The following is a 57,671-nucleotide window of genomic DNA, read 5'->3' on the forward strand; positions in this document are numbered from 1 at the left end:
TCATTCCGTGTCCAGCTTTAGCACGAATTCTGCCTTGTTTAATCATGGATGTATCGATATTTTCCTCTTCTAGCATTTGAATGATTGCTTTTGCTATCGGATGTTCAGACTGTTGTTCCATTAAAAACAGATAAGGGAAAAATTGGTCATGAGCAGCTTTCTTATCACTTACTTCTAATTTTCCTTCTGTTAAAGTACCAGTTTTATCAAAAACAACCATATCTACTTTGGAAGTACGTTCTAAATGTTCGCCACCTTTAAATAATATCCCACTTTCTGCACCTTTACCAGTTCCAGCCATAATAGCTGTAGGAGTTGCTAGACCGAGCGCACAGGGACAAGCAATAACTAATACAGCAATTGCAGCTTCCAGAGAGCCGTCTACCGTTCCAGTTACAATGTACCAGATGATAAATGTTATAGCTGCGATTCCAAGTACTATTGGTACAAAAATCCCAGAAATCTTATCTGCTAAACGTTGAATTGGTGCTTTAATACCTTGCGCTTCTTCTACTAAGCGAATAATTGACTCTAAGACTGTTTCTTCCATTCGTTTAGTGATTTTAGCTTGGAAGGCGCCATCAAAGTTAATTGTTGCACCAATAACAGAATCACCAGGTTTCTTTTCAACAGGAACTGGTTCTCCGGTAATCATCGCTTCATCAACACTTGTTTCCCCTGAAATTATTTCTGCATCCATTGGTACTTTTTCACCAGGACGAACTAAAATAATATCACCGATTTTAAGGGAATCTACCGGAACTAACCATTCTTTTCCTTCACGAATAACAGTTGCTTCTTTTGCTTGTAATTCAAGTAAACCTGCAATTGATTCCGTTGTTCTAGAAGTTGCATGAGACTCAAGTAATTTCCCAAGTAAAATCAGAGTAATCAACACAGCACTTGTTTCAAAATAATAGTGTGGCATGACACTTGGATCAATCATATGACGAATATACTCTACTACACTATAAAAGTATGCTGCGGAAGTCCCTAGTGCTACTAAAACATCCATATTGGCACTTTTACCACGTAAAGCTTTATATGCACCATCATAAAACCGCCAGCCAATATAAAATTGAACAATTGTTGCTAACACTAATTGTACAGTTGGTGTAATCCAGTTGCCAATAGTTTCTGCAAACGCCATTTCATGAATATAAGGAATATGTGTAACCATTGTTAATAAAAGTGGTAAAGAAAGAATGGCGGAAAGTACAAACCGACGTACTTCTTTTTGGAAATTTTTCTCTAGTACAGCATCTTTTTCTTCTTTAGACATTTTCTCTGCTGCATCATAACCAGCATGTTTTACAACTTTAATGAGTTCCTCTGGTGTTGTCACTTCTGGATCATAATAAACAGCGGCATTTTCAGTCACTAAATTCACATTGGCTTTTTCAACCCCATCCGCTTTATTTAATGACTTTTCAATTCTTGTAGAACAGGCAGCACAGGTCATCCCAAACACATTTAAATCCTGTCTAACATATTTCTCTTCCATTTGAATTTCCCCCTCACGTTTTAGAGAATTGACGAATAGCTTGAAGTAAATCCTCCATTACATCCTCTTCTCCATTTTTTGCTGCATCCACAACACAGTGTGCTGTATGATGTTCTAGTACTTGTAAGCCAACATTCTTTAATGCTTTATTTGCTGCTGAAATTTGCACTAAAATATCTGTACAGTATCTATCATCCTCGACCATTTGAGCAATACCTCTAATTTGTCCTTCGATACGTCGCAAACGATTTTGAAGTAATTTCGTTTCCTCCTCTTTCCGTGGAACAATCGGTTGGTCATGTTTCATCTTTTTTCCTCCTTTGTTTCTACAATTATCACTATACCCCCTATAGGTATATTTTGCAAGTATTTAATTTTAAATTCAATAAAAAAACCATAAACATCGAAATGTTTATGGTTTGAAAAGCTTGCTATTTGGCAGCATCTACTTTCTTTTGTAGTGCATTGACATGATTAAAAAATTCTTCTAAAGTCCAATCATTTTCGTAAATTATTGTAGCGGCATCTTTCCCAACATAACGATAATGCCACGATTCATATTGATATTTCGTGATATCTTCTCGCCCTTTCATATAGCGAAGAATAAAACCGTAATGATGAGCATTTTCTTCTAACCACTTACCCTCAGGTGTCTCACCGAAAGCATCGGTTAACTCGTACGACTGGCTTTCAGACGAAATATCCATTGCAAGCCCTGTTTGGTGTTCGCTTGTTCCTGGGTAGGCTACAGCTTCTCTTGCTTTGGCATCCCCTTTGGAATTTACTTCTGCTTGAAATACCTCTTGTTGACGCTGGTAAGAACGATAGCCAGAAACGGCAAAAAGTTTATGACCGTTCTCATTTGCCGCTTGGAACATCTCTTCTAGTGCTGTTCCAGCCTCTTTTCTCATTTGGGCTTTTTCCACTTTTTCTTCCCCAAAAGAGAAAGTTACATTTGGTCTAACTAAATCTGGGGGGGTATATGTCGGTTGCAAGGAATAATCTTTATTGGCAAGTACAAGCATGTTTTCCTCGTTTTCAATATACTGAATCCCATTTTTTTCAACTAATTTATTTTGTTTGTCAATATAAGGATAAAGTGGATCTTTCTCTAATTCAGCTAATTTGTTGTTATCGCTAGTTGTTTTTTGATTCACTTCTGCAACTGGCTCTGCATTTTGCCCGCCGAAATATAGATCTTCTACTGTATGCACACAACTAAGACTAACGGCTAAAGCAATTGATAATAAAGAACTCATATATGTTTATCAACCTTCCTATGAACTTTAAGCTATATCTAGTTTATCATTCTATTATTTTATAGCAGCTTCTAAAGCTACAACTATCATATCATTAAAAGTCGTTTGTCGTTCTTCAGCAGACGTTTCTTCACCAGTAAAGATATGATCACTTACAGTTAAAATAGCTAATGCATGACGACCATATTTTTGTGCTAATGTATAAAGTGCTGCTGCTTCCATTTCAATTCCAAGTACACCATAATCTGCTAATTGCTCTTTGTCTAACTGATCATTGTAAAAACGATCCGCTGAAAAAACATTTCCTACTTTGATAGATAATCCTTTTTCTATACCAGCATCATAAGCTTTTTTTAGCAATGAGAAATCAGCTACTGGCGCAAAATCTACCCCATTAAATATGTTGCGATTAATTTGTGAGTCTGTTGAAGCAGCTTGGGCAATGACAACATCACGAACTTTTACATCTGCTTGAATTCCTCCCATTGTACCAACCCGAATTAAATTTTTCACATCGTAACTTTGGATTAATTCATTAACGTAAATAGAAATAGAAGGAATTCCCATGCCTGTACCCATTACAGAAACTCTCTTTCCTTTATATGTCCCTGTAAAACCAAGCATTCCTCTTACTTGGTTAAATAAAACAACCTCTTCTAAGAAAGTCTCAGCAATGTATTTCGCTCGCAGCGGGTCTCCCGGTAATAATATTGTTTCGGCAATTTCCCCTTGTTTTGCTTCAATATGTACGCTCATCCTTTTTCCTCCTAGTGTTTATTTTTCTCTTCATCTAACAAATAAGCATCCCACAGTTCATCGAAAATAGACATTCCCGGCAAATAGGGTGCATTAAACTCCAAATAATCACATAGAATATGATAATTTCTTGTTTGTTTTGGAAAACTATGATCTCGGTATGCATTGTTGGCAAATTCCGTTTTTTGATCTGTTAGTTTCGGGTCCCGATATGTCATTAAAAAATGATAAAATGATCTTCCCAACGTACAACACACTCCCGCTCTTTTTATGCTTTAACTATAGTTGATTTCCTTTGAAAAATAAAGTTAATTTTCCAATTGGCGTATAATTTCTTCTGCAAGCCGGTGTGTTTCTAACGCATCTTCTTCCGCAATTGGTGACTTCTCCCCACGACGAACCGCATTTAAAAATGAATGAATAATTGGTGCAAAACCTCTTTTATGGAGCGTTGTTTCCCAGTCTCCAAATCGCTCAAATCGTTCTGTTGTGCCTTCATAAATATGCGTCTCTGTAACATTCTCCACTTCATACTTTGCGTTTGGTGTCATTACTGCAAGACGCTCTTCATTTACACCGCTATCACGATTCATTATAGCTGTTGCTACTTTATTTCCAGCAGTAATTTGGACAGTTACACTCGCTAGTAATTCATTTTGCCAAACCGGAAAAACGTTCATTTGATCTATTTTTACATCTAATAAATAACGCACTGTATCAAGTACATGGATAAAATCATCATAAATAAACGTACGTGGAACGCCAGGTTGGGATGCGCGGTTCTTTTGCATGACAATCATATTTATCTCTTTTTGTGTTTTTAATTCTTGGTATTTTGGTGCATAGCGTCGATTAAAGCCTGTCATCAGCATGGTGTTTTGTGCTTTTGCTAAAGTAGTTAATTCTTCCACTTCTTCTATATTATCAGCAATTGGTTTATCCACATAAACAGGAATCTGGTGCGCTAAAAATGCCCGGATAACCTCTGGATGACTTTTAGTTGCTGAATGAACAAATGCTGCATCAATTCCGGTAGCAACCAGGGAATCAATACTTTGATGGTAATGATCAAAACGATACTTCTCACTTAAATGTTTTAGTTTTTGCGCATCACGTGTATAAAGGTGTACCTCAACGTTCTCCATTTCTGCAAAAACAGGTAGATATGCTTTTTGGGCAATCCCGCCAAGCCCTATAACTGCAATTTTCAACATAATTATCGCTCCTTTTCATAATAATGCCAGAATATGATTTCGCGATACAATTATACGAATTTCATCTTCTGGCATTGTTTGTTTATTCAAAGATTTGCTTATATTCTTTATAGCCTTCTTCTTCTAGTTTATTAGTTGGAATAAATCTAAGTGCTGCTGAATTTATACAGTATCGAAGTCCACCCTTATCTATCGGTCCATCTGGGAAAACATGGCCTAAATGAGAATCCGCCTCTACTGATTTGACTTCTGTTCGAACCATGCCATGCGTGCGGTCTTTGTTTTCAATTATTTCTTTAGCATCAATCGGCTTTGTAAAACTAGGCCAACCACAACCAGCATCATACTGATCTTTTGAGGAGAATAATGGTTTTCCTGAAACTATATCAACATATATCCCTTCCGCCTGATTGTCATAAAATTCATTTTTAAATGGGTGTTCTGTGCTAGCTTTTTGAGTTACATTATATTGCAGTTTGGTGAGTTGTTTTAATCGCTCACTTTTTTGCTTTTCATCCATTTGACTTCACCCTTTCCAGTTTGTATCAATAAACGCCGCACGACCAGAAGCAACTTGGTAACCTTCGTAGTGCGCCTTTTCTTTTTTGTAGAAATCTTGATGATATTCTTCCGCTGGATAAAAAATTTCTGCCTTAGCAATTTCGGTGACAATTGGTTTTTTAAATCTGCCACTTGCGGCAAGAGCTGCTTTTGATTTTTCAGCAATCTCTTTTTGTTCTTCATTGTGATAAAAAATAACGGGGCGATAAGAATCTCCGCGATCAACGAATTGACCTGCCGCATCAGTTGGATCTGTTTGTTGCCAATATACTTCGACTAATTTTTCATATGGAAAAACAGCCGGATCAAATGTAATTTCAATGGCTTCGGTATGACCAGTCGTTCCACTGCATACTTCTTTATAGGTTGGATTTACAGTATGTCCGCCTGTATATCCCGAAACAACCCGCTCAATTCCCGGCTGTGTATCAAAAGGCTTCACCATACACCAAAAACATCCACCCGCAAAGGTTGCTTTTTCAAGCGATTTTTTTGTCATAAAAATGCCCCCTAAATTGGATTTTACCAACCAGTATTTAGTTAACTGGTACTAAGAGTGTAAACGAAATATCATCTTTCTTCAAATCAAGTGTATCCACACGAACTTTCGTATCACCTTTTAGTTTAAGTTTATCCAAAGCAAGATAAATTTTTTCCTTTTTCGGAATGATAGTTACCCAGTCTGGAAATTTATAATTTTTATTAACATAATTCATCACATAAGATACTGGTAACGGTAATGCACCAACAGATAAATCTTTTAATGTTAACTCCACATTTCCATCGTCAACTACTTTAGGAGCAAATTTTAAATGCAACTCAACTGGCTCATCAAAAATTTTCGCTTCTGCGGTGAAATTAACATTATTGGCAACAAATACCTTATAGCCAATATCTTGGTCATTACTAAATTCATCGATATAGGTACTAATTAACTGATTTAAATCAGACTTGGTTGTACTTGTTTGGAATTCTACAGCAGACTTATTGCTAATGAGTGATGGCGTTGGTTCTTTCTGCGGACTTACAACAAAAACCGATAAATAAATCCATCCTGCAAATATAACTAGCAGACTAATTAAAATAAGCGATGTCCATTTCCAGTAATTACGTTTTGGTTTCTTTGGGGCCGATCGTGTTTCTTTCTGCACGACTTTAACACCTTTCTATTCGTAGATTTTAGGAATATTTCCTTCGTTTAATTGCTTTACAATTGCTTTATATAATTCCATACTCATTTTTTCATAGCCTTGATGATTCGGGTGAAAATAATCATCTGATAGTAATGGATTAGGTTTGTTTTGATTAGCTTTATCTCTATTTTCAAGCGCTTTAGCTATAGGAACAAAATACATATTATCCTCTTTTTGAACGGTTTTTTGGGAGGCTTTATTCCAATCAGCAATTACTTCATCAAATTGTTTGATATCGCTAAAATAGGTTGTATATGGATTATAAATTCCCATTAAGAAAATCGCAGCATCTTTATTATAAGAACGAATATCACTCACTAATTTTTCTAATTCTTGTTGAAAGGTTTTATTTGCTTTTGTAAAATCTTCCACATCCACATCTAAAAGACGCGATTGCAAAATGGCCATAACGTCATTTCCACCAATGGTAATAGTGATTACATTCGCATTTTTAACATCTTGTTGAAAATTTTTATTGGTTTGCAGGCGTTTCTCTAGTTGGGTTATTTTATTACCAGACACACCATAATTGCTTGTCTCTACACTGGGAATAGTTGATTCTTTTTCTAACTTTTCTGGAATAATGCCAACATAGCCGCCAGCCTTATTTTCATCACCAATTCCTTCAGTAAGGGAATCTCCCATAGCAACTAATTTTATAGGAACTTCTTTTGTTTTTTGATAATAATTGATACCAAAAACTGCGCCAACTAAAAGCGCGATAATAAACACGCTTCCAGTAAGCCACAGCCATTTTTTCTTTGTCATATGAATCACTCGCTTAGTCAGTATAGTACATAAATGCAAATGCGCCAGTTCCGGCATGGGTTGAAATAACTGGGTCAGCGAAGAAAATTGGTATTTCTTCTAAGCCAGTCATTTCTTTTGTTTCAACGATAAAATCATCCGCTAGATTTAATCCGTGCGCATGAACAACATCTAAATGCTGAATTTTTTTAGGTTCCGCTTTAATTAAGTTTAAGCAATATTGAAGAACTTTTTTATTACTACGAACTTTAGTTTCTTCTTCTAATTGACCATCTGTTAACTTTGCAATTAATTTAATATTTAAAAGGCTACCTAGGAATCCTTGCATCCTTCCAACACGTCCGCCCTTAATTAAATTGTCTAATGTTACAACAACAATATACAATTTTGTTTTATTTTTAATATCATTAATTTTAGCGAGAATATCCTCTACAGAAAAATCACCAGACTGTGCCATTTCTGCAGCTGCAAGCACTTGAAAAGCTTGTCCTCGAGCCGTGTAGTCACAATCAACAACAGTAATATTTCCGTCTACTATATCGGCTGCTTGGCGTGCGGCATTGACTGTTCCACTTAGTTTTTCTGTTAAGTGAATGGAAAGGATTTCATACCCCTCCGCCGTATATTTTTCATAAGCTTCTACGAAAGAGCCAATTGCAGGCTGAGAAGATTTAGGAAGTTCTTTTGTTTCTGCCATGCGAATCATAAATTCTTCTGGGGTAATATCTGTTTTGGGATTGTATACTTTCCCATCGATTTCAACTGTTAAATATAAAACATCAATATTCCATTTCGCTGCTTCTTCTTTCGTTAGTCCAGCAGTTGAGTCTGTGATAATCTTTATTTTCCTCATTGTTTAGCCACATCCAGTTTTGCTTATTTTATTTTATTATAACATTCCCGGCATTATACACAACCTATTAACTAGTTTAAGAAAAGAGAAAGATATATTGTTTGGGTTTCTATTCCAAATTATTTAGCGTATGATAGATATACTATTACATCACAAAAAATTGGTAGAAAAGTATGGTGATCAAATGAATACCTCTTCTTATAATTGGAAGGAAGAACTAGCAAATGCCATTACGCATGGAATCGGATTTATCCTAAGTATTCCTGCACTCGTCTTACTTATAGTATTCGCCGTCCAAAAAGATAATCCTCTTTATTTAACTAGTTTTTTAGTTTATGGAATTTCACTTATGTTATTATATGTTTGCTCCACATTACTCCATAGCTTCAAACCTTGTAAAGCAAGAACTGTTTTTAATATTATGGACCATGCCGCGATTTATGTACTAATTGCTGGCAGCTATACCCCATTTGTATTAATCACTATTCAAGGGACACTTGGTTGGACGCTCTTTGGCATTATTTGGGGACTTGCTATTGCTGGGATTATTTATAAAATTTTTATGACTGGCAAACTAAAATTATTATCCACTTCCGTATATCTTCTAATGGGTTGGATGGTTATGTTTGCAATCAAGCCTCTTTATACTGGACTTACACCAGCTGGATTTTGGTTACTAGCGACTGGTGGCATTATGTTTACAGTGGGTGCGATTTTTTATAGTATTCCTAAAGTTCCTTATATGCATGCAATTTGGCATTTGTTTGTTATCGCTGGGACCGCTTTTATGTATTTTTGTATTTTATTTTATGTTTAAATAGTTCCTTTTCAAACCTTTTCCATTTGGAGGAGGTTTTTTTATATAGTATGACACAATTAACACTTGTTTTTAATTATGTCATACTATATAATGATTAGCATAACACATTAAAAGGATGTGATTCCAATCGAACTTTCTCCTAGACAACACCAGATTGTTGCTTATGTTCGCGCCAATGAACCAGCAACTGGAGATTCCATAGCTGCTCATTTGAAATTGACACGGGCAACCATTCGAGCTGACTTGTCGATATTAACGATGACAGGAATTTTAGATGCAAGGCCCAAAGTAGGCTATTTTTATTCAGGTCTTGAGACAAACCCCATTCATTTTGATCAAATTCGCCAATTAAAAGTAGCGGATATAATGACTCAACCATTTTTCGCAAAAAAAGAAACAAGTGTGTACGATGCAATTGTGATGCTGTTCATGGAAGATATTGGTAGCTTATATGTTATGGATGATGAAAAATTGGTCGGTCTAGTTTCTAGAAAAGATTTGCTTAAAGGCGCCCTTGCCGATGCAGATACAAAAGCAACTCCCATTGCAACAATCATGACCCGTATGCCAAATCTCGTCACCGTAACCAAACAAGATACAGTCTTACACGCTGCCGAACAACTTGTTTTCCATCAAATTGATTCTCTTCCAGTGCTTGAAGTAAAAGCCGGAAAAACAACTGTTATTGGGAAAATTTCTAAAACACGCATAACCGCACTTTTTGTAGATACAATAAAAAAGGTTTAATAGGAGGCACATATGGAAAATCCGGTTATTATTTATGTTATTTCAGACGCTATCGGAGAAACTGCTCAACATATTATTCGCGCTGTAACTGCACAATTTTCACTTAAACAACCAGCTGATATTCGTCGCCATGCTTTTATTCGTGATGAAAAAGCATTACTCGAAACATTAGAAGAGGCAAAAGACGCTGATGGAATTGTTGTCCAAACGTTAGTACAAGCTAAATTAGCTGAATATGCAACTCAATTTTGTTCCAAGCATGCTATTCCTAATATTGATTTATTACATACACTCACCTCCGCTGTAGAAGCAAAAACTGGGTTAAAGTCCAAACAAGACCCTGGCAATATGCGTCGTTTAGATAGTCATTATTTTGACCGTATTGCTGCAATTGAATTTGCTGTTAAATATGACGATTGCAAAGATCCTCGTGGCTTATTAGATGCTGATATTGTACTTGTCGGTGTATCAAGAACTAGTAAAACACCACTCAGCAGCTTTTTAGCTAATCAAAATTGGAAAGTAGCCAATGTTCCGCTCGTCCCTGAAATACCAATCCCAGCTGAACTATTCCAAATTCCGCCAGAACGAATTATTGGTCTAACAACTAGCCCAGAAAAATTAGCACAAATTAGAAAAGTACGTTTAAAATCAATTGGTTTAGATGAAGCGAGTAACTATTCCAGCGAAAAAAGAATTTTAGAAGAACTAGAATATGGCTATGCTACGTTTAAAAAGCTTGGCTGCCAAGTAATTCATGTAGAAGATAAAGCAATCGAGGAAACTGCTGCTCTAATCACAGAAATTATCACAAGTTACCACTAATTTTAGAAGAGGTGAATAAAGTGAGAAAATTTGTCTATCAGTTTAGTGAAGGTTCCAAAGAAATGAAACATCTTTTAGGAGGAAAAGGCGCAAATTTAGCCGAAATGACGAATATTGGCTTGCCTGTCCCTCCCGGCTTTATTATTTCAACTGCTGCTTGTAACGATTATACCGACAGTAATAAACATTTATCCGAAGACATTTTTGAAGAGGTGAAAATTCATTTAGCGGAATTAGAAAAGCAAACCGGGAAAATATTTGGTTTGGCGGAAAACCCACTACTAGTTTCGGTTCGATCTGGCGCACCCTTTTCTATGCCTGGAATGATGGATACGGTTTTAAACTTAGGACTAAATGATGCCACTACAAATGGACTTGCAGATTTAACCAATGACCAACGCTCTGCCTTTGATTCTTATCGACGTTTTATCCAAATGTTTGGGGATGTGGTTTTTGAAATCCCAAGTTATCAGTTTGAACAAGCACTTTCCAGGATAAAAAAAGCCAATCATTATCAATCTGACACAGAGCTGACAACAACTGATTTAACTGATTTAATTGCTGCTTACAAACAAATTTTCCAACAAGCGACAGGAGAAGCATTCCCGCAAGATCCACTGAAACAACTTAAACTGGCAATTATCGCGGTATTTAAGTCGTGGATGAATCACCGAGCTGTTGTTTATCGCCGTTTACATGATATTGATGCTAGCTATGGGACAGCGGTTAATATTCAATCAATGGTTTTTGGTAATACAGGAGAAACTAGTGGTACAGGAATTACCTTTACCCGAAACCCATCTACAGGTGAAAAAGGTGTATTTGGAGAATTTTTATTAAATGCGCAAGGTGAAGATGTCGTCGCTGGTATCCGAACTCCTGAGCCAATTGCCACTTTAAAAGAAAGAATGCCTACAGTCTATAATGAATTAATCACCATTTGTACTTTATTAGAAAATCATTATTTAGATATGCAAGATATTGAATTTACGATTGAAAAAGAGAAACTTTACGTCTTACAAACTAGAAATGGAAAAAGAACAGCTAAAGCCGCTATTCAAATTGCTGTTGATTTCGTTCATGAAGGAAAAATTACTAAAGAAGAAGCCTTAATACGCATCGAAACAAAGCAACTTCACCAACTGCTTCATCCTGCCTTTCTTGAAAGCGCTCTAAAAAAAGCAGAAATAGTTGCCCACGGTTTACCAGCAAGTCCAGGAGCTGCTACCGGACATATTTATTTTGAGGCAAAAGATGCTGTTCAAGCAGCTGAACGTGGTATTTCAGTGATTCTTGTTCGAAATGAGACTTCACCAGAAGACATTGAGGGAATGGCCAAAAGTACTGCTATTTTAACAGCACAAGGTGGAATGACTTCTCATGCTGCTGTAGTTGCTCGAGGAATGGGGAAATGTTGTATCGCTGGTTGTTCTGATCTAACAATCAGCCAACAAGAAAAAACCATTACTCTTTCTACAGGAGAAATTTTACAAGAAGGAGCTGCTTTGTCACTTGATGGTTCTACCGGTAATGTCTATCTAGGAAAAGTCGAACAAACCGAAGCATCCATTGGTGGGCATTTTGACGAGTTAATGGCATGGGCTGATACGGAAAAACAACTTGCTATCCGTGTTAATGCAGACACCCCTGCCGATTTTCAAAAAGCATTACTCTTTGGCGCTGAAGGCATTGGACTTTGCCGGACAGAGCACATGTTTTTTGATGAAAAACGGATTTTATTCGTTCGACAAATGATTTTAGCGGAGTCTTTAACGGAACGCGAAACTGTCTTAGCCTCATTGAAAGAAATGCAAAAAGAAGATTTTCGGGCATTATTCCGCATGGCTGATGGTCGTTCCGTCAATATTCGGTTATTGGATCCACCACTACATGAATTTTTACCAAAAAGTAGCCAAGAAATCGAGCAGTTAGCAAATGATATGCATAAAACGGTCTCACAAGTAAAAAAACGAGTGCAAGAACTGGCAGAAGCTAATCCAATGCTTGGGCACCGTGGTTGTCGGCTTGCTATTACGTTTCCTGAGATATACCGAATGCAAGCAGAAGCGATTATTGAAAGTGCAATCACTGTCTATGATGAAGGTATCAAAGTCCATCCAGAAATAATGATTCCTCTCATTGCTACAAAAAATGAATTAAGTTTTATAAAAAAAGAAATTAAACAAGCTATTCATACCATTTTTGATAGAGAACGGGTCATCCTTCCGTATGATATTGGTACGATGATTGAAATTCCGCGCGCTTGCATTACCGCAGATGAAATCGCCGAAGAAGCACAATTTTTCAGTTTTGGAACGAATGATTTAACACAACTAACTTACGGATTTTCTCGTGATGATGCGACTAAATTCCTTGCTGATTATTACCAGCACAATATTTTATCCAAAGACCCATTTATGACAATAGATAAAACTGGTGTTGGTGCACTTGTTGAAATGGCTGTAACTCGTGGACGAATGACCCATGCAAATTTAAAAATGGGTGTTTGCGGAGAGCACGGCGGAGATCCAGAATCCATTCAGTTTTTCCATCAATTAGGTCTCTCGTATGTTTCTTGTTCCCCTTATCGTGTTCCAATTGCACGACTAGCTGCGGCTCAAGCTGCTTTAAATCATAAAAAACAGCTGGCAATCCAATGAGATTGCCAGCTGTTTTTTTAGAATTCATAGGTTGATTACACTTCCACTTCCAACGTCTTATTTAAACAAGCTGTTCCAGAAATACTTACTTCTTGTTGCCCAGTTGCATCTATTTCAACTTGGACAAAAACAGTTCCTTCACTTTGCACTTGTTTACCTTGAGTGACAGTTATTTTATTTCTTTCTCCGGATGTATAAATATGATTTAGTGCATAGGCTCCCATAACACCAGAAGCAGTTCCAGTCACAGAATCCTCCTTCGTTCCAGCAGCAGGCGAGGAGAAATGTCTGGCGGTAAAAGTTCCATCCTGTTTAGAAATAATTGCAAATGGATGTATGGAAGATTTAGGTATTTCCTTTAAAATCCCTGGAAACTCATTTGGTGTTGGGGTCATTGTATCTAAAATAGCTTCATTTTTAACTGGTAAAAGTAATGTCCATGATCCAGTATTTCCGTATTTAATTGGCAATTTGGCATGAAGATCAGTTTTTTGGATGCCTAAACTTTGGCAAAGCGCCGACCGATTCCCATTAAAATCAATAAACTTTGGTCGGGCTTGTTGCATCGTTATTTGGTATCCCTTTGCTTCGTAACTAACAAGCAAAACCCCTACAGCTGTTTCTATTTCTAGTTGGCAATTTTCTTGTCCATTTAGAAGCGCAAAAATCGCTCCCATTGTTGCATGGCCACAAAGCGGTGTTTCATAACCTGGAGTAAAATATCTTAATTTTAATGCAGCTGTATCACTTTTACAAATAAAAACCGTTTCATTAAAACCAACTTTTTTAGCAATTTGTTGCATTTGTTCTTTACTATAAGAATCACCAGAAAAAACCACGCCTGCTGGATTGCCTTTTCCCGGCTTACTTGTAAAGGCATCTACTCTCACAACTTCACACTTCATTTATACGCTCCTATACTATTTTTCACAAATCGCAAAATAATTCCCCTCGTTATCCGCAAAATTAAAAACTAATCCCATTGGTAAATCGACTAATTCACCAACAGTTATCCCTTTCTTTTTATAGCTGTCATATAGTTCTGCAACATTTTTTCCAAAAAGTAAAATGGATGGTGTTCCAAGGTTCATATCTGGATTTGCTTCGGCCACTTTCTGTTTATTTTGCAAAACAAAAGTAGTTTCTGCCTCTTTCGTGGGTGCAATTTCTATCCACTGAATTTCCCCATTTACCACTTCTTCTGAAACAACAACAAAATCTAATTTTTCTACCCAAAAGTCTCTAACAGCGGCTTGATTTTCTACATACAACATTACTTGGCCAATTTTATTTATCATATTTGATCGCCCTCTCGTAACTTTATTTTTTCCTTTAAACCAAACTCTGCATAAAAATCACGCTTCATTTCTAGTAAATAACGTAAATCATTCATAAATTGAAACAGGATTGCTCGATTTTCGAATTCTTCACGTGTCTCGGGAAGTTTGCTACTTTTAAATTCATGTACCATCATTGTAATTTCTGCAACTAAATCTTCCGCAGTATTATGCTCATCTAGTGTCATCGCCGTTTTTTCAGTGATTTCTGCCAGTGCCAAACTTTGCTCAGAAGAATGATGGAAAGCCACTAAATGACGTTTCATTTGTGTTAAAATTCGGTACTGCACAAGACGCATATCCACATACTGGGAGTAATAATGGGAAGCTGTAAAAAATTGATTATCCAAATTTCGTGCAGCTTTTTCTTGTGCATAGTCTAATGTACCCTTTAATTGATGTAATAATCCAAATTCATCCCGATATTCTGATTGATTACGTAACCCTTGTGTCATCTCCGTTAAAATTTGTCGCATAATCTCTTCCACTTTTTGTTGTGTTCGTTTTAATTCATCTTCCATTTTTGGCATATATAGGTTTAAAATAATCGCAATGCCCGCTCCAACAGCCATTAACAACAGCTCATTTTTAAACCAAAAGAACGAAAGCGATTGTTCTAATAAAATGTGTGTAACAAGTACTGAACTGACAACGATACCATCTGCAACATGTAATTTAACCGCAAGTGGAATGAAAATAAGTAAATATAACCCAAAACTCACTGCATTATAACCAATCAATAAGAAAAATATTGCCGCAATCGATAAGGCTAAAACGGTCGAATAGACACGTTGAATTGCTAATTGTAACGACCCTTTTTTTGTGTTTTGCACACTTAATATCGCAATAATACCTGCCGAAACTGCATACTCCAAATGTAGCCATTCTGCTATAATTATTGCCAGTGTCGCAGCAATTGCTGTTTTTACTGTCCGCATCCCAATTCGCATTTATTCCATCCCCTTCTCCATGTACAATTTATCATAGCATGAAAGCCAAAATCGCAAAAGAAAAACCTTGAAGATTGCTCTTACAAGGTTACCATTTTATTCTCCATCTATTGTTTTTTTAAATCGTGCTCGAAAGAAGAAACATACTCCAACTATTACAATTAGCGCAATAACACTATAAATAATTGCCGAAAAACTATCCATAAACACAATAATTTCATTCCAAGATTCGCCAAGCATAGCACCAAGACCAATTAAAACCGTATTCCAAAGAAAACTTCCAGCAGTTGTAAGTATTAAAAACTTAGACATTTTCATCTGCGTCATCCCAGCTGGAATAGAAATCAAACTCCGAATAAGTGGAATCATCCGACATATAAACACAGCCCAGCTACCATATTTCAAAAAGAAACTTTCCGCACGTTCAATATCACTTTCTTTTAAACGCAAAACTCGACCATATTTTAAAACAAAATTTGTCATCCGTTCTTTACCAAAAAACGATGCAACCTTATATAATAAAATAGCTCCTATTACCGATCCAAGTGTGGCAACGATAATCACCGTCACAACATTCATTGCGGAAATAGTCGTCATAAAACCACCAAAAGTTAAAATAATCTCAGAGGGAATTGGCGGAAATAAATTCTCCACCATAATTAATAAAAAAATACCAATATAACCAAAATCAGTCATAATTCCTGTAATCCATGCTTCCAAAAAACACACTCCTATACTTTATTTCCCTTTTAAAGTAAGTGCTTGCTTTTAAAGTTTACTATAATAGTTCTGATATTTCAATGGTTTACTGCAAATAAAAAACTTGGCACGTTTTAGCGCACCAAGTTTTGATTTTGTTATTTTGCCACAAGTCTCATCTGTACGGCTTCTATTCTTAAACTTTGCCCTGTTGTTCCGGCAGTTGCTCCGTCTTTTACCCAGCCTTGCCAGCCTTTATTTTGAACGTGAGCTCTATATTGCACAGAGTAATTTTTGGCCATATTTCCAGTTAATTTTACTTGAAAGGCCTCTAAACGTTTTGATTGTCCACGAGTCCCAGAAATTTCACCATTTTTTAGCCAACCTTGCCAACCAATACCTTGAACATGAGAACGATACTGTACATCCCCAGAATAAGGCATCCCTGATATGCTAATTTTTATTGCTTCTGCTCGTAAGCCTAGCCCTGTTGTCCCAGCGGTTGTACCATTGGCTACATTACCCATCCATCCATTACTTTGAACGTGTAATTCATAGTTTATTCCCTTTTGCTTGCTTACAGCTAAATTGTTACTAAATGCCCACGTATAGATATTGTTTAGTTTTTCTTTTGTAATTCGAGTACCAAAGTTATCTTCTGAACGATCTCTATATTCATATGCATTTACGGCTAGAATTTGTTTTTTAGAATTATAAACACCGCTCCCACTACTACCGCCAGTTGTATCTAATTTGTAATAAACATTATTTGCAGTTGTTTTAGAAATGCTACCTGATTGCGTGAACAATTTCCCTTTTTTATCACCGTGATACCCACTTATAGTAATTGCTCCAGATGTATTTGTTGTTAACCCCATCGTACCAGTTTTTTGTCCTATATTTTTATTTAATTTAATAACAGCATAATCTTCCGAGGAAGGTTCTTTTTTGATCCATTCTTTTGGTACATACATTTTTTTTGCCGTTGCTACACCAAATGGTGCTACTGACCCATTATATCCGGGACGTACTGTTACTTTAGTTGCCCAACCGCCATATTCCTTTTGATACAAACAATGAGCAGCTGTGAGTACTGAGTCATCTCCAATCATTTGTCCACTTCCAACGCTATGCATACCCACTTTTGTTAAGTTTGGAAATTCAGCCTCTATAAAAACGCTTGTAGAATAAGGATATTGTGCAGTATTAGTTACGAGCTTTCTTCCGTCCGCTCCAAAAATACTTTTTACGCTGGGAATAACTTCTTGTTCATCATTCACAAATTCAATTCCAGATAAATCCACTTCCTGCGCATCAGAGGTATCTAATGTCCCTTCTGTCGCATTGACATCTTCTAAATCGCTAATTTCATCAACAATAAATTCTTCTCCATCATTTGTTACTGTTTCTCCAACTACTTTTTCATCCGTTGTCGTTTCCGTTGCTTGTGCTACTATCCCGCCACCTAACAGGAATAGTATAAAGACCAATAATAAAGCTAGCATTCTAAGTTTTTTCATTGTTGTATCTCCTTTTTATTTTTTAGTAAATAAATACAAAAATAAATATTTGTTCCATGTCGTCTATTCTGTACTTTAACTACCTTTACTATTTTTCTCCTCCCGTAAATAATAAATTCATCTCCGTTACTGTTGTTTTTATTATGTATTTATTTTTTTGCGAATATATAGTTATATTCACATAGTTATTATACTATATGCGTCCATTTATTTGTTAAGCTTTTTGCATAAAAAAAGAAGCCAACAAAGTGCTGACTTCTAATCTTTCTTATTCTTCTAATTCCGCCTTACTCGCAAAAAATCCAGCTAAGCGTTCTTTCACTTTTAGAATTCCACCAACTTCATCACTTTCTAAATTCATTGGCATTACTGGTTCGTGCAGGCTCATACGTAGTAAGAACCAACCTTCGCCGAGTGCTCCGCTTGTATTGACACGAATACCTTCCAAATTTTCTGGTTCTAGCGACATATCATTGTCTGCTTCGACAAACTTTTGAAAATCTGTTAACACTTCTTGACCGTAAGCTTTAAAATCATTTGCTGTAATACTTAAGCGAATTTCTTCACTTTCTGCCGGTTCTTTTAAATCGGCAATTAAATCAGCTAAGTCTTGGCCATTTCTATGAAGGGTTGCGTATGTCATTAAAATTTTTGCAATTAAATAGGCGCCATCATCAAGGAAATAATTTTCTTTTAGCGCCGCATGTCCGCTTACTTCAATAGCGATTTCTGAAGGCGTTCCTTCTCTATTTAGTCGAAGTGCCTCATTAATTACATTTCGATAGCCGCGTTTAAAACGGTGTTGTTTTCCACCTTTTTCTGCAATAAAGGCTTGCAAGTGACCAGAAGTAGTCGAGTCAGTGACAATTGTTGTTCCTGGTTTTTCTTGTAAAATTATACTTGAAATAACAGCAATGAGTGGATTGCGGTTCAAGCTTTCTCCATGTTTATCCATAATAGCTGAACGATCGACATCCGTATCAAAAATCACACCTAAGTCTGCACCGCTCGCTAGAACTGCTTTTTTCAAGCTTGCCATCGCCTCTTCGTTATCCGGATTCGGAATATGATTAGGGAAATGACCATCAGGATCTAAAAATTGACTACCAGAAATATCTGCGCCAAGTTCTGCAAGTACTTTCTCTGCAAAAAAACCGCCAGCCCCATTTCCAGCATCAACAATAATATGACTTCCTTCTAATGGCTTCATTTTATCAGCGGCCCCAGTAATACCTGCTCTGATTTTTGCGGTTAAGTCTGCTGCATAGGTAGAAAGTAAATCTTGTTTTGTTACTTTACCAGCATTTAGACCTGTTTCTATAAAAGATTTATCCGCATGCGAAACAATATAATCAATATCCTCATGTTCTGCACCGCCAGATTTCGTAAATAATTTTAGTCCGTTATACATAAAAGGTAGGTGGCTCGCTGTAATCATAATTCCCGCATCACAATTATAGTCCTCATATTGAGTTGCCATAAACATTGCTGGTGTAGTCGCCAGTCCCACATCAACAACATCTATACCTGCAAATAAAAGTCCTTTTATAAGTGCAGCTTTTAATCGTTCAGCTGAAAGTCGGCTATCATGACCAATCGCTACCGTTGCTTGATTTTCTACACCTTTTTCTGCTTTTAGCCATTTCGCAAATCCATAAGCAATCTTTTCTACACGTTCATCTGTCAACGTAATCGGATATTTTTCTGTAGCAATCGCAATTCCACGTATGTCTGATCCGTTTTGCAGTGCTTCTAACGCCTTCACTTCTGATTGATTCATGTCATTCCTCCAGCTTCTATATTTTCTACTACATTATAGCTTATATTGCGCATAATTCACATAGTTTTTACAAAAGTGGTGCTCTTTTTGCAATAATGATTTGCAAGTCAACGGTTAGCTCTTGCGGTGGATTTGCCAATAATTCACGTTTTTTCTCTGCATCAATATGCCAACCAAGTGGGGTCATTTCAAGAAAATCAGCAAATAATTCTTTGGCGATTGGTGCTTTATAAGTCACTCGCTCCATATGTTCCACCGTTAGTTTTTCTGCTAATCGTGATGTAACCGAGTCATTCGAATAGCTACTTTTCTCGTCCATATAAATAAATTCGCGCAATTCTCGTAAATAGTTTTCTTCCGGAACAACTTTTAGCAAATAGCCATCTGTTTTTAATAAGCGCGTGAATTCCTCATAATTCGAAGGTGATAAAATATTTAAAATGACATCTGCTGTCTCTGATTGGTTTGGACAATTAGCTAAATCAGCTACCGTCCAAACAATTCCCGGATAATCCCGTGCAGCTTGTTTCACTCCTTCTTTAGCAATATCTAGTCCAACAGCTTGTACAGATTGTCCTTTTGTTTGAAGTTCCTTTACTATTCGCGCTAAATGACTTCCTTCACCGCAACCAGCATCATATAAGACGACCTCTGTTTTTTTCGTATCCGTAATAATAGTTATCATCCGTTCGATTAACTTTTCAAAAAAACCACTCGCAATCACTTTTTTTCGTGATTCAAATAAGGCTTGACCATATTTGGTTTTATGTGCCTGCTTAAGCAAATGCAAGTAACCTGGTTTAGCAATATCAAAACCATGCCGTTCCGGACAAACAAATGAGAGCGGTTCTTCTAGTACAAATTCGCCACCACAAATTGGACAAGAAAGAAGTGTCATACTTTCTTTCATTGCAAGCTTATTTATCTCCATTTTTGATAACAATGAATCTTCACTCCACTCGAAAAACGTTGCCCATACACAGGCAACGTTCTGCTAATTTCTTTTATACGTATAGAAGGTATAATTATACTTGTTTTTTTCATCTTTTTCGTGAGGTTCTTTTGCAACTTCTGAAAAATTCTCCCAATCTACTTCTGGAAATGCAGTATCAGCATCAAATTCCGCATCAATTTTTGTAACAATTAACGTATCTGCCACATCCATAAATAAACGATAAATTTCCGCTCCACCAACAACATAAATTGGCTCACCCGTTTTCTGAAGATCTAACACAGCCTCTTTGGAATGAAGAATTTCTGCATCATCTAGCTGCAATTCTTTATCCCGAGTTAACACGATAGTTTTTCGATTTGGTAAAGCTTTTCCTAATGATTCATAAGTTTTCCGCCCCATTACCAGTGTTTTTCCAGTGGTTGTTTTTTTGAAAAATTGTAAATCTCCTGGTAAGTGCCACGGCATTTTGTTATCTTTACCAATATTGCCAGCACGGTCTTGTGCCCAAACAAAAATAATCATCCAAGAAAACCTCCCTTATACTGAAATTGGTGCTTTTATTGCTGGATCAGGATTATAACCATCTAGTGAAATATCCGCTACTTCAAAATCAAAAATAGTTGCTGGTTTATCAGAAAGAACTAATTTTGGAAGTGCGTGCGGAGTTCTTGTTAATTGTTCTTTCACTTGTTCAATATGATTATTATAAAGGTGTGCATCTCCCATTGTATGGATAAACTCACCAACTTCAAGTCCAACTTCCCTCGCAATAAGATGCGTTAAAAGTGCGTAACTTGCAATGTTAAATGGAACTCCTAAGAAAATATCTGCACTGCGCTGGTAAAGCTGGCATGATAATTTCCCATCCGCCACATAAAATTGGAATAACGAATGACAAGGTGGTAATGCCATATTGGGAATATCTTCTGGATTCCAGGCAGATACAATTAAACGACGCGAATTTGGGTTTGTTTTAATCATCTCAATTAAATCAGCTAATTGATCAATAGTTTCCCCTTGTGAAGTTTTCCATTCACGCCATTGTTTGCCGTAAATATTACCCAGCTCACCGTATTTACTCGCAAAATCTTCCTCTTCCAAAATACGTGTTTTAAATTTTTCCATTTCCGCTTGATACACTTCTTTAAATGCTGAATCACGCTCTGCTCTTAGTCCAAAATCTGTCATATCTTCCCCGTGGTAATCAGCACTTTTTACAAAACGCTCAAACGCCCACTCGTTCCAGATATTGTTTTTATGTTGTAGAAGGTATCGAATATTCGTATCACCGTGTAAAAACCATAACAATTCGCTTACTACAAGTTTAAATGGTACACGTTTTGTTGTCATAATCGGAAAACCCGCTTGTAAGTCAAAGCGCATTTGATAGCCAAATGTGCTGATTGTTCCAGTTCCAGTGCGATCTCCTTTTTGTGTCCCATTTTCTAAAACGTATTTTTCTAAATCCAAATATTGTTTCATTGTTCGCACTCCTTATTCCGCGTATTGTGATAAAAATTCCCAACGTTCCATCATTTGCTCGAGTTCCGCTTCTTTGGTAGTAATTTCTCCACTAAGCTCTGCTGCTTTAGTAAAATCTGCTCCGGTTTGCTCTAGTGTTTCATTTAATGATTCAATGGTTTGTTCTAGGTCACCAATAGCTTCTTCAATACCGTCCCACTCTATTTGCTCTTGATAGGTCAGCTTCACTTTTTCCTTTTTTTCCGGCGCAGGTTTTTCAACGGATGTATTCGCCATTTTTTTCATGGATTTTGCTGGTTTTCCTTTAGCCTCTAGTTCTGCTAAATAATCACTATACTCTCCGTAGAAAATCTCCACCTCACCAATTGCACGAAACACAAGTAGCTTATTAACCACCTTATCTAAGAAATACCTATCATGGCTTACAGTAATTACTGTTCCATTAAATGATTCCAAATAATCTTCTAGTACAGTAAGTGTTTGTGTATCTAAATCATTAGTAGGCTCATCCAGTAGTAAGACATTGGGCCGTTCCATTAAGATTCGTAGTAAGAATAAACGTCTTTTTTCACCACCAGATAAACTACCAATTTTCTTACCATGCGAGTTTGGTGGAAATAAAAACCTTTCTAACATTGCACTTACGCTAATTACTTCGCCACCAGAAGTCGTCACTTGTTCTCCTGCTTCTTGCAAATAAGCAATCATTCGCATATCTGGGTCCATTTCTTCGTTTTGTTGCGTATAATAACCAATTTGAACCGTTTGACCAGTAATAACTTCTCCAGCATCAGGGGCTAGTTTACCAGCAAGCATATAAAGTAAAGTGGATTTTCCAGTTCCATTATTACCAGTAATCCCAAGTCGTTCGCCTGGCTGGATAATTAAACTAAAATCTTGCAAGACTTGTTTTTCCTCAAAGCATTTTTCTAAGTTTTTAAGTTCAAAGACATCTTTACCTAAACGACTAGTAACAACATCAATCGCTAGTTCAGAGTCATCCGTTTTCGTTTTCACTTTCTTTTCTAAATCATGAAAACGATCTTGCCTTGCACTTTGTTTTGTTGCTCGACCTTGAGGACCGCGACGCATCCAAGCAAGTTCTTTCCGATAAAGATTTTTATTTTTCTCCGATTCGCGCACTTCATTTTCCATGCGAATGGCTTTAGATTCCATAAATTTTTCATAATTACCAACGTAACGATAAAGCGAACCTCGATCTAGCTCAACCATATGATTTGTCACGCGGTCAAGAAAGTAACGATCATGGGTAACAAGAAGTACCGCTCCTTTGAAACGGTTTAAATATTCCTCTAACCAACGAATCGATTGAAAATCCAAGTGGTTAGTAGGTTCATCCAAAATAAGTAAATCCGGCGTTTCAATTAAAACTTGCGCCAAACCAACTCGTTTTCGTTGTCCACCTGAAAGTTCGCTAATTTTCGCAGTTAAATCGGTAATTCCAAGTCTTTCTAAAATCGTTTTTGCTTCGGTATTCATATCCCAAGCTGCACTTGCATCCATTTCTTGACTAGCTGCAGTATAAGCATCATGAAGTTTGGTGTTTTCTGAATCAAGCGACATCGCTAGTAGTACTTCTTCGTATTTCCGCATTGCTCGAAGCGCCGCAGTATCCCCATCAAAAACGGCAGAGAGAACCGTATCTTCCTCGTTAAAAACTGGGTCTTGTGCTAAATAGCCAATTGTATAATCTTTGGCTTTAGTAACACTACCCTTATCTCCAGATTCGCTTCCTGAGATAATTTGTAATAAGGTTGATTTTCCCGTGCCATTCACACCGATTAAACCAATTCGTTCGCCTTCTGTAATCGTGAGGGAGATATTCTCAAATAGGCTTTTTTCACCATATGTTTTCGTTAAATTTTCTACTTTTAATTGTTTCATTAAGTCCCATCCATTTCCGTTCTGTCCTATCTATTCTAGCTGAAAAAGTGTCACATAGCAATTGGTTTTGATTAGAAAAAAAGTTCCAAAAGTGTTTATAACACTTTTGGAACTTTGCTAGTTAGAATAAGCCTTTCGCATTTCCATTTTCGTCGACGTCCATATTTAGTGCTGCTGGTTTTTTTGGTAAACCAGGCATTGTCATTACATCTCCTGTTAAAGCAACAACAAATCCCGCTCCAAGTTTTGGAATGAATTCACGAATATGAATCACAAAATCAGTCGGACGACCAAGAAGTGTTGGATCATCTGATAAAGAATATTGTGTTTTCGCCATACAAATTGGGTATCTATCCCAACCATATTTTTTAAAGTCTATAATTTGTTTTTGGGCTTTACTTGAAAGTTCAACACCGATACCGCCATAAACTTTTGTAACAATCGCATCTAATTTTTCTTCCATCGTCCAGGCATCCTCATAAATACGCTTATAGTTAGCTTGACCGCTTTCTACAGCTGCAATTACTTTATCAGCTAGCTCTAATCCACCAGCACCACCTTTTTCCCAAACTTCTGTAAGAGAAAATGGTATTTCTTGTTCTTCGCATAAAGCTTCTAATTTCGCGACCTCTGCGTCAGAATCAGTAATGAATTTATTAATTGCCACTACATATGGAATACCAAATGTTTCAATAGATTCCGTGTGTTTTTGTAAGTTAGTAAATCCTTTTGCTAATGCATCAACATTTTCTTCACTAAGTTCTGTTTTCAGTGCGCCGCCGTGCATTTTAAGCGCGCGAATAGTTGCAACGATAACCACACAATCTGGCGCTTTCCCAAGAGAAGGAACTTTAATATCTAAAAATTTCTCTGCTCCTAAATCTGCTCCAAATCCTGCTTCTGTTACAACATAATCCCCGAGTTTTAATGCCGTACTTGTTGCTGATACACTATTACAACCATGAGCAATATTTGCAAACGGACCACCATGTACGATAGCTGGTGTATGTTCTAATGTTTGAACTAAATTTGGTTTTAATGCATCTTTTAGAAGTAGCGTTAATGCGCCTTCATAACCCATTTCGCCAACAGTAATTGGCTCTTTTTTATAATTATAACCAATAACAATTTCACTTAGACGTTTCTTTAAGTCTTCTAGATCACTAGCTAAACAAATAATCGCCATGATTTCAGAAGCAACAGTAATATCAAAACCATCTTCCCGTGGCACCCCTTGAATTGGACCGCCTAAACCAACGACTACTTTTCTAAGTGCGCGATCATTTAAATCAACTACACGTTTCCAGACAATTCGTCTACCATCAATGCCAAGCTCATTACCTTGTTGCATATGATTATCAATAAACGCCGATAAAGCATTATTAGCAGCAGTTATTGCGTGAAAATCACCAGTAAAATGCAAGTTAATATCTTCCATTGGAATAACTTGTGCATAGCCCCCACCTGTCGCGCCACCTTTAATTCCCATAGTAGGTCCAAGCGATGGTTCTCGAAGTGCGATGACTGTTTTTTTATCTTTTTGAGAGAGTGCATCCCCAAGTCCGACTGTTACAGTTGATTTCCCTTCACCAGCTGGCGTTGGATTTATTGCTGTCACAAGTACAAGATTACCTGGTTGTTTGTCTGTTAAAGAGTGAATGGTATCGTAGGATAATTTCGCTTTATATTTCCCGTAAAGTTCAAGTGCATCCGCATCCAGCCCCAAATGTTCCGCAATCGTTGTAATTGGTAGAATTTCAGCATTTGATGCAATTTCAATATCTGATTTCACTTTATTTGACATGTTAACCCCTCCGAATATGTATATTGTAACAAAGTATCGAAATGCTTTGGTTCCTCCTCAATGCATCAAAAAAGCGTGACACCAAAAGATGTAACACCATTTTTTGATTGAAAAGTAAAACCTGATTGCGCATAAATCAGCATTCGAAACTTGGATTACCATTATTCCTCTGTTTCTGGTCGATTCACTTCCATTGATTTAAGTGCTTTTAATGCCTCTGGATGTTCTTCAAAAAATTGCACAACATCACCAATTCGGTCAATCGAGTTCCAGCTTAAATGATGCTCAATCCCTTCTACATCATGGTAAATATGAGCAGGATCCACACCAATAATACTTAAAAAACTTTCTAGTAGTGCGTGTCTTTCTAGAAGTCTTTTCCCCATTTGTGTTCCTTTAGGTGTTAAAATTAATCCACGGTACTTCTCATAGATTAAATATTCATCTTTATCCAATTTTTGTACCATTTTTGTAACAGAAGAGGGATGGACAAACAGCTCATCTGCAATATCCGATACTCTGGCATAACCTTTCGTTTCAATTAGAGAATAAATCTTTTCAATATAATCTTCCATACTAGGTGTTGGCATAGCTATACCCTCCAACTTAATTTCTTTCACATAGCCAATTGTACTATAATATGAGGGTTTCTAAAAGTATTTACCCTTTCCAACAAGCAATTTTTATTAGTAAATAAAAGCAATAAGCCGAATAAAACGAGGCAATCAGCTACTTGAAATGGAATAAAAATAATAAGTAAGCCTTTACAAGTCCAAAAATTTGAAAAATATCGAAAATCAGCTTGACGTTTATAGGTATTTTGATTTATAGTGTTAATATCATATGCGGTGACGCTATGAACTGAAAAGGGACGTATTTGTGAAAATTTTTCCATTTAAAATGAAACCGTTTTAAACGGAATTATTTGAAGCGACTATGAGCCATACTTAGGAGGATTTATTTCAATGCAGAATGGGAAAGTAAAATGGTTTAACAATGAAAAAGGTTACGGTTTTATCGAATCAGACAGCGGCGAAGACATTTTTGTTCACTTCACAGCAATCCAAGGTGATGGTTACAAATCTTTAGAAGAAGGCCAAGCGGTAACTTTTGAAGTAGTAGAAGGTAATCGTGGTGCACAAGCTGCAAATGTAGAAAAAGCCTAAATCAGTTACTTAGTAGACACGGACGTAAAACCGGTAGATTCATTTACCGGTTTTTTTATTGCAAAAACTCCCTTTTCCTTCTATAATAAAGCAACATCAAAGGATATGGAGGAATTGGCATATGGAAGTCTTTGTTGACGGAGCAAGTGCAGGAAATCCTGGATTAAGTGGTGTAGGGATTGTATTAAAAGCAGATGGTATTTACGAACAACTAGCCATCCCCCTAGCTGTGATGACAAACCATGAGGCAGAATTTATTGCGATAAAATTTGGATTAGAAGCTGCCATAAAAAAACAAGCAACATTGGTTCGGTTATATTCGGACTCTAAGGTTGCTGTTGAAGCTATCCAAAAACGTCATGCGAAAAATCCTTTATTTAAGCCCCATCTAGAAGAAATTTTGCGCATGAGTGATTCATTAGAATTATTTTTTATAAACTGGCGTCATGTAAGTCAAAACAAACAAGCCGACCAGCTCGCACGTCAAGCGATAAAAAAACAGAAGCAATCTGGCACAAAATAAACCAGTTTGCTTCTATTTTTTATTCCACATCACGTGTGAGTGTTTTTAAGCCATATTTTTCAATAACAGCAAAAGCATCCTCTTTAAAGCCTTGATACTTCAAATTATCTAAATTAATTTCGAGTGGCACTTCGGTATGAATTCTAGCTAATTTTTGACTTAGTTCTAGCATAGCCAAATCTTCTTGAATTTTTGTTTGTTGCGCTGGTTTTAATTTATCAAGATTGGATAATACTCCTTCAATGGACTCATATTCTTGAATCAACTTAATGGCTGTTTTTTCCCCAATGCCTCGAACACCTGGATACCCATCCGAAGTATCCCCCATTAATGCTTTTACATCAATAAACTGACGCGGGGTAATACCCATCTCTTCAATAAAGATAGCTTCATTATAACGTTTATAATTGCCATAACCTTTTTGCATAATCCAAACGTCATTTGTAGGAGCAATTAATTGTAGCAAATCTTTATCACCACTTAATACTGTAGTTGAAATAGAACTCGCTGCTTGAACGGTAATTGTACCAATACAATCATCTGCTTCATAACCTGGTACGCCTAAATTCACAAAGCCAAATCCTGTTGCAACTTCTTTTGCTAAATCAAATTGTGGGATCATTTCTTCTGGTGGTGCGGTTCTACCTGCTTTATAACCATCATAAAGTTCATTACGAAAAGTTTGTGAACCCATATCCCAGCATATTAGTGTATGTGTTGGATTACTTTGGCGGATTGCAGCAAACATATGACGCATAAATCCTTGAACACCATTGGTTGGAATTCCATGTTGATTAAACATAAATTGCTTAGAAACAGCAGTCGCATAAAATGCTCTAAAAAGTAATGCCATTCCATCAACAACAAGTAATTTTTCTTGATTTTCTGTCATATATAATCCCCCAATTTCTTTCTACTGCCATCTATTGTAGCATAATTTCTTTTGGCTCGCAGAAAAAAAAGGTGTTTTTTACCAGCTTGCTTTTTTCACGCCGGGTAATTGTCCTTGATGTGCTAATTCACGAAAACGAATCCTTGACATGCCAAATTTCCGCATATAACCATGTGGGCGACCTGTTAAGTCACAACGGTTATGCAATCTTGTTGGTGATGAGTCTTTTGGTAGTTTACGTAGTTCGTCCAAACGTCCTTCTGCTTTTAACACCCGGCGTAGCTCTGCGTATTTTTCAACAAGTGCTTTTTGACGTTCATATTTAGCGACTTTTGATTTTTTAGCCATATAATCCTCCTTTTATAAATAATAATGATTCCGATTTATATCATACGCCTGTTTTAAAATGAAAGCAAGTCTTCTGTTTTTCAAAAGATAAACTAACTAAAAACCGCTTAAAATCTACCGTAAAAGGTTGATTTTAAGCGATGAAAGCTTTTATTTAGTTCCTATAAGTGGACCATAAGCATTTGAAAAACCATTATTATAGGCTTCTCCTACTTTATTTTTACCAGCGTCCCAATTAACCGACCATGTCATAATTCCTTTTACTGGAGTTCCGTTAGCTTGTAATCGACTAAATACATTTTGTACAATTTGCGGGTCTTTAACATAGCCAGTTGCCGCTGCATTTATATTTGCTGGCAATCCAAAAACAAATTTATTTGCAGGAATTTTTAAATATCCACGCGTGCCATTAATGAAGGAATCCGCCATATAATACAAGAAAGATTCTTTAAGGGCATCATTGTTTTGAGCAATCCATTGGTTGGTTTCATCAACCCAGACACCGTCACCACCTTGATTATATAATTGTGGCGCAATATAGTCATAATAATTAGCAAGGGAAGTTAAATAGCTTTCATAGGCACTACCAGGTTTTAAGTAAGGAAATTCTGGCGCCATTGTAATTAAGAAATTTTTCCCCTCTGCTTTATAATGATCTTTCACCATTTTAAGTGCTGCTGGGATAACGGTTTTATTATCACCTGCTGTAATGGCGCTTTGTTCTAAATCAATGTCTAAGCCATCAAATCCATAAGTCTCTACTTGACGGATAATTTCATTTGCAAAAGCCACTTCATCTCCTGCGCTTAGTTCGACATGACCATCTGCGCCACCAAGTGCTAGTAATACAGCACGTCCTTCTTTGTTTAATGTGCCTACTTGGGCTCTGAAATCACTATCACTAATTCCCACTGGTTTAAACGTTGGAATACGGTTTACTCCATCTCCTTTCATAAACGAAACATCTACTACATTGTATGCTGCAGGTGTATCTTGGAGTGCAATATCTGCCGAAGTTCCTTGTTGATAGCCGTCTCCCCCCGCCGATTTCCAACTATGCCAGTAACCAACTAGTACCTGTTTGTTAGAAATATCTGGCATAACAGAAGCATCGTCTGTTGCTGCTTGGGCAGTGCCACCAAACATCCCTATTCCCGCTCCAACTAAAAGTAAAGATAAACCACCAAACCATTTTTGCTTTCTATTCATCTACTTTCCCCCCTTATATTTAGCCCCAAGCAATTGATTTTAGAGCTATTTGAAAATACCCAGCATACTGAAAATAAAACTAGAAAAACAGCAAAAAAACGAAATTGATATAGACCAATTCCGTTTTTAAATCAATAATTATTTATAATCATAAAGAAAAAAATAGCCCAATAAAAACTGTTTTATATTCTTATTCGGCATGTTGTGGTTCTGGATTTGTTGCTTCTTTTGTTTTACGATGCGGAATCATATTAAAAATAATATTAAGCGCAATCGCAGTAATACTTCCAGCAACAATTCCATTACTAGTAAATAAACGAACAAAAGCAGGAAAAGCATTAAATAAATCAGGCACAACAGTTACTCCTAATCCCACTCCGACTGAACAAGCAATAATCAATAAATTTTCTTGCGATGTAAAATTCACTTTGCCAAGCATTTTAATTCCTTGAGCTACAACCATTCCAAACATAGCTACCATCGCTCCACCAAGTACTGGCGTCGGAATAATTGTCGTTATTGCCCCAATTTTAGGAATTAAGCCTAGAATGATTAGGAAACCTGCCGTCGTATAAATAACTTTGCGTGTCTTTATTCCAGAAAGCTGTACTAAACCGACATTTTGCGAATAAGCCGTATATGGAAATGTATTAAATATACCTCCAAGCATAATCGCTAATCCTTCCGCACGATAGCCCCGTGTTAAATCTTTTTTGGTTAGTTTTCGCTCAGTTATATCTGATAGTGCAAAGTAAACACCTGTTGATTCAACCATGCTAACTAGCGCAATTAAAATCATTGTAATAATTGCCGGCCACTCAAATGTCGGTGTCCCAAAATAAAATGGTTTTGGCAAATGGAACCAACTTGCTTCACTAACAGGACCAAGTGAAATCCCTTTGTAAAGTGCCGCAAAAGCAGAGCCGCCAACTAATCCAATTAAAACAGCAATTGCTTTAGAAAAACCTTGTCCAAAGCGGTAAACTAAAATAATTAATAATAATGTTCCAAATCCAAGACCAAGATTATACATGGAACCAAAATCTTTTGCCCCTTCACCACCAGCAAGATTATTGATTGCTACTGGAATGAGGGTTAAACCAATTACTGTCACAACAGAACCAGTTACAACAGGTGGAAAAAAACGTACAACTTTAGAGAAAAATGGTGCTATTAATAATACAAAAAGTCCAGAAACAATGATTGATCCATAAATTGCTCCAATACCCATATCTTGTCCAATTAAAATAATTGGCGCAATTGCTTGAACTGCACATCCTAATACAACAGGTAAACCAATACCAAAGAAGCGATTAACCGTTAATTGTAAGAGTGTTGCAATCCCGCACATAAAAATATCAATCGAAACTAAGTAAGTCATTTCTTCCCCATTAAATCCAAGCGCCCCACCAATTAAAAGTGGAACAATTACTGCCCCAGCATACATCGCAAGGACATGTTGAAATCCTAAAGCTGCCAATTTCCCTTTACCTAACATTAACTTTTACTCCTCCTCTAAAAATAATATCTCTTCGTTTTCAAGTGAAGCAATTCTAGCAAGTGAATAAATAGGAAGCCCCGTTTGATTTAATAAAGCTCGCCCTTGTTGAAATGATTTTTCAATTACAATGCCAATTCCAGCTACTTTGGCGCCAGCAAGTTCAGCAATTTCTAGTAAGCCGAGCGCAGCCTGTCCATTAGCAAGAAAATCATCAATAATTAAAATCGTATCCGTCTCTGTTAAAAACTGTTTGGAGACAGAAATATCATTCGATTCTTTTTTGGTGTAAGAATAAACCTTACTCGTATAAAGATTATCTGTAAGTGTAACTGATTTTTTCTTTCGAGCAAACACCACTGGAATAGAAAGCGCTAACCCCGCAAAAACAGCTGGAGCAATACCAGATGATTCAATTGTTATTATTTTTGTAATGCCTAAACTTTTGAATCTTTTTGCAAATTCATTTCCCATTTCTTGCATGAGATTAGGGTCAATTTGATGATTCAAAAAAGCATCTACTTTTAAGACATTCCCTGGTAAAACAGTCCCTTTTTCTTTAATAAATTCTTCCAGTAGTTTCAAGTGCTATTCTCCTTTCAAAATAAAAAAACTGCTCCTCTATTTTTAGAGAAGCAGTATAGAAGCCACCAAAATGCCTAGTGACTTCGTTATACAAACTACTCATAGTCCGGTTATTTACGGTAACCAGGTAGAAACTCGTCGCCCAATCGCAACTATTATACAAGTATTTCATTATTGAGTTATGTTGTTTATTATAGCTTTCTCAAGTAGGGAGGTCAAGCTAATTTTTATTCAGTAAATTGATATACATACGCATACCTTTTTTCTAGTAGATCTAGTAAGTAGTTTGGATTCAGCCCTTCTCCGGTTGTGTCGGTTATTATTTCCAATGGTTTTTTTGTTTTACCAAATTGATGTACTTGTTCGGTTAGCCACGTTTTTAATGGGGTGTAGTCGTCACTTGCAATAATTGCATCCATATTCGGAATTTCTTGTTGCATTTGGTGATAGAACTGCGCCGCATACATTAGCCCAAGAGCGTACGACGGGAAGTAACCAAAATCACCGCCAGCCCAGTGAATATCTTGTAAAACGCCATTTGTATCAGAATCTGGACGAATACCCAAATACTCTTCATATTTATCTCCCCATGCTTTCGGTAAATCTTTCACTTCTAAATCACCATTAATTAAAGCTTTTTCAAGTTCATAACGGATCATAATATGAAGAGGATAAGTTAGTGTGTCTGCTTCAATCCGAATTAAGGAGCTTTCCGAAATATTTACAGCTCGGTAAAAATCTTCTAACTTCACCGCATCAAAAGCTGGTTTTGTAATAGCTTGAAAATCCGCATAATTACTCTTCCAAAATGCCAAACTAGAACCAATAATAATTTCATAAAATAACGATTGTGATTCATGAATTCCCATAGAAGCACCATTCGCAAGTGGTGTTCCGACAAGTTTAGCAGCAAAATTTTGTTCATAAATGGCATGCCCGCCTTCATGAATGGTACCAAAAACAGCCATTTTAAAATCATTTTCATTATAACGCGTGGTAATTCGCACATCACCAGTATTTAATCCGGTCGCAAATGGATGTACAGTTTCATCTAAGCGACCTGCTTCAAAATCAAATCCCATTTTATTTAAAATTCGAATGCTAAATTCTTTTTGTTTTGCTTTAGAAATTTTTGTATTTAAAATGGATGCATCTGGATTAATTCCCTTAGTCGCATTTTTTTCCCGAATCGCCATGATACCATCACGTACTTTTTCAAATACAGAATCAAGCACAGCAACCGTTACACCAGGCTCATATTGATCAAGCAGCGTATCATATTTATTTTCATCATAACCCCAATATTCCACAAATTTTCGCTTCATTTCCAAAATTTTCGTCAAAAATGGTTCAAAAGCTGCGAAATCATTTTGTTCGCGTGCGGTTGTCCAAGCTGTCTCTGCCTGTGCTACTAGTTTTGTATATTCCGCATATTCCTTACTTGGGATTTTTTTATTTAAGTCATAGTTTTTTTGACTTTCTTCCAATGTTTTACGAGTTATTTCTGAAAGATTTTCTTTATTTAAATTCAGTTCAGCAATAAAAGCAGCCATTTCTTCTGAGGTTTGCATATTGAAAATCTCTTCAGAAAGAACGCCAATGACATCCGAACGCCCTTCCATTCCTTTGGCTGGCGCTCCAGTACGAAGATCCCAATAAACTAATGCTAAAGCTTCTTCAAGTGCTTCCATTTTTTTAATATACGCTAAAAATTCTGCTTCTAATGTTTCTACCAAATCTAACTCCCCCATTCAGTCTTCTTTTTTTACACGAGGTTTTCTTGGACCCCAGTATTGATACAAATCTGTTCGTAAATAGCCATTATATAATTTCCGTTTTTTAGTTGCTTTTTTACCATAAACTTCTTCAAATAATTCATAAGAAGTAAGGACATATACCGACCAAGTAGGCATTCTTTTATAGACAATGCCCATCTCACGATAAAGCTGGCGAACTGCTTCCTCATCCTCTAGTCGTTCTCCGTATGGCGGATTCGCAACAACCACACCATATTCATCTTCTGTTTGGAAATCTGCAACTTGTAGCTGTCTAAAGGTAATCAAATCACCAAGACCAGCTTCTACCGCATTTTGTTTAGCAATTTCAATTAAGCGTGCATCAATGTCTCCACCGATAATATTTAAAGGCTGCTCATAATTCGCTAAATTTTCCGCTTCTAGCCTAGCATCCGCCCACACTTGTTTTGGCATCCAATCCCAAGTTTCCGATACAAATTCACGATTAAAACCAGGAGCAATATTTTGACCGATTAAAGCTGCTTCAATCGGAATCGTTCCAGAACCACAAACCGGATCATAAAAAGGTCTATCTGGATGCCAGCTCGTAAGTAATACAAGCGCCGCTGCCATCGTTTCTTTAATAGGCGCGCTACCTTGTGCTAATCGATAACCACGTTTATGTAATCCCGGACCACTTGTATCAATTGTTAATGTAACTTCATCTTTTAAAATAGAAACTTCCAACTTAAAAAGTGCCCCTGTTTCCATTAATCGACCAGAGCGGCGATATTTTTCACTAACACGATTCACTATTGCTTTTTTCACAATTGCTTGACAGTCAGGTACACTATAAAGCGTGGATTTAACAGACTTACCAGCAACAGGAAACTGCGCATCTAATGGTAAATAGGATTCCCATGGCAATGCTTTTGTTTTTTCAAATAATTCATCAAATGTTGTCGCTTTAAAAACACCTACAACAATTTTCACACGGTCAGCTACACGTAACCATAAATTTGCTCTGGCAATAGCCGATAAATCTCCTTCAAAATAAACTTTACCATTTTCTACTTTTGGTTCGTAGCCTAAACGTGCTACTTCTTTTCCAACAATCGCTTCTAAACCGGAAGCTGCTGTTGCCACCAACTGAAATGTTTTCATAGTGTCCCATCCTTTATTTAAATTTCTAATGAAAAAAAGCTGTTTTAAAAGGTGGAAGCGATTGTTTTAAATAGGCATTCAACCAGGTCGAACACCACCTTAAAACTTGCGCTCCGGCCTTCTAAAACAGCCTTCAATGTTAAATTCATCCTGCAAATAACGCTCTGTAAGCCATGTTCTGTTCTTTACTATATACAGGGTAATAGTAAAGAGATAACCATCTATCTGCGCGAAAATACATTCGCACCTCGTCCCTTGTTCTTGATTCCTTGGGAAAAGTGCCCCTACCATAAGTTTGAGTTTCTCGCTCGTGGGGTTTACCTCGTTCCACTTCCGAGCATTTCTGCCGGAACTTCGTCACTGTGGCACCTTCAAGGTTATAAGACCATATCTAAAAGACTTAGGTCATTCACCTGCCGTCAAACCGGAAATCCGGAATGCCCTGGCTTATTGTTTGACCAGGCACGATCACTACGGGCATCACAGCACCGTGCGAGCATGGACTTTCCTCTGCTTTCCTAAGAAAACAGCGATTATCCGAACGTTATTCATATTTTGTTAACTTACTAATACTAGCACACCTATTCGTTATCGTCCAGCTTATTTCCAAAAACATGCTTTTCTAAATTAGAAAGTCGTTTTAAAATATCAAAGTTGGTCGTTCCAGCTGGTTGTGTTGCTGCACGAAATGCTGGTGCTGGCTGTGCTGCTGTTTTTACAGGTGCATTGTCTAATTCTTGTACTAAACGGATATTTTCAGCTTGAAGTGCTTCAATTTCTTGTGTAAAAGTACTATAATCTTTGATAACCATGTCTAAAAATTCATCGACATCTTCCGGATTATATCCACGAAGCCCTGTTTTAAATTCTTTTTCCAAAATTTCTTTACCAGTTAAGAAATACTCAAATTGTTCCGAAGTCATGTAACTCCACCTCTATCTCTATTCTTACATATTTTTGTTCTAGTTATATACTTACCCTTATTTTTCCAAATCTCACATCATTTGTCAATCTATACGGATATTTTTTCTAAAATCACTGTAGCAATCTATTTTAAAACGCTTGATTCATATCTTCCACTACATCTTGCAGGGCATAAAAGTCAATACATTCTAAATAATAATCCGATTGTTCCTTCGCAAGTTTCGCACGTTCATAAAAGAATTTTGGCGACCCTTCTTTTTCTATATCGTAAACTAGTAAAGCTCCATCTGTATTATCAATAATAAAACTATCTTTAGCTACAAACTGAGCTGGATTTTCATACGGTCGTTTGGTAATGTGCGCATGATAATCAGCAGCCGCAAGTATCTCATTCGCCCATAATTGATTAGCCTCATTCCAATTAGAACTTTGCGCTTCGAACGGCTCTAAAACAGCCAGTTTCAATGCGTATTCATCCGCTTTAAGTTCTATAACTACTTCCCCTGCCCACAGTTCAATTCCAAGCTGCCCAGAAATGATAACCCATTCTAATCCATCTTCTATAAGTGGAATAAGCTGACGTTTTATTGTTTCCTTTATATAAGTGGCTTCATCCGCATCTTTTTTAAAAATTCCTAACTCAAAATTTTTATATCCAGTTACTGCGATGGATTTCACATCAATTCCTCTTTTCTTTTTAAGAAATCTCTAACTCTTGTTAATGTATACTTAGTGGATTCATAGTGATCTAGGAAGTGCTTATAAAATGACTTCCCATTAAAAGCGCTAACTGCTGTCATTTGGATATTATCAGATGCTTGTTTTAGTTGGAGCTCTCCCAAATAAGGTGGTCGTTCTTTATTTACCCATGGAATAGCTAACTCTAAAAATTCATCTGCTAGCCTCTTCGCTTCATCTACAAACGGTTTCATATCTTTATAAAAATCAAACGGTTGTGCTTCTTCACGATTCCTTAAATACAGTTCCCAATTTTTTTCATTTTGAAGAAGTAATTTTTCCGTGCGTTCTAAAAGTTCCATACTATCACTCTTTCTTTCACAATTTCATCTACTTTCAGGATAGCATAAGAGGGAAAATCTTGCCTAAAATTAGATTATTGACGAAAATGTGGTAAAATAGACGAAGGTACGTTCTATTTTCAAGTTAATTTCTTGCTAAAAAGAGGTATTCTTCATTTAACTTAGACTATCATTTTCATTTTTATTTGTTATAATAGATGTTAGTCTAAAATTCAGAATAGAAATTTTCTGATAGAGGTGAGAAAAAAATGGCTATTGGCTATCCTAATGGCAAGAAATATGCAGTGAGTCATAGAGAATCCATTCCGAAAAAAAAACGGAAAACAGAGGTTGCTTATGGCAAACGTGGTATGTCTTTAGAAGATGACTTAAATGATACAATCGCTTACTATTTAGCGCAAAATATGGCCGTCATCCATAAAAAACCTACCCCTGTTCAAATTGTCAGTGTAGATTATCCAAAAAGAAGTAGTGCAAAAATTAAGGAAGCCTACTTTAAAACACCATCTACCACAGATTACAACGGTGTTTATAAAGGAAAGTATATTGATTTCGAAGCAAAAGAAACCCAAAATACCACTTCCTTTCCACTAAGTAATTTTCATGATCACCAAATGACACATATGACAAATGTCTTAAAACAAAATGGGATAGTTTTTGTCATTATCGCCTTCCAAAAATTAGGAGAAACTCATTTCATTCCATTTGAAAAGTTTTACCCTTTTTGGGAACGAATGCAGAGTGGCGGAAGAAAATCCGTTACTTTAGCAGAAATACAAGATGTATCAGACCAAATTCCTTATGGTCTAAATCCAAGGCTTGACTTTTTGAAAACAGTCGAAAAAATATACTTCTAGTCAACCTTTTTAAAGGAGAGAGATTTTTAATGGCAGATAAACCGCAGACAAGATCTCAGTATCGCAACAAACAAAATGGCAATTCTAAAAAGAATCCGCCAAAACGAGGAAAACGTGTTGTCGCTAACATTTTCAAAACGATTTTCTTTGCAGGATTATTTTTAGCATTTTTTGGTGTTGCGGCTGGTGCAACGGTCTTTTACGATTACGCGAAAGATGCACCTAAACTGACCGACTCCAAGCTACGAGATCCACTTTCATCTAAGTTACTTGATAAAGATGGGAAGGTTTTCGCAGAAGTTGGAACCGAACGGCGGGAATATATTGAATACAAAGATATACCAGACACCTTGAAAGATGCAATTCTAACTACAGAAGATGCACGTTTCTATGAACATGATGGGATTGACCCTATTCGTCTTGGTGGGGCTGTAATTGCCAATTTCAAAGACGGATTTGGTTCGGAAGGTGCAAGTACACTTTCGCAGCAGATTATCAAAATGTCTTATTTAGACTACACCAATAAAACATTAGCAAGAAAAGCCCAAGAAGCATGGCTTGCACTTCAATTGGAACAAAAATATAGCAAAGATGACATATTAGAAATTTATGTCAATAAGGTTTATATGTCTGATCGTGTCCACGGAATGCAAACAGCTTCTAAACATTTTTATGGTAAGAGCTTAAATGATATAACCTTGGCACAAACAGCTCTAATTGCTGGTATGCCACAAAGTCCAAATAATTACAATCCTTATGACCACCCTGAAGCTTCTAAACAACGTCGTGATCAAGTACTAACAAATATGTATACACATGATAAAATCACAAAAGACGAAATGACAGCTGCACAGAATACACCTATAAATACTGGACTCCGTTCGAAAGAAGACCGTGAAGATAAAATTTATAAATATGATTCTTATGTCACACAAGTTTTAAGTGAGATTCCAAAAGATTATGATGTTTATCGAGATGGTTTAACCATTTATACAGCCCTTGATCGTGACGCTCAAGAGTATACCGAAAAAATGCTAAATACAAATGAAATTGTTAACTTCACTGATGATGAAATGCAAGCTGGGATTGTCTTACAAGATACAAAAACCGGCCGTGTTCAAGCAATCGGTGGAGGACGTAACCAAACCGTTACACGTGGCTATAATTACGCAACGCAAGTAAAACGTTCAGTCGGATCAACAATGAAACCAATTGCCGATTATGGACCAGCTTTTGAGTATTTAGATTGGTCAACCGCACACATTTTAGAAGATGAGCCTTATACGTATACCGGTGGAACTCCTATTAATAACTGGGATTTCGGCTATAAAGGACCTATTTCTGTTCGTCAAGCACTTTATCAATCAAGAAATATTCCAGCACTAAAAACACTTCAAGCAGTTGGATTAGAAAAATCTGAGCAATTCGTTAATAAACTTGGTATCACTTATGATGAAGGCCAAAATGTCGAGTCTAACGCAATCGGAGCAAACAGTTCTAATCCAATGCAAATGGCTGGCGCTTATGCTGCTTTCGGAAATAAAGGAATTTACAACAAACCACATACAGTGACCAAAATTGTTCTATCTGATGGCCAAACCGAAATTGATACAGAACCAAAAAGTACAGTTGCAATGAAAGAATCTACTGCTTATATGGTCTCTGATGTTCTAAAAGATGTTCTTACAATAGGAACTGGTACATCAGCAGCTGTTCCAGGACTTCAAGCAGCTGGTAAAACAGGTACAACAAATATACCTCCTGAATTCACATCACAATACTACTACCCTGGTGGTGCGGCTCGTGATTCGTGGTTCGCAGGTTATACAACAAATTATTCTATCGCAGTTTGGACTGGCTATGATGATAAGAAAAAATATGTTTCGGCAAGCGAACAAAAAATTGCCCAATATATGTTTAGTAAATTAATGGCACATGCTTCTGAAGGAAAAACAACCGAAGATTTCAAAATGCCAAGTAATGTTGTTTCTGTCCCAATTTTAAAAGGTAGCAATCCAATCGCTCGTGCCGCATCTGGTACATCAAGCGATAAAGTAAGCTATGAACTATTCATCGCTGGCACGGCACCAACAAAAACTGCTTCTACTCCAGAAGACGAGAAGAAGAAAAAAGAAGCAGCAGCGAAGAAAAAAGCCGAAGAAGACAAGAAGAAACAAACAGAAGAAGAGAAAAAGAAAGCCGAAGAAGAGGCTAAGAAAAAAGCTGAGGAAGAAGCTAAAAACAAAGAAGTTTCTGCCCCAACCGGCTTAAAGGCAAGTTATGATGGCAATTCGAAGCAAATCAATGTTTCGTGGGCAGCAGTCGATGGTGCAACTTATGAAGTAACTGTGAATGGAACGACGACGACTGTCTCTTCCACTTCCGTTTCTGTAAGTGGTGGCAATCCGGGTGATACGATATCCATTAGTGTTATCGCCCAAAAAGATGGGAACAAGAGCCCTGCTGCATCGGCCACTGTCAAAATACCTGCCGAAGAATCATCTGAATAGCACAAAAAAGTCTGAGTCAAAAGGGATTTGAATAATCCCTAATTGACTCAGACTTTTTCTTTATGCAATTAAATGCTCATTTTTCGATACTAAATAGAATTTTGCCATTGGTCTTGCTTTAGTTTTTAAAAACAGGTTTACTTTTTTCAATCAACCACTTTTCTGCACTTGAAATAGTATGATCTTTATGATAAATGAACATTTGTCGGAGTTCCGAATACTTATCGGGTAAAGTTTCATAAACCTGAATATTATATTTTACTGCGATACTTTCGGGAATTATTCCAATCCCTAGTTCATTTTTGCAAATATCAAAAAGTGTTTCAACGATATTAATTTCCGAGATAGAAGTATTTTGGATATTAAAATCATACATGAGTTTGGACAGCGCTCTATAAGAATAACATTGCTTACTAAAAACGTATAAGCGCTCTTCCGTTAATATTTTTTGCAGTGGTATTCCTTTTGTTTTACCAATGAAAACTAATTTATCACGCGACAGCATTTCAGATATGATTTGCTTGTTTTGAAATAAATTTTCCTTTTCCAGTTCAGCCACATAAGCAATCGTTAGTTCTCTATTTACTATTTTATGTATTAATTCATTGGTAGTTGCACTGACGATTGATAATTTTTTATTTGGAAACTGTGAATAGAAGTCTTTAATAATAGTATTAAATTGCATAGGAAAAGTGGACTGGGGAATACCAATCAAAATATTTTCTTCTTTGTTACTAATAATAGCAGTGGTTTCCTCCCAGAGCAAAATCATCTTTTTAAATTGTTGATAGAGTTTCTCCCCATTCTGAGTTAGTTCAACACCATTAGAGTGTCGAAAGAAGAGTTGAGTATCAAACTGTTGTTCTATATTTTTTATTTTATTAGACATATTAGATTGTAAATGCTGTAATTCACTTGCAGCGGCAGAAATACTTTTAAGTTCCGCAACTTTATTAAAAGCTCTCATATTCTCAATATCCATAATTTACTCCTTCTGATATCAAAATTAATGATACCTCTATATGATTTATGCATTTCAAATGATATTAAAAATAGATTATACTTTACTTACCATTTAAATTCAAGAAATCTAGTAAATACAAAAATCAAAGTATACCTAAAATTCAAGAAAAATGTTTGTATACTAGTTTTACTAAGTGGTGGGAAGTGAATTCAATTAATTTAGTGATACAATTGGAGGAGAAATAATGAATACTACTATTCAACAATTATTTAAGCATGTTTCCGTTCGAGAATTTAAAAAAGAGCCCTTATCTAATGAGGTCAAACAAACTTTAGTAGCTGCGGCCAGAAGTGGTGCAACATCCCATTTCGTTCAAGCTTTTTCTATTTTAGAAATTACGGATCCAGTGTTGCGGGAGAAATTAGCTGAGATTACGGATAGCGCTTCTTATGTCAAACAAACTGGAACCTTTTATGTGTTTGTTGGGGATTTATATCGCCAATCTAAACTTTTACTTGCAAACAATCAATCCTTAGAGGGCTTAAGAAATATGGAGTCTTTATTAGTGGGAGTGGTGGATGCAACAATTGCCGCTCAAAATATGGTTGTTGCAGCAGAATCATTAGAACTAGGATCCTGCTATATTGGTGGAATACGAAATGATATCGCAAAAATTTCTGAGTTATTAAATTTACCCCCATTTACGATACCGCTTTTCGGACTAACTATCGGCGTTCCGGCACACAAAAATCAAGTAAAACCACGTCTTTTACTTGAAAATCAAGTAAGCGAAAATCAATATCCTCATGAACAATTCGCAAATTTAAAAGAGTATGAAGCGTTAACAAGAGAATATTATGCCTTACGTGAAAAAAATGAACAACAAACTTCTTGGTCTGATAAGAATATAGATTTTTTTAAAGAGATACGAAGACCAGAAATTGCAGCTTTTTTGAAAAAACAGGGTTTTACGTTAAATTAAAATAGATTTGCGTTTGATTTCTAAATGGAAAAATACGTAACAAAAATCTAAAATCAGATTTTTGTTACGTATTTTTCTCATTAAACAGGAAATTATTTTTTCGCAATTAATTTACGCTGCTCTAGTACTAATTCATTTAACTGCCGAAATCCTAAATAAGTATTTCCACGCTTTAATACATATTCCAACCGTTCCTCTAAGTTTAATGGCTTCATATCAAGAGTACTAATTTGTTCCATCAAATTGTCTAGTTGAACCGGGCGATGATTACTCCAAAATAAAATGGATAAAAAAATACCAAGTGCATCTCTTACCACAACTGGAGCAGGTTTTTTATGTACTTTCAACTCTGCTTCCATACTTTCGGCCAAATTTGTCATATGTTTCGCAAGTTTTCGACAAGCTTTATCCGTTTGGTTTTTCCATGGGATAACGCCGCCACCTCTCGTATAAAATTGCTGTTCTTGCCAAAAAGGTAAGCCACTCACATAAATTGATTCTGGATCATATTCTTCTGCTACGACGTCCGGCGCAGGGAAATCTGGATGGGTTAACTCCACTGCATATTTAAATTCAGCCATCAAATCCCCTCTCTTTCGCTTGTTTTTTTCCTTCACGGCATAAATAAAGAAGCGGACATGTTGGGCATTCCGGCTTTCTTGCTTTACAATGATATCTACCAAAGAAAATCATATAGTGATGCGCATCGGACCATAGCTCTTTTGGTAATTTTCGTTTTAATGTTTCTTCTACTTCTACAACAGAATCTTTCCATCTACATATACCCAGCCGTTTACTAATTCGTTCTACGTGTGTATCAACAGCAATCGCAGGTACACCAAAACCTACTGATAATACGACATTAGCAGTTTTTCTACCTACGCCTGGTAAGGTTTCTAGTTCTTTATGTGTCCGCGGTACTTCCCCGTTAAATTCAGTTAGTAGTTGTTGTGATAAGCCTTGAATATTTTTTGCTTTATTTCGATATAAACCAATGGAGCGAATATCATCCATTAATTCTTCCAAAGAAACAGCTAAATAATCTTCTGGTTTATGGTATTTTTCAAAAAGAGAAGCTGTTACACGGTTTACTAGCACATCCGTACATTGTGCTGATAAAACCACTGCTACTAGCAATTCAAATGTATTTTTATGAACTAACTCACAGTGAGCAGCTGGAAACATTTGGGCCATTTCTTCTATGCATAATACTGTTTGTTTATTAGTTAGCAATTTAGTTACTTCACCCTTTTCTTTTTTCAAGCCAGTCATATAATGGAATCGAACCGGCGCTTTTTTTCACTTCTTCTTTCTTTATTGTTTGCGTAGTTTTTCCGTTTTGATGAAACTCTTCTGCAACTCGTTTGGCATCTTCTACGGTTTTTACACCTTGTTTCGTCCAATTAAGTAAAATCCTATCAATATAGCGGAAATTTAATTTTTGTGAAATAACCGCTTCTTTTAATGCTTCTTTTATTAGCTCAGGACTGGTTTCATCTTGGTCTAACCAAGCAGACAACATTTCTGCTTCCATCGGTGAAAGTGGTCGTCCAAATTCAGCTTCAAAAAGGCTATATAAATTGGTTTGTTTTTCGATTTGCTTTTCTTGTCTACCTTCTGCTTCGATATTTTCATATAAAGCTGCGAGTTTCCCCCAAAGTGGCGCTAAACTATAACGTTCGGAAATCATTTGAGAAGCATCTTGGCTTTGTTCAATAGCAATCATCCCTTTTTTTAAAAGCGAATCCATTATTTTAATTGTTTCTTCTAATCGTAATGTTGTTCGCTCTGTTAACATCTCCATAGAAGGGAAAAATTCAGCATTCGCAGCAAAGGATTGAATTTGAAGTAATAACATCATTTCTAGTTCATTTAAGCCAACTACAGTATAATTTTTCACTAACACTTGTGGCAAAGTTACTTGCCCTTCATTCATCCAGTTTTCAAGCATTTTTGGATTCATTTTAAACACCTCACTACAAAATTATAACATGGTTTTCAGGTGAAAAATATAAAAGTAGTGATAAAATAATGAAATCCAATAGAAAATGCATTTATCACCAGAAAAAAAATTAGCAGACTACTCTCCTAATTTTCTCCAGTAACGCTTTTTATTTCGTTTGTCGTTTTTTTACTTCTATTGCGATGAACTCTGGTAAATAGTCAGGTGTACATCCTTTTGCAACTACCTCATCTTTGTAAAGTCCTGTTTTTTCTCCAATGTTAATACAACGTGCCCGATATTTCTCCTCATAAACGCCTATCCAAGCAGCCGTAAAATTCATTGCCCACTTTACTTCTGGTTCCTCTTGCAATATGGATCTTTCTATCACAGACAACAAGTCTTCCGTATTATCAGGTGGTGTTTGTCCCGTCCATCTAAGACGTGCTTGATAATACCAGTAAGTGCGTCTTTGCATAGAAGAAAGACTGTTTTCCCAGCTCTTCATAAGTGCAATAGTCTTTTTATCTTTCATCAGCTGATTGGCCATTAACCAATCCATTAAATTATTTCGTTCATTATAAGAATGAATCTGCATATCTTTATCCAATTGATTTAAAAAAGCTTGATCAAGCGCTTTTTTATCCATAATTAAAATCGCTAATAGTCTTGGAAAATATTCTTTTGTTGACCAAAGTTCCATAGCCAGCTCATGATCTTTTTTGTATACTTTTGCGAGTTTCCTAATATCACCCAGCTTTGTTTTTTCATCAAATTCCTTTAAAATAGCTGCAACTTCTGAAGTACGCTTACTTTTCTTATCCATCTTTATCATCCTCCGTTATTACATATATTTTAACTACTCACTATAATTGATGATAAACCTATTTACTTATTTATATAGTAGCATAAAAAATAGAGACATATTTATTATGCCTCTATCTTAAATGAAATTATTTTATTATGGATATAAACGATTTAGTAAACGTGGGAATGGAATAGTTTCACGAACATGTTCCGTTCCTGAAATCCATGCAACTGTCCGTTCAAGTCCAAGTCCAAAGCCTGAATGTGGAACTGAACCATAGCGAGCTAAATCAATATACCAGCTATAAGCTTCTTGGTCTAAATCAAAGTCTTTCATCCGTGCTTGCAGTGTTTCTAAGTCATGAATACGTTCAGAACCACCAATGATTTCACCGTAACCTTCTGGCGCAATCATATCAGCACATAGTACCACTTGATCATTTTCTGGATCTTCTGGCATATAAAATGGTTTAATTGCTTTTGGATAGTGAGTAATAAAAACTGGTTTTTCAAAGCTATCCGCAATGGCTGTTTCATGTGGAGCTCCAAAATCATCACCCCAAACAATATCATCAAAGCCTAATTTGTGTAATAAATCAATTGCTTCTGTGTAAGTAATCCGCGGAAACGGTGCAACCATTTTTTCTAAATGCGTTATATCGCGTCCAAGGCGGTCAAGTTCCAAGCGACAATTATCAAGTACTGCTTTCACTAAAAAGGCCACATAGTTTTCTTGCACTTTTAAACTATCTTCCAATTTATAAAATGCCATCTCTGGTTCAATCATCCAGAATTCAATTAAATGACGACGTGTTTTTGATTTTTCAGCGCGGAATGTTGGACCAAAGGAGAATACTTTACCAAATGCCATCGCAGCAGCTTCCATATATAATTGACCACTTTGAGAAAGAAAAGCATCTTCATCAAAATATTTGGTATGGAAAAGTTCGGTTGTTCCTTCTGGTGCACTACCAGTCAAAATTGGTGGATCAATTTTTAAAAAACCTTCTTGATTGAAAAATTCGTATGTAGCGCGAATAATTTCATTTCGAATTTTCATAATCGCATGTTGCCGATTAGAACGTAACCATAAATGACGATGGTCCATCAAGAATTCTGTTCCATGCTCTTTTGGTGTAATTGGATAGTCATGAGATTCACTAATTACTTCCACACCAGAAACAGCCATCTCATAACCAAACGGAGAGCGTGTATCTTCGTTAATTGTACCTGTAACAAAAAGGCTTGTTTCTTGGGTTAACGTTTTTGCATCAGCAAAAACTTCTTCGCCCACTTCTGCTTTTACGACAACGCCTTGCATAAAACCAGTTCCATCACGTAATTGCAAGAAAGCAATTTTACCACTTGAGCGTTTATTCGCTAGCCATGCACCTATTGTTACTTCTTTTCCGACAAATTCGGATGCTTGATTAATTGTTATTTTCACTTGTCTACACTCCCTAATTCATAAAACTTTTTATTCGATTTATAGCTTCTTGGAATAAGTCTGGATTTGTCGCATAAGAAAGGCGTATATAATCGGGCATCCCAAATCCTGAGCCGGGAATGACTGCGACTTTCGCTTCTTCCAAAAGAGCTGCTACAAAAGCATCTACATCCTGAAAACCTTTTTTATCGGCCGCTTCTTTTGCATCAATAAAGAAGTAAAAAGCGCCATCGGGTTTTTTGGGTTTAAATCCTGGAATACTTTTTAATTCTGGGTAAAAGCGTTCCATTCGTGCTTCAAAAGCTTGATACATTTTTTCAGGAATTTCTTGGCTACCAACATAAGCTTCTAGCGCTGCATATTGTGCATTAGCAGTAGGATTACTCGTCATATGATCCGCAAGTTTACTCATTCCAGCAATGATTTCTTTATTCGCAGCAGCGTAGCCAATTCGCCAACCTGTCATTGAATAAGCTTTCGATACGCCGTTAATGAGAATTGTTAAATCGTACAAGCGGTCGCTTAAACTTGCAATCGAAACCAGCTCTTGCTTATTGCCATAATATAACTTTTCATAAATTTCATCTGACACAATATAAATTTGATGCTTTTCTGCTACAGTCCCAATTTCCGCTAACTCTTTTTTACTATAACACATACCGGATGGATTATTGGGTGAGTTTAGAACAACTGCTTTGGTTTTTTCTGTAATTGCTTGCTCAAAATCGTTTGCAGACATTTTAAAATCTGCATCAAAACCTGTTTCTACAAAAACAGGAACTCCCCCAGCTAATTTGACTTGCTCTGGATAAGTAACCCAATAAGGAACAGGAATAATAACTTCATCACCTGGATCTAATATCGTTTGAAACGCGGAATATAACACATGTTTTGCACCAGTTCCTACAAAAATTTGATTTGTTGCATAGGTTAATGACTGGTCTTTTGCTAATTTATCCACAATAGCTTGCTTTAAATCAATAATCCCACTTGAAGGTGTATATTTAGTGAATCCTTTTTCCATAGACTCCACCGCTGCATCAATTATATTTTGCGGAGTATTAAAATCTGGCTCCCCAGCACCTAATCCGATAACATCTATTCCTTCTTGTTTCATTTGTTTCGCTTTTGCCGTAATCGCAAGCGTTGGCGACGGTGCCACTCCTTTGACACGGCTAGATAAAGGTAATTCCATTTAGTTCCCTCCTCTTATTTTTACAAATTCTCTATTTCTCGGTACCATTCACCTGTTTCAAAGTCAATGTCAAAATAATTTAGGTTATCGTTTTTATCTAAATAAGCCACTTCCCAAATTGGCGTACCTTTTTCCATGCCTAAATTAGCATGTAATATTTTTGTTGGATTTTTTTCTTTCTCGACTTTATCACGAGCTTGTTGTTCCGAGATACCGTCAGAGGCAAATTTCACATAGACTTTACCTGATTTTTTCTTAGGAACCCAAACAATGATATTTTCCTTCTTGCTGTTCTTACCTGTTAATACGTAATACACTTCTTGCGGACCATTGTATAAATAAAATTGATCCGTTGATTTTAAGTCCACTTGACCGCTTATTCGGTCTAAAGCTTCCTTTTCTGCATCTGATACTGGTTTTTCTGCATATCGAAAATACAGAAAAGCCGCCACAATAAGCACAATAATTATGCCGAGAATAATCGCTATCCATTTACCGATCTTACGCTTAGGTTTTCTATTTCGCAAAATAATCTCGCTCATTTCTATTTCTAAATTACCGGTAAATTACCCGGCGTATGCATTTTCATTTTCGCATAGATACATTATAGCAATAGCCGCCGTATATTTGAAGTCATATTAAGAAAAATTTAACCTTCCTTAAAGAATTCACTAACTTCTTCTAGTAAAACTGCTTGCTTTCCTTTTAAAATGGGGGCATTAGGAATAGAATCTAAAAATGCTTTTCCAAATCTAGTAGTATCCACTCGATTATCAAAAATAAAGACAATACCACGGTCAGACTCCCGTCGAATTAAACGGCCAAAGCCTTGTTTAAAGCGAAGAACTGCTTCTGGTAAGGAGTAGGTTTGAAAAGCATTTTCACCACGTTCTTTTCGTAAGGCAATTTGCGCTTTTGTATAAGGATCATCCATCGGCGCAAACGGTAACCTAACAATAATAAGACATGATAAGTCCTCTCCTGGAATATCAATCCCTTCCCAAAAACTTGTCGTCCCTAATAAAATGGCCTTATCAAACATTTGAAATTGTTTCGTAAGTCTTGCCGCACTACCTGCTGAAACCCCCTGTGCAAGCAACACATATTCTTCCAACGACTTCTCATTTTTCATGTGATAATACGTTTTTTGCAGCATTTCAGAGGCTGTAAATAGGACTAGCATTCGTCCATTTGTTTTGACAGCAATATGCCTAATATATTTTGCTAGCTCGGTTGTATAGCGTTCGATTGGTGTATCTTTAATTGATGGCATATCATCAGGAATCATCACTCGAGCATTTTTCTGATAGTCAAAGGGGGAAGGAATTCGTTTTTCTATAATTTGTTCTTCTTCCAAACCTAAGCTTTTCCGTAAAAAGTCAAACTTACCATTAACTGTTAATGTAGCCGAAGTCATAATGACACTTTCTTTCTTGGCAAAAAATTCTTTTCCAAGAGTGGGCTCTACTTCCATTAAAACTGCTTTAAGTCGAATACTTGATACAGAATGTTTTTTGTCTGCTTGCAAGTAAATCGTTAAAATGGGGGATTTTTTATGTAGCATTTGTTCCAATTGATTGACGATATTCTTCCAATCAAGTAAGAACGCATACATTTCCTCTAAAAAAGCACTTTCCGCTACACCTAGTTCGTCTTCTTCTGCTTTTCCTTGAGCAAGTAAAGTTTCCATATTTTTCTCAGATTCTTGAAGCAAAAGGAGTACTTTTTCTGCAGCATAATACACCGCGTCATCCCAAGCATCCTTTTCGCTATTTTCCACAAGTATCACTTCTTGCAAATTTTTACGAGCATAATTTAGTTGCATTTTTAGGAGATTAAAAAATTCTTCTACTGCTTCTCCAAGTTTCATCGCTGCAATGTCTAAATCATACAAACTATCTGCATCTGGAAAGGCCATTGACAGTCGTGTTAATAACGAATATTTATCTAAAGATCCTAACTGATTTAAGAAATATTTTAATTTGCGATATGAAAGCACGAAACTACCCTGTGTTCTAGCGCTATCGGCAAAATGGTGGGCTTCATCAATTACCGCAAAAGCATATTTTGGTAGGGTTTCTCTTCCTGAAAAATGATCATTCAACAAAAGCGCGTGATTCACAATAACTAAATCTGCATTTTTGGCTTGTTCGACATTAAATTTATAAAAATCATGCACTAGCCATGGATCATGTTTTTCAGAAAGAAACCAACCAGTATGTTTCATCCGATTCCAAAATAGCTCCCCACCACTAGATAAATTTACTTCATCAATATCTCCCGTTGTAGTCTCTGTAAGCCAAACGAGTAATTTTAATTTCGTTACAACAACATCATATTGTGTGTCCACTTCTTCTAGTAATTGTTCGAACTTAAATAGATTCAAATAATGGTCGCGGCCTTTAAGTAAACTCGCCCTTACTTCAAAACCAGTTAATTTTGTAAGTAGCGAGACATCTTTTTCAAATAATTGTGCTTGGAGTAAATTCGTATATGTACTAATAACAACCGGTAACTTCGCTTGTTTTGCTTGATAAATCGCCGGCAAAAAATAACCAAGTGATTTACCGATTCCAGTCCCTGCTTCGATTAAAGCATGCTTACCAGATTTCATCGCTTGGAAAACAAGATTCATCATTTCAAATTGTCCCGTTCTTGTATATAGTGGTGCGCCAGCTTTTTGAAAAAGCGCAACTTTATCTGCATCGGTTTCAGGAAAATCAAGCAAATCCGACCGGTTATAACTAGGCCGTTCTACTGATTTTTTACGAATAACTAAGCTTCGGTGCTCTATAAATTTTGGCTCTAAAGGCTGGTTAGCACGTTCTTTTTTCATTTCTATATCGAATAAAAGTTCCGGTAAATAGCTTTTTAGACTTCCGGAAACGGTAGTCATTTGTCTGATCACTGGAAGAGGCAATTCCTCTAATTTTTGAAGTAATAATAGTAGTAAATCTGCTGTTACTTCAGCGTCACTGTCGGCTTGGTGCGGCTTATCATGGCCAAGACCGAATTCATCCGATAAATCCTGCAATTTGTAACTATCAATTCCTGGATACATAATTCTCGCTAATTCCACTGTATCTAATTTCTTCATTTTTCCAAGAGAAATTCCCGCACGATTCATTTCTCTCTCCAAAAATGTCCAATCAAAGGAAACATTGTGTGCAACAAATATTGTATCTTCTAATAAACTAGCAATAATAGGTGCTACATCTTCAAATAAAGGAGCATCTTTTACATCTTTTGGAGAAATTCCCGTTAATTCTTGAATAAAGGCAGGAATTGGTCTTTCTGGATTTAAAAAAGTAGCGTAGGTTTCGAGTCGTTTGCCAGATTCTACAAAACAAGCAGCGAACTGAATAATCCTGTCATCACGTGAAGCTTGGTTCCCTGTTGTTTCTAGATCTACTACTATATAACGTTTCTCTTTCATCCGCCAACCTCTTTCTAAACTTCTTTTATTCAAAAACTAGCGTAGTAAACAAACGAGCAGCTTGAGCAAAAAATCACTCAAGCTTCCCGAATTGCTATAAAGTCGTATGCGCTTTTTCTTCTGGAAGAATCATTTCAATTTGGTTCTTTTCATCTAATACTACAATTTTTGGTTCATGTGCACTTACTTCTTCTGCGGTAAACATACCATAACTGATAATAATTACTACATCACCTACTTGCACATGCCTTGCAGCAGCACCATTTAGGCAAATCACCCCACTACCAGGTTCTCCTGGAATAATATAGGTTTCTATTCTTGCACCATTATTATTATTAACAATTTGTACTTTTTCATTTGGGCGCATATCCACTGCTTCTAGTATAACTGAATCAATGGTAATACTGCCTACATAATTTAGATTGGCTTCTGTAACTGTTGCTCGGTGAATTTTGCCATTCATCATTGTTCTAATCATTTTTACCGCCTCTTTACATTTATTAATTCGTTATCAATTAAACGAGCTTTGGAATATTTCACTGCAGCTGCAATAATAATGCCTTTAGTCCAGTCCGTTACAGGTGTAAATTCTGGATAGGAATAGATTGCTAAATACGCTATTTTTTCATGTGCTGTTTGCTGATTTATTGTTGCAGTCATTTGTTGAATAATATTTGTTTCATTCGTAACTCCAGATTCAATTAAGCTACGTCCAAGTGTGAGTGCTTTATGAATAACTGGTGCTTCTTTACGCTCAAGCTCACTTAAATACACATTTCGCGAGCTTTTTGCTAGTCCGTCCGCTTCTCTAACAGTAGGTATTATCCGAAGATTGACTGGGAAAAAGTAGTCTTCTACCAAACCAGAAACAACGGCTACTTGTTGGGCATCTTTTTGTCCAAAATAGGCATTATTAGGACTTACTAAGTGAAATAATTTCGTAAGCACGGTGATAACGCCATCAAAATGGCCTTCTCGGTCCGCACCGTCTAGAACAGATACACGTTTTTCTACATGCAACTTAGTAGCAAGCTCACCTGGATATATTTCTTCTACGGATGGAATAAATAAAATATCTACACCGCCTTGTTCAGCAAGTGTACTATCATGAACTTCATCACGTGGATATGCATCAAAATCTTCGTTAGGTCCAAATTGGGTTGGATTGACAAAAACACTCATTACTACAAAATCATTTTCTTTTCTAGCATGGCTGACAAGGCTCATATGTCCTTCATGTAAAAATCCCATTGTTGGTACAAAACCAATAGTTTGATTGGCTTTTTTTTGGTTAATGATTGCCTCTTGTAGTTCTTTTCTGCTTCGAATGATTAACATTATCTTATTCCTTTCCGTATAGGCCCTTTAAATCTTCTTCAGCCATCGTAAAGCTATGTTTTACTTCAGGAAATGTTCTCGCTTTTACTTCCTTCACATAATTTGAAAGTGCGGATTCGATGGTTTCATCAATATCTGCATATGCTTTCACAAATTTTGCCCGTCGACTAATTCCGTAACCAACCATATCGTGATAAACAAGAACTTGTCCGTCTGTTTCAACACCAGCACCAATACCAATAGTTGGGATAGAAAGCGCCTTTGTTACTTTTTCGGCCAGCTGACGAGGGATTGCTTCTAAAACAACAGCAATAGCTCCTGCTGCCTCAACTGCTAAGGCATTTTCAATTAGTTCTTGCGCTTCTTCTGCTGATTTAGCTCGAACTTTGTAACTTCCTGTAAGTCCCACGCTTTGTGGTGTTAAGCCAAGATGAGCAACTACTGGTGCGCCGGCTTCTGTTAATCGAGCAATTTTGTTGATAACTTCTTTGGCGCCTTCAAGCTTAACTGCCTGGGCCCCACTTTCCTGAATGATTCGACGTGCATATTGTATTGTCTCATCCACCGATCCATGGTAAGTCATAAATGGCATATCTGTTACAACAAATGTGTTAGGTGCGCCACGCTTCACCGCTTTTGTATGGTGAATCATATCTTCCACTGTGACTGGAACTGTAGAATCATAGCCTAAAACTACCATTCCAAGCGAATCCCCAACTAAAATCATATCAGCATCTGCTTGTTCCACATTCTTTGCAGAAGGATAATCATAAGCGGTAATCATCGTTATTTTTTCTTCATTTTCTTTCATAGCAAAAAAATCTACTGGTTTTTTCATTTTCTTAGCTCCTTTTCGTCCCTGTTAGATTACTTTAATCAAGGCAAAAAACATATTTTGGGTAAGTAGCGGTAGTATGATCCTAAATTAGGTATCATCCATTCATTGCTACCATATGTATAATAACATAAATATGCACTTACTTAAAGTATGCAAATTGGAGAGGAAACTACTCTTTGACCTCCCCGCTTGCTTTATTCATCCAGTCTGTTAATTTTTCAGGTTCATCTGTTGCTTCATAGGTGGATGCTACTTTTCCTTCTTTTAAATACACTAGTGTTGGTACTGATTCAATACCCATTTTCTTTAAAAGCGCGGTCATATCCTCACGACTTTTTTCGGATGCTTTATCGGTATTATAATAAGCTAATGGCTCTTCTAATTGTCGTGTTTCTAGTTCTTTTTTTAGGATAGGTTGAAAAGCTTGGCAGTCGGCACATGTTGGGCGTCCAACATAGACAAAACCTGTATTTTTATTTGACATTTTCTGTTTAAAATCGCTTGTAGAAATGGTTTTTAAAAAGGTGGCACTTTCTTTTTCTGTTTCTTTTACTTTATTCTCTGCTTCTTCTTTATTGTCTCCGCATGCGCCAAGAGCTAGCACTACAGTCATCATCACTAACAAGACTATTATTTTTTTCATAAACACAACTCCTTGAACTGATTATACTCGATTTTTTTCAAAAAATAAAAACTCGAAAAAGTGGTTTTCACACTATAAATTCGAGTTAAAAGATATGTTTTTCATTATTAAACAAGGATAAAATAAGTTTTTAATAGGCAAATTATTTATTTTCACTATCCAGTAAAATATCTGCTGAATAAATGGAATGTACTTCTCCAAGAGCGTCTTGTAATAGCAATACTCCTTCATCAGAAATACCTTTTACATGTCCATAAATATTGCCTTTAGTTGTACTTGCTGTTAATTTTTCTCCAAATGGGATTGCTTTTGTTTCCCATAAAAGCTTAATTGGTGCAAAACCTTTATCTAGAAAAAGTTGATAATACTTTTCTAAGGAGGTTAAAATTTCTTGTAATAATGCTTTTCTAGAAACAGGTGTACCTAACTCTAATTGTAGCGAACTTGCTTTATCTTTGATTTCTTCTGGGAACTGTTGTTGATTGACATTAATACCCATGCCAATAATGACAGCATGGATAGTTTCTGCTTCTGCTTGCATTTCGGTTAAAACACCACATATTTTTCGTTTTCCAATATAAATATCATTTGGCCACTTGATTTTCGGCTCTAGTTTTGTGATATTTTCAATTGCTTCTATGATGGCGAGGGAAGCAATAAAGGTGAATTGCGGTACTTTTTGAATGGGGATTTGTGGTTTTAAAATCACACTCATCCAAATACCTTCTCCTTTTTTTGAGTCCCATGGTCTTAGTAAACGCCCTTTGCCAGCAGTTTGTTCATTAGCGACAATGACGGTTCCTTCTGGGCTTGAATCAATTTGCTGATGAGCGATAATTTGGGTAGAGGCAACCGACTCATGTATTTCTAAGTGCTGACCGATAAATTGTGTCTCCAAACCAAGAAGCAATGCATCTTTTGTGTATTGTTCAGGTGTTGCCGACAAGCGGTAACCACGATTTCTAATTGCTTCTATTTCGAAGCCTTCCTTTCGAAGTGACTCCATTTGCTTCCAAACTGCTGTACGTGAGCAACCTAAGCTATCCGCAATTTCTTGTCCAGATAAATAGGTGTCGTTACTTTCTGTAAATAGAGCGAGTAATTTTTCCCGATTATTCTTCATGATAGCCTAGCCACCTTTTTATTGCATTTTTTTCGTTATTAATTTCCTTTAAAATGACAGCTTGCTCGATTTTATCAAGTGTTTCTTTCATCCACGGTCCAGCCTGCTTTCCTGACCAGTTTAAAATATCGGCACCAGTTATTGCAAGTTCTTTTTTGGAATGGATAGGGAGCGCTTGATAAGCTTTATGAAGCAATTCTAATTGGCTTTCCCCAAACCGAATACTATTTATTTCATCTACTAATGAAAAGGCTGTTATTCCAGCATGATAAAGTTCTTCTTTGGACCAATCTTGCTTATTAGTTAGTGCATATGAATATGTTTTATTCACCAATTGAACTGTCTTATTTGGTAATTTCCAGGCTTTTAAAAAAGTAGTGATATTACTTGGTTTTACTGCAATAGCTAGTCCTAACCAAATAGCCACTTCTGTGGTTCGATTTTCCCAGTCCCAACTAGCAAATTGTTCCAGTGCGACTTTTTCTCCTTTTAACCCCGGCAAAAAAGATTCCATTTCCACTTTTAATAAAAGTTCCATTGCACGTTTTAACGCTGGCCCTTTGATCATTTTCACCCATTCTACTGTTATTCGTTCAACTGATGTATGCTTCAACAAATCAATGTGTTTTTGTAAGGCAGTCGCTGTTTCTTCCTCTAAATAAAAATCTAATTGACTAAGAAAACGAACCGCTCGCATCATTCTAAGGGCATCTTCGTGAAAGCGCTCAAAAGCTTTGCCGACAGCTTTAATTTCCTTTTTTTGAATAGAAATTTGACCTGAAAACGGGTCATGTAATTCGAAGTTTTCGTCCATTGCAATAGCATTCATCGTAAAATCTCGTCGTAATAAATCTTCTTCTAATGAACGAATAAAAGTTACTTCACTTGGGCGGCGATAATCTTCATAGGCACCTTCTGTTCGAAAAGTAGTTACTTCATAGTTTTCCTTATTTTCTCTTACAGTAACTGTTCCATGAGCAATCCCCGTATCATAAGTCGCTGGGAAAATCATTTTCACTTCTTCTGGAAAAGCACTAGTAGCAATATCAACATCGGAAATCGTTCTATTTAGTAAGTAATCTCTGACAGATCCGCCAACAAAATACGCTTCAAATCCCGCAGCAGTCAATTTTTGCAATACAGGAAGCGCCTTTTTAAAAACGTCATTCATCTGTCAACCGCTCCTTTATTCATCGTTTCTTCGTAAATCTCGCCAATCAAGAAAACCAGCGCCTAACCCACGAATCAAAATTTCTGCTGTTCCAATATTTGTAGCAAGTGGAATTTCGTATACATCACAAAGTCGAATTAATGCCGTAACATCAGGTTCATGTGGTTGTGCAGTTAACGGGTCGCGCAAGAAAATAACTAAATCCATTTTATTTTCAGAGATGCGGGCACCAATTTGTTGGTCTCCGCCAAGTGGTCCTGATTTAAAACGATTAACAGTTAGGCCAGTAGCTTCCATGACACGTAAACCCGTTGTACCTGTTGCGTATAATTCATGTGGCTCTAGTAGATGTTTATATGCAGTCGCAAATCCTACCATCAACTCTTTTTTCTCGTCGTGTGCAATTAATGCGATATGCATCTCCATCACCATCACCAATCCTTAGTCTAAAATATTTTCTAAGCCATAAATAAGTGTTTCTAACTCTTTTGTTTTACGAACAGCAAGTGCTACTCCGGACATAAAGGAAACTCTGTCGTATGAGTCATGGCGCAATGTTAAGCCTTGACCTTCTGCACCAAAAATCACTTCTTGATGCGCAACAAGACCAGGTAAGCGGACACTATGAATTCGCATTCCTTCAAATTCTCCGCCTCTTGCCCCTTCAATCAACTCCACTTCTTCTTCTGCACCTTGTTTGACATAATCTCGTACTTCCGCCATCATTTCCGCCGTTTTAACCGCCGTACCACTTGGCGCATCTAATTTATTATCATGATGTAATTCAATAATTTCTACATTAGGAAAATACTTTGCTGCTTTTTGGGCAAATTGCATCATTAAAACTGCTCCTACAGCAAAATTCGGTGCAATCACAGCGCCAATTTTTTTAGCTTCTGCCATTTTTCTAAGTTCTGCAATTTGTTCAGCTTGAAACCCTGTCGTTCCAACTACAGCACGAACGCCATGTTCTATAATGGTTTTTGTATTATTATACCCAACTTTAGGTGTTGTAAAATCTACCACACAATCAGGTTTTGATTCTTCTAACATAGTAGCCAAATCACTATAAACTGGAACATCTACAGTGCTAAACTCTGCTATTTCACAAATATTTTTTTCTTTTGGTTTATGATCAAGTACAGCAATAAGTTCTAAGCCCTCTTCTTTTAAAATCGTTTTTACAACCTCATGTCCCATTCTTCCTTTAAATCCTGATACTGCTACTTTCATTCTGATTGTTCCTCCTTTTTAGTCCAGCGATTTCTATCGCGTTCTTTAAATTTCGTCATTACGGTATCATGGGCTTGTTCCATATCAATACCAAGCGAATTAGCCATACAAGTAAGTACGAATAAGCAATCACCAAGTTCTTCTGCAACTGTTTTTTCAGGTTCACTTGATTTTTTTGGCTTTTCTCCATAATAATGATTAATTTCACGAGCTAATTCACCCGTTTCTTCTGTAATTCGCGCCATCATTGCTAGTGGGGAAAAATAACCTTCCTCGAAACCACCAATGAAGTCATCCACTTCTTTTTGTATTTCTAGCATTGTTTTCGCCATAGGTTCCCCTCCTTTTTATGTTAAACTGAAATTGGTTTTAAATCCATAATTGTTAACTTCATTTCATTATACCTAAACAAATACGCACAAGTCCATGATTTTTCACTTACGTACGAAATAGATTGCAAGGAGGAAAAATGATGTTAAAAACACTTCGCACCAAAAATATTTGCTTT

Annotated in this window: 60 protein-coding genes, 1 other RNA gene, 1 pseudogene and 1 riboswitch (2 of these 63 cut by a window edge); of the genes and pseudogenes, 10 read left to right on the forward strand and 52 right to left on the reverse strand. The window is 36.6% G+C overall.

Going from position 1 to position 57,671, the window contains the following annotated elements:
- The 11 genes from HCJ50_RS02670 to HCJ50_RS02720 form a co-directional block, all read right to left on the reverse strand.
- Positions 1 to 1,504, reverse strand: the 5' portion of a protein-coding gene (locus HCJ50_RS02670) for a heavy metal translocating P-type ATPase (RefSeq protein ID WP_185345140.1). Its footprint begins 710 nt before the window's first position; 1,504 of the gene's 2,214 nt are visible here — the first part of the coding sequence; its start codon is at positions 1,502 to 1,504; its stop codon lies off the left edge, out of view.
- Positions 1,505 to 1,517: 13 nt separating this feature from the next.
- The gene (gene csoR, locus HCJ50_RS02675; RefSeq protein ID WP_185345142.1) at positions 1,518 to 1,811 is read right to left on the reverse strand and encodes a copper-sensing transcriptional repressor CsoR; all 294 of its coding nucleotides are present in this window, start codon (positions 1,809 to 1,811) and stop codon (positions 1,518 to 1,520) included.
- Between the two features lie 124 nt (positions 1,812 to 1,935).
- The gene (locus HCJ50_RS02680) at positions 1,936 to 2,763 is read right to left on the reverse strand and encodes a M15 family metallopeptidase (protein ID WP_185345144.1); all 828 of its coding nucleotides are present in this window, start codon (positions 2,761 to 2,763) and stop codon (positions 1,936 to 1,938) included.
- A 54-nt stretch (positions 2,764 to 2,817) separates the two neighbouring features.
- Positions 2,818 to 3,519 (reverse strand): purine-nucleoside phosphorylase, encoded by a 702-nt coding sequence (deoD, locus tag HCJ50_RS02685; protein ID WP_185345146.1) that lies wholly within the window; start codon positions 3,517 to 3,519, stop codon positions 2,818 to 2,820.
- An 11-nt stretch (positions 3,520 to 3,530) separates the two neighbouring features.
- Positions 3,531 to 3,764, reverse strand: a complete 234-nt coding sequence (locus HCJ50_RS02690) for a YozE family protein (RefSeq protein ID WP_003720177.1) — start codon at positions 3,762 to 3,764, stop codon at positions 3,531 to 3,533.
- Between the two features lie 63 nt (positions 3,765 to 3,827).
- Positions 3,828 to 4,733: a Gfo/Idh/MocA family protein gene (locus tag HCJ50_RS02695; protein WP_185345148.1), complete on the reverse strand. Its 906-nt coding sequence runs from the start codon at positions 4,731 to 4,733 to the stop codon at positions 3,828 to 3,830.
- Positions 4,734 to 4,815: 82 nt separating this feature from the next.
- Entirely contained in the window at positions 4,816 to 5,253 is a 438-nt protein-coding gene (gene msrB / locus HCJ50_RS02700; protein WP_185345150.1) for a peptide-methionine (R)-S-oxide reductase MsrB, read from the reverse strand.
- Between the two features lie 6 nt (positions 5,254 to 5,259).
- Positions 5,260 to 5,793, reverse strand: a complete 534-nt coding sequence (msrA, locus tag HCJ50_RS02705; protein ID WP_185345152.1) for a peptide-methionine (S)-S-oxide reductase MsrA — start codon at positions 5,791 to 5,793, stop codon at positions 5,260 to 5,262.
- A gap of 37 nt (positions 5,794 to 5,830) precedes the next feature.
- The gene (locus HCJ50_RS02710; protein WP_185345154.1) at positions 5,831 to 6,445 is read right to left on the reverse strand and encodes a YpmS family protein; all 615 of its coding nucleotides are present in this window, start codon (positions 6,443 to 6,445) and stop codon (positions 5,831 to 5,833) included.
- Between the two features lie 15 nt (positions 6,446 to 6,460).
- Positions 6,461 to 7,255, reverse strand: coding sequence for an SGNH/GDSL hydrolase family protein (locus HCJ50_RS02715; RefSeq protein WP_185345156.1), 795 nt, complete (start codon positions 7,253 to 7,255; stop codon positions 6,461 to 6,463).
- A 13-nt stretch (positions 7,256 to 7,268) separates the two neighbouring features.
- Complete coding sequence (locus tag HCJ50_RS02720; protein ID WP_185345158.1) at positions 7,269 to 8,108, reverse strand: DegV family protein; 840 nt, start codon at positions 8,106 to 8,108, stop codon at positions 7,269 to 7,271.
- Between the two features lie 184 nt (positions 8,109 to 8,292).
- On the opposite strand from HCJ50_RS02720, the gene trhA reads away from it, so the two are divergent.
- The 4 genes from trhA (at position 8,293) to ppdK (ending at position 13,160) form a co-directional block, all read left to right on the forward strand.
- Complete coding sequence (gene trhA, locus HCJ50_RS02725; RefSeq protein ID WP_185345160.1) at positions 8,293 to 8,925, forward strand: PAQR family membrane homeostasis protein TrhA; 633 nt, start codon at positions 8,293 to 8,295, stop codon at positions 8,923 to 8,925.
- Positions 8,926 to 9,045: 120 nt separating this feature from the next.
- Positions 9,046 to 9,675: a helix-turn-helix transcriptional regulator gene (locus HCJ50_RS02730; protein WP_185345162.1), complete on the forward strand. Its 630-nt coding sequence runs from the start codon at positions 9,046 to 9,048 to the stop codon at positions 9,673 to 9,675.
- A gap of 12 nt (positions 9,676 to 9,687) precedes the next feature.
- On the forward strand, positions 9,688 to 10,500 hold the full coding sequence (locus HCJ50_RS02735) for a pyruvate, water dikinase regulatory protein (protein WP_185345164.1): 813 nt from the start codon (positions 9,688 to 9,690) through the stop codon (positions 10,498 to 10,500).
- Positions 10,501 to 10,520: 20 nt separating this feature from the next.
- Positions 10,521 to 13,160, forward strand: coding sequence for a pyruvate, phosphate dikinase (ppdK, locus tag HCJ50_RS02740; RefSeq protein WP_185345166.1), 2,640 nt, complete (start codon positions 10,521 to 10,523; stop codon positions 13,158 to 13,160).
- Between the two features lie 35 nt (positions 13,161 to 13,195).
- Here the strand turns inward: ppdK and HCJ50_RS02745 are convergent, their stop codons facing one another.
- From HCJ50_RS02745 to mntR, 12 genes and pseudogenes are all read right to left on the reverse strand, one after another.
- Entirely contained in the window at positions 13,196 to 14,065 is an 870-nt protein-coding gene (locus HCJ50_RS02745; RefSeq protein ID WP_185345168.1) for a PhzF family phenazine biosynthesis isomerase, read from the reverse strand.
- A gap of 15 nt (positions 14,066 to 14,080) precedes the next feature.
- Entirely contained in the window at positions 14,081 to 14,458 is a 378-nt protein-coding gene (locus tag HCJ50_RS02750) for a VOC family protein (protein ID WP_185345170.1), read from the reverse strand.
- 6 nt (positions 14,459 to 14,464) lie between these two features.
- Positions 14,465 to 15,447: pseudogene (locus HCJ50_RS02755) on the reverse strand (aromatic acid exporter family protein); the annotation flags it as partial.
- 96 nt (positions 15,448 to 15,543) lie between these two features.
- Positions 15,544 to 16,167 (reverse strand): DedA family protein, encoded by a 624-nt coding sequence (locus tag HCJ50_RS02760; protein WP_185345174.1) that lies wholly within the window; start codon positions 16,165 to 16,167, stop codon positions 15,544 to 15,546.
- Between the two features lie 137 nt (positions 16,168 to 16,304).
- Positions 16,305 to 17,666 carry a trypsin-like peptidase domain-containing protein gene (locus HCJ50_RS02765; protein ID WP_185345176.1) on the reverse strand — a complete coding sequence of 454 codons (1,362 nt, stop codon included), beginning with the start codon at positions 17,664 to 17,666 and terminating at the stop codon, positions 16,305 to 16,307.
- A 268-nt stretch (positions 17,667 to 17,934) separates the two neighbouring features.
- Entirely contained in the window at positions 17,935 to 19,446 is a 1,512-nt protein-coding gene (locus tag HCJ50_RS02770) for a phosphohexomutase domain-containing protein (protein ID WP_185345178.1), read from the reverse strand.
- A 67-nt stretch (positions 19,447 to 19,513) separates the two neighbouring features.
- Positions 19,514 to 20,389 carry a putative RNA methyltransferase gene (locus HCJ50_RS02775; RefSeq protein ID WP_185345180.1) on the reverse strand — a complete coding sequence of 292 codons (876 nt, stop codon included), beginning with the start codon at positions 20,387 to 20,389 and terminating at the stop codon, positions 19,514 to 19,516.
- Positions 20,390 to 20,440: 51 nt separating this feature from the next.
- Positions 20,441 to 20,923 (reverse strand): dihydrofolate reductase, encoded by a 483-nt coding sequence (locus tag HCJ50_RS02780; RefSeq protein WP_185345182.1) that lies wholly within the window; start codon positions 20,921 to 20,923, stop codon positions 20,441 to 20,443.
- Positions 20,924 to 20,938: 15 nt separating this feature from the next.
- The gene (locus HCJ50_RS02785) at positions 20,939 to 21,883 is read right to left on the reverse strand and encodes a thymidylate synthase (protein ID WP_185345184.1); all 945 of its coding nucleotides are present in this window, start codon (positions 21,881 to 21,883) and stop codon (positions 20,939 to 20,941) included.
- A gap of 12 nt (positions 21,884 to 21,895) precedes the next feature.
- The gene (locus tag HCJ50_RS02790) at positions 21,896 to 23,788 is read right to left on the reverse strand and encodes an ABC-F family ATP-binding cassette domain-containing protein (RefSeq protein ID WP_185398467.1); all 1,893 of its coding nucleotides are present in this window, start codon (positions 23,786 to 23,788) and stop codon (positions 21,896 to 21,898) included.
- A gap of 121 nt (positions 23,789 to 23,909) precedes the next feature.
- On the reverse strand, positions 23,910 to 25,592 hold the full coding sequence (locus tag HCJ50_RS02795) for a formate--tetrahydrofolate ligase (protein WP_185345188.1): 1,683 nt from the start codon (positions 25,590 to 25,592) through the stop codon (positions 23,910 to 23,912).
- Positions 25,593 to 25,753: 161 nt separating this feature from the next.
- The gene (gene mntR, locus HCJ50_RS02800; RefSeq protein WP_185345190.1) at positions 25,754 to 26,182 is read right to left on the reverse strand and encodes a transcriptional regulator MntR; all 429 of its coding nucleotides are present in this window, start codon (positions 26,180 to 26,182) and stop codon (positions 25,754 to 25,756) included.
- Between the two features lie 375 nt (positions 26,183 to 26,557).
- Here mntR and cspD point away from each other — a divergent pair, with 375 nt between their 5' ends.
- Together cspD and HCJ50_RS02810 are read left to right on the forward strand one after the other, a co-directional pair.
- Complete coding sequence (gene cspD, locus HCJ50_RS02805) at positions 26,558 to 26,758, forward strand: cold-shock protein CspD (RefSeq protein ID WP_185345192.1); 201 nt, start codon at positions 26,558 to 26,560, stop codon at positions 26,756 to 26,758.
- Positions 26,759 to 26,879: 121 nt separating this feature from the next.
- Entirely contained in the window at positions 26,880 to 27,281 is a 402-nt protein-coding gene (locus HCJ50_RS02810; protein ID WP_185345193.1) for a ribonuclease HI family protein, read from the forward strand.
- A 19-nt stretch (positions 27,282 to 27,300) separates the two neighbouring features.
- Here the strand turns inward: HCJ50_RS02810 and HCJ50_RS02815 are convergent, their stop codons facing one another.
- From HCJ50_RS02815 to HCJ50_RS02865, 11 genes are all read right to left on the reverse strand, one after another.
- Positions 27,301 to 28,173, reverse strand: a complete 873-nt coding sequence (locus HCJ50_RS02815) for a 5'-3' exonuclease (protein ID WP_185345195.1) — start codon at positions 28,171 to 28,173, stop codon at positions 27,301 to 27,303.
- A gap of 78 nt (positions 28,174 to 28,251) precedes the next feature.
- Entirely contained in the window at positions 28,252 to 28,521 is a 270-nt protein-coding gene (gene rpsN / locus HCJ50_RS02820; RefSeq protein ID WP_185345197.1) for a 30S ribosomal protein S14, read from the reverse strand.
- Positions 28,522 to 28,671: 150 nt separating this feature from the next.
- Positions 28,672 to 29,730: a chitinase gene (locus HCJ50_RS02825; RefSeq protein ID WP_185345199.1), complete on the reverse strand. Its 1,059-nt coding sequence runs from the start codon at positions 29,728 to 29,730 to the stop codon at positions 28,672 to 28,674.
- A 190-nt stretch (positions 29,731 to 29,920) separates the two neighbouring features.
- Positions 29,921 to 31,228 (reverse strand): nucleobase:cation symporter-2 family protein, encoded by a 1,308-nt coding sequence (locus tag HCJ50_RS02830; protein ID WP_185345201.1) that lies wholly within the window; start codon positions 31,226 to 31,228, stop codon positions 29,921 to 29,923.
- A 6-nt stretch (positions 31,229 to 31,234) separates the two neighbouring features.
- Positions 31,235 to 31,813 (reverse strand): xanthine phosphoribosyltransferase, encoded by a 579-nt coding sequence (locus HCJ50_RS02835; RefSeq protein WP_185345203.1) that lies wholly within the window; start codon positions 31,811 to 31,813, stop codon positions 31,235 to 31,237.
- Positions 31,814 to 31,895: 82 nt separating this feature from the next.
- Positions 31,896 to 31,996, reverse strand: a riboswitch (purine riboswitch).
- Between the two features lie 44 nt (positions 31,997 to 32,040).
- Positions 32,041 to 33,549, reverse strand: coding sequence for a carboxypeptidase M32 (locus HCJ50_RS02840; protein ID WP_185345205.1), 1,509 nt, complete (start codon positions 33,547 to 33,549; stop codon positions 32,041 to 32,043).
- Positions 33,550 to 33,564: 15 nt separating this feature from the next.
- Complete coding sequence (locus HCJ50_RS02845) at positions 33,565 to 34,713, reverse strand: THUMP domain-containing class I SAM-dependent RNA methyltransferase (RefSeq protein ID WP_185345207.1); 1,149 nt, start codon at positions 34,711 to 34,713, stop codon at positions 33,565 to 33,567.
- 162 nt (positions 34,714 to 34,875) lie between these two features.
- Positions 34,876 to 35,258: RNase P RNA component class B (rnpB, locus tag HCJ50_RS02850), an RNA gene on the reverse strand.
- A 36-nt stretch (positions 35,259 to 35,294) separates the two neighbouring features.
- A complete protein-coding gene (gpsB, locus tag HCJ50_RS02855; RefSeq protein ID WP_185345209.1) occupies positions 35,295 to 35,636 on the reverse strand; it encodes a cell division regulator GpsB in 342 nt (113 codons plus the stop codon).
- Between the two features lie 130 nt (positions 35,637 to 35,766).
- Positions 35,767 to 36,315, reverse strand: coding sequence for a DUF1273 domain-containing protein (locus tag HCJ50_RS02860; RefSeq protein ID WP_185345211.1), 549 nt, complete (start codon positions 36,313 to 36,315; stop codon positions 35,767 to 35,769).
- Positions 36,312 to 36,677: a YppE family protein gene (locus HCJ50_RS02865; RefSeq protein ID WP_185345213.1), complete on the reverse strand. Its 366-nt coding sequence runs from the start codon at positions 36,675 to 36,677 to the stop codon at positions 36,312 to 36,314. Before HCJ50_RS02865 ends, HCJ50_RS02860 begins: the two co-directional genes overlap by 4 nt.
- Positions 36,678 to 36,925: 248 nt before the next feature.
- Between HCJ50_RS02865 and recU the strand changes: the two genes are divergently transcribed.
- Positions 36,926 to 37,534 (forward strand): Holliday junction resolvase RecU, encoded by a 609-nt coding sequence (gene recU, locus HCJ50_RS02870; protein WP_185345214.1) that lies wholly within the window; start codon positions 36,926 to 36,928, stop codon positions 37,532 to 37,534.
- A 29-nt stretch (positions 37,535 to 37,563) separates the two neighbouring features.
- A complete protein-coding gene (locus HCJ50_RS02875; protein WP_185345216.1) occupies positions 37,564 to 40,044 on the forward strand; it encodes a penicillin-binding protein 1A in 2,481 nt (826 codons plus the stop codon).
- Positions 40,045 to 40,162: 118 nt separating this feature from the next.
- On the opposite strand, the gene HCJ50_RS02880 is transcribed toward HCJ50_RS02875, so the two are convergent.
- Entirely contained in the window at positions 40,163 to 41,026 is an 864-nt protein-coding gene (locus HCJ50_RS02880; RefSeq protein ID WP_185345217.1) for a LysR family transcriptional regulator, read from the reverse strand.
- A 226-nt stretch (positions 41,027 to 41,252) separates the two neighbouring features.
- On the opposite strand from HCJ50_RS02880, the gene nfsA reads away from it, so the two are divergent.
- Positions 41,253 to 41,990, forward strand: coding sequence for an oxygen-insensitive NADPH nitroreductase (gene nfsA / locus HCJ50_RS02885; RefSeq protein WP_185345219.1), 738 nt, complete (start codon positions 41,253 to 41,255; stop codon positions 41,988 to 41,990).
- A gap of 92 nt (positions 41,991 to 42,082) precedes the next feature.
- Here the strand turns inward: nfsA and HCJ50_RS02890 are convergent, their stop codons facing one another.
- From HCJ50_RS02890 to HCJ50_RS02970, 17 genes are all read right to left on the reverse strand, one after another.
- Positions 42,083 to 42,571 (reverse strand): YpoC family protein, encoded by a 489-nt coding sequence (locus HCJ50_RS02890; protein WP_185338050.1) that lies wholly within the window; start codon positions 42,569 to 42,571, stop codon positions 42,083 to 42,085.
- Positions 42,564 to 43,223 (reverse strand): endonuclease III, encoded by a 660-nt coding sequence (nth, locus tag HCJ50_RS02895; protein ID WP_185345455.1) that lies wholly within the window; start codon positions 43,221 to 43,223, stop codon positions 42,564 to 42,566. The genes HCJ50_RS02890 and nth overlap by 8 nt, the downstream gene beginning before the upstream one ends.
- Before the next feature lie 10 nt (positions 43,224 to 43,233).
- On the reverse strand, positions 43,234 to 43,953 hold the full coding sequence (locus tag HCJ50_RS02900; protein WP_185345221.1) for a DnaD domain-containing protein: 720 nt from the start codon (positions 43,951 to 43,953) through the stop codon (positions 43,234 to 43,236).
- A 148-nt stretch (positions 43,954 to 44,101) separates the two neighbouring features.
- Positions 44,102 to 44,758 (reverse strand): DNA alkylation repair protein, encoded by a 657-nt coding sequence (locus tag HCJ50_RS02905; RefSeq protein ID WP_185345223.1) that lies wholly within the window; start codon positions 44,756 to 44,758, stop codon positions 44,102 to 44,104.
- Positions 44,759 to 44,893: 135 nt separating this feature from the next.
- Positions 44,894 to 46,186, reverse strand: a complete 1,293-nt coding sequence (asnS, locus tag HCJ50_RS02910; RefSeq protein WP_185345225.1) for an asparagine--tRNA ligase — start codon at positions 46,184 to 46,186, stop codon at positions 44,894 to 44,896.
- A gap of 13 nt (positions 46,187 to 46,199) precedes the next feature.
- A complete protein-coding gene (locus HCJ50_RS02915; protein ID WP_185345227.1) occupies positions 46,200 to 47,381 on the reverse strand; it encodes a pyridoxal phosphate-dependent aminotransferase in 1,182 nt (393 codons plus the stop codon).
- Between the two features lie 20 nt (positions 47,382 to 47,401).
- Positions 47,402 to 47,923, reverse strand: a complete 522-nt coding sequence (locus HCJ50_RS02920) for a cell wall elongation regulator TseB-like domain-containing protein (RefSeq protein WP_185345229.1) — start codon at positions 47,921 to 47,923, stop codon at positions 47,402 to 47,404.
- A gap of 107 nt (positions 47,924 to 48,030) precedes the next feature.
- Positions 48,031 to 50,817 (reverse strand): ATP-dependent DNA helicase DinG, encoded by a 2,787-nt coding sequence (gene dinG, locus HCJ50_RS02925; protein WP_185345232.1) that lies wholly within the window; start codon positions 50,815 to 50,817, stop codon positions 48,031 to 48,033.
- Positions 50,818 to 50,911: 94 nt separating this feature from the next.
- Positions 50,912 to 51,295, reverse strand: coding sequence for an aspartate 1-decarboxylase (gene panD, locus HCJ50_RS02930; RefSeq protein ID WP_185345234.1), 384 nt, complete (start codon positions 51,293 to 51,295; stop codon positions 50,912 to 50,914).
- Between the two features lie 2 nt (positions 51,296 to 51,297).
- Positions 51,298 to 52,155, reverse strand: coding sequence for a pantoate--beta-alanine ligase (gene panC, locus HCJ50_RS02935; RefSeq protein WP_185345236.1), 858 nt, complete (start codon positions 52,153 to 52,155; stop codon positions 51,298 to 51,300).
- 4 nt (positions 52,156 to 52,159) lie between these two features.
- Complete coding sequence (panB, locus tag HCJ50_RS02940) at positions 52,160 to 52,993, reverse strand: 3-methyl-2-oxobutanoate hydroxymethyltransferase (protein WP_185345237.1); 834 nt, start codon at positions 52,991 to 52,993, stop codon at positions 52,160 to 52,162.
- 169 nt (positions 52,994 to 53,162) lie between these two features.
- On the reverse strand, positions 53,163 to 53,636 hold the full coding sequence (locus HCJ50_RS02945) for a thioredoxin family protein (protein ID WP_185345239.1): 474 nt from the start codon (positions 53,634 to 53,636) through the stop codon (positions 53,163 to 53,165).
- 142 nt (positions 53,637 to 53,778) lie between these two features.
- Positions 53,779 to 54,759: a biotin--[acetyl-CoA-carboxylase] ligase gene (locus tag HCJ50_RS02950; protein WP_185345241.1), complete on the reverse strand. Its 981-nt coding sequence runs from the start codon at positions 54,757 to 54,759 to the stop codon at positions 53,779 to 53,781.
- Complete coding sequence (locus tag HCJ50_RS02955) at positions 54,749 to 55,930, reverse strand: CCA tRNA nucleotidyltransferase (RefSeq protein WP_185345243.1); 1,182 nt, start codon at positions 55,928 to 55,930, stop codon at positions 54,749 to 54,751. The genes HCJ50_RS02950 and HCJ50_RS02955 overlap by 11 nt, the downstream gene beginning before the upstream one ends.
- 15 nt (positions 55,931 to 55,945) lie before the next feature.
- Positions 55,946 to 56,350, reverse strand: coding sequence for a methylglyoxal synthase (gene mgsA, locus HCJ50_RS02960; RefSeq protein ID WP_185345458.1), 405 nt, complete (start codon positions 56,348 to 56,350; stop codon positions 55,946 to 55,948).
- Between the two features lie 21 nt (positions 56,351 to 56,371).
- The gene (gene dapB / locus HCJ50_RS02965; protein ID WP_185345245.1) at positions 56,372 to 57,163 is read right to left on the reverse strand and encodes a 4-hydroxy-tetrahydrodipicolinate reductase; all 792 of its coding nucleotides are present in this window, start codon (positions 57,161 to 57,163) and stop codon (positions 56,372 to 56,374) included.
- Positions 57,160 to 57,495 carry a nucleotide pyrophosphohydrolase gene (locus HCJ50_RS02970; protein WP_185345247.1) on the reverse strand — a complete coding sequence of 112 codons (336 nt, stop codon included), beginning with the start codon at positions 57,493 to 57,495 and terminating at the stop codon, positions 57,160 to 57,162. The genes dapB and HCJ50_RS02970 overlap by 4 nt, the downstream gene beginning before the upstream one ends.
- A 140-nt stretch (positions 57,496 to 57,635) precedes the next feature.
- Between HCJ50_RS02970 and HCJ50_RS02975 the strand changes: the two genes are divergently transcribed.
- Positions 57,636 to 57,671, forward strand: partial view of a YitT family protein gene (locus HCJ50_RS02975; protein ID WP_185345461.1) — the 5' portion only. 831 nt of this gene lie beyond the right edge of the window; only the first 36 of its 867 coding nucleotides appear in the window; it begins with the start codon at positions 57,636 to 57,638; its stop codon lies off the right edge, out of view.

The sequence above is a fragment of the Listeria immobilis genome (assembly GCF_014322765.1).
Taxonomy (GTDB): Bacteria; Bacillota; Bacilli; order Lactobacillales; family Listeriaceae; genus Listeria; species Listeria immobilis.

What these genes read in the sequence shown, in the direction of transcription:
- csoR (WP_185345142.1), bottom strand. Translation starts at nt 1,811, where the DNA reads ATGAAACATGACCAACCGATTGTTCCACGGAAAGAGGAGGAAACGAAA.
- HCJ50_RS02680 (WP_185345144.1), bottom strand. Translation starts at nt 2,763, where the DNA reads ATGAGTTCTTTATTATCAATTGCTTTAGCCGTTAGTCTTAGTTGTGTG.
- deoD (WP_185345146.1), bottom strand. Translation starts at nt 3,519, where the DNA reads ATGAGCGTACATATTGAAGCAAAACAAGGGGAAATTGCCGAAACAATA.
- HCJ50_RS02695 (WP_185345148.1), bottom strand. Translation starts at nt 4,733, where the DNA reads ATGTTGAAAATTGCAGTTATAGGGCTTGGCGGGATTGCCCAAAAAGCA.
- msrB (WP_185345150.1), bottom strand. Translation starts at nt 5,253, where the DNA reads ATGGATGAAAAGCAAAAAAGTGAGCGATTAAAACAACTCACCAAACTG.
- msrA (WP_185345152.1), bottom strand. Translation starts at nt 5,793, where the DNA reads ATGACAAAAAAATCGCTTGAAAAAGCAACCTTTGCGGGTGGATGTTTT.
- HCJ50_RS02715 (WP_185345156.1), bottom strand. Translation starts at nt 7,255, where the DNA reads ATGACAAAGAAAAAATGGCTGTGGCTTACTGGAAGCGTGTTTATTATC.
- HCJ50_RS02720 (WP_185345158.1), bottom strand. Translation starts at nt 8,108, where the DNA reads ATGAGGAAAATAAAGATTATCACAGACTCAACTGCTGGACTAACGAAA.
- trhA (WP_185345160.1), top strand. Translation starts at nt 8,293, where the DNA reads ATGAATACCTCTTCTTATAATTGGAAGGAAGAACTAGCAAATGCCATT.
- HCJ50_RS02735 (WP_185345164.1), top strand. Translation starts at nt 9,688, where the DNA reads ATGGAAAATCCGGTTATTATTTATGTTATTTCAGACGCTATCGGAGAA.
- HCJ50_RS02745 (WP_185345168.1), bottom strand. Translation starts at nt 14,065, where the DNA reads ATGAAGTGTGAAGTTGTGAGAGTAGATGCCTTTACAAGTAAGCCGGGA.
- HCJ50_RS02750 (WP_185345170.1), bottom strand. Translation starts at nt 14,458, where the DNA reads ATGATAAATAAAATTGGCCAAGTAATGTTGTATGTAGAAAATCAAGCC.
- HCJ50_RS02765 (WP_185345176.1), bottom strand. Translation starts at nt 17,666, where the DNA reads ATGAAAAAACTTAGAATGCTAGCTTTATTATTGGTCTTTATACTATTC.
- HCJ50_RS02770 (WP_185345178.1), bottom strand. Translation starts at nt 19,446, where the DNA reads ATGAATCAATCAGAAGTGAAGGCGTTAGAAGCACTGCAAAACGGATCA.
- HCJ50_RS02780 (WP_185345182.1), bottom strand. Translation starts at nt 20,923, where the DNA reads ATGATTATTTTTGTTTGGGCACAAGACCGTGCTGGCAATATTGGTAAA.
- HCJ50_RS02785 (WP_185345184.1), bottom strand. Translation starts at nt 21,883, where the DNA reads ATGAAACAATATTTGGATTTAGAAAAATACGTTTTAGAAAATGGGACA.
- HCJ50_RS02790 (WP_185398467.1), bottom strand. Translation starts at nt 23,788, where the DNA reads ATGAAACAATTAAAAGTAGAAAATTTAACGAAAACATATGGTGAAAAA.
- HCJ50_RS02795 (WP_185345188.1), bottom strand. Translation starts at nt 25,592, where the DNA reads ATGTCAAATAAAGTGAAATCAGATATTGAAATTGCATCAAATGCTGAA.
- mntR (WP_185345190.1), bottom strand. Translation starts at nt 26,182, where the DNA reads ATGCCAACACCTAGTATGGAAGATTATATTGAAAAGATTTATTCTCTA.
- cspD (WP_185345192.1), top strand. Translation starts at nt 26,558, where the DNA reads ATGCAGAATGGGAAAGTAAAATGGTTTAACAATGAAAAAGGTTACGGT.
- HCJ50_RS02810 (WP_185345193.1), top strand. Translation starts at nt 26,880, where the DNA reads ATGGAAGTCTTTGTTGACGGAGCAAGTGCAGGAAATCCTGGATTAAGT.
- HCJ50_RS02815 (WP_185345195.1), bottom strand. Translation starts at nt 28,173, where the DNA reads ATGACAGAAAATCAAGAAAAATTACTTGTTGTTGATGGAATGGCATTA.
- rpsN (WP_185345197.1), bottom strand. Translation starts at nt 28,521, where the DNA reads ATGGCTAAAAAATCAAAAGTCGCTAAATATGAACGTCAAAAAGCACTT.
- HCJ50_RS02825 (WP_185345199.1), bottom strand. Translation starts at nt 29,730, where the DNA reads ATGAATAGAAAGCAAAAATGGTTTGGTGGTTTATCTTTACTTTTAGTT.
- HCJ50_RS02830 (WP_185345201.1), bottom strand. Translation starts at nt 31,228, where the DNA reads ATGTTAGGTAAAGGGAAATTGGCAGCTTTAGGATTTCAACATGTCCTT.
- HCJ50_RS02845 (WP_185345207.1), bottom strand. Translation starts at nt 34,713, where the DNA reads ATGAAAACATTTCAGTTGGTGGCAACAGCAGCTTCCGGTTTAGAAGCG.
- gpsB (WP_185345209.1), bottom strand. Translation starts at nt 35,636, where the DNA reads ATGACTTCGGAACAATTTGAGTATTTCTTAACTGGTAAAGAAATTTTG.
- HCJ50_RS02865 (WP_185345213.1), bottom strand. Translation starts at nt 36,677, where the DNA reads ATGGAACTTTTAGAACGCACGGAAAAATTACTTCTTCAAAATGAAAAA.
- recU (WP_185345214.1), top strand. Translation starts at nt 36,926, where the DNA reads ATGGCTATTGGCTATCCTAATGGCAAGAAATATGCAGTGAGTCATAGA.
- HCJ50_RS02875 (WP_185345216.1), top strand. Translation starts at nt 37,564, where the DNA reads ATGGCAGATAAACCGCAGACAAGATCTCAGTATCGCAACAAACAAAAT.
- HCJ50_RS02880 (WP_185345217.1), bottom strand. Translation starts at nt 41,026, where the DNA reads ATGGATATTGAGAATATGAGAGCTTTTAATAAAGTTGCGGAACTTAAA.
- nfsA (WP_185345219.1), top strand. Translation starts at nt 41,253, where the DNA reads ATGAATACTACTATTCAACAATTATTTAAGCATGTTTCCGTTCGAGAA.
- HCJ50_RS02890 (WP_185338050.1), bottom strand. Translation starts at nt 42,571, where the DNA reads ATGGCTGAATTTAAATATGCAGTGGAGTTAACCCATCCAGATTTCCCT.
- HCJ50_RS02900 (WP_185345221.1), bottom strand. Translation starts at nt 43,953, where the DNA reads ATGAATCCAAAAATGCTTGAAAACTGGATGAATGAAGGGCAAGTAACT.
- HCJ50_RS02905 (WP_185345223.1), bottom strand. Translation starts at nt 44,758, where the DNA reads ATGGATAAGAAAAGTAAGCGTACTTCAGAAGTTGCAGCTATTTTAAAG.
- HCJ50_RS02915 (WP_185345227.1), bottom strand. Translation starts at nt 47,381, where the DNA reads ATGGAATTACCTTTATCTAGCCGTGTCAAAGGAGTGGCACCGTCGCCA.
- HCJ50_RS02920 (WP_185345229.1), bottom strand. Translation starts at nt 47,923, where the DNA reads ATGAGCGAGATTATTTTGCGAAATAGAAAACCTAAGCGTAAGATCGGT.
- dinG (WP_185345232.1), bottom strand. Translation starts at nt 50,817, where the DNA reads ATGAAAGAGAAACGTTATATAGTAGTAGATCTAGAAACAACAGGGAAC.
- panD (WP_185345234.1), bottom strand. Translation starts at nt 51,295, where the DNA reads ATGATTAGAACAATGATGAATGGCAAAATTCACCGAGCAACAGTTACA.
- panC (WP_185345236.1), bottom strand. Translation starts at nt 52,155, where the DNA reads ATGTTAATCATTCGAAGCAGAAAAGAACTACAAGAGGCAATCATTAAC.
- panB (WP_185345237.1), bottom strand. Translation starts at nt 52,993, where the DNA reads ATGAAAAAACCAGTAGATTTTTTTGCTATGAAAGAAAATGAAGAAAAA.
- HCJ50_RS02945 (WP_185345239.1), bottom strand. Translation starts at nt 53,636, where the DNA reads ATGAAAAAAATAATAGTCTTGTTAGTGATGATGACTGTAGTGCTAGCT.
- HCJ50_RS02950 (WP_185345241.1), bottom strand. Translation starts at nt 54,759, where the DNA reads ATGAAGAATAATCGGGAAAAATTACTCGCTCTATTTACAGAAAGTAAC.
- HCJ50_RS02955 (WP_185345243.1), bottom strand. Translation starts at nt 55,930, where the DNA reads ATGAATGACGTTTTTAAAAAGGCGCTTCCTGTATTGCAAAAATTGACT.
- mgsA (WP_185345458.1), bottom strand. Translation starts at nt 56,350, where the DNA reads ATGCATATCGCATTAATTGCACACGACGAGAAAAAAGAGTTGATGGTA.
- dapB (WP_185345245.1), bottom strand. Translation starts at nt 57,163, where the DNA reads ATGAAAGTAGCAGTATCAGGATTTAAAGGAAGAATGGGACATGAGGTT.
- HCJ50_RS02970 (WP_185345247.1), bottom strand. Translation starts at nt 57,495, where the DNA reads ATGGCGAAAACAATGCTAGAAATACAAAAAGAAGTGGATGACTTCATT.